This is a genomic window from Cryptosporangium minutisporangium (assembly GCF_039536245.1).
Classification (GTDB): Bacteria; Actinomycetota; Actinomycetes; order Mycobacteriales; family Cryptosporangiaceae; genus Cryptosporangium; species Cryptosporangium minutisporangium.
Map to the genome: position 1 here is coordinate 61494 of NZ_BAAAYN010000008.1, position 42496 is coordinate 103989.

Consider the following 42496-nt stretch of genomic DNA (forward strand, 5'->3'; position numbering starts at 1 on the left):
CCGCGCGCAAGGCCGCCTCGACCGTTACGTGGTCTCAAGGCCTTGCGCGCGGCCGTCAGGCTCGCCCCTGGACGGGCCGCCCACTAAGACAGGCCGGCGGTGGTTAGCCACTCCTTCGCCACGGCGTCCACGTCCTGCTTGTCGGAGACGACCTTCTTCACGAGCTCGGCCAGCGTCGCCGTGTCGAGCTTCGCGGAGACCCCGTTGAGCGCCTCCTTCGCCGTGTCGTTGACGCCCTCCTTGTTCACCAGCGGGGTCACGTTCTGAGCGCTGAACAGACCCTTGGTGTCCTCGAGCGCCACGAAGTCGTTCTCCGCGACCGCCGGGTCGGTGGTGAACAGGTTCGCCGCCTGCACGTCACCCTTCTTCAGCGCCGACACGGTGATCGGCCCCGCGACGTCCAGCGACTTGAACTCCTTGAACTCGACGCCGTACTTCTCCTTGAGCCCGACGATGCCCTGCGCGCGGGTCTTGAACTCCGGCGGCCCACCGATGACCAGGTCCTTCGCGACCGGCTTCAGGTCGTCGAGCGTCTTCAGCTTGTACTTGGCGGCGGTCTCCTTGGTGACCGCCACCGAGTCCTTGTCCTCGGCCTCGGCCGGGTTCAGCAGCTCCAGGCCGCTCGGCAGCTTCTGCTTGAGGGCGGCGTCGACCTCTTCGCTGGTGGTCGCGGTCGCGGCCTTGTCGAGGTAGGCCAGCAGCGCGCCGTTGTACTCGGGCAGCACGGTCAGGCTGCCCTTCTCGATCTGCGAGTAGATGACCTCGCGGGCGCCGATGTTCAGCTGCCGCTTGACCTTGATGTCCTTGGCCTCCAGCGCCTGGGCGTAGATCTCGCCCAGCAGCACGTTCTCCGGGAAGTTCGCGGAGCCGACCACGACCTCGTTGCCCCCGCCGGAGGAGTTCAGCGGGTCGTCGCCGGAGGAGTCGTCGCCACCACCGCAGGCGGTGAGCGCCAGCAGGGCGGCGGCGCTGCCGACAGCGAGCAGCGTACGGAACTTCGTTCTCATGGATTCCCTCTCAAGCGGGCATGTGGCGGATGGATGGTATGGGGGTAGTCCGACAGTTCTGCGGGTTCATCTCACGGGCGCCCGCTGGCGGAGGCCTGGCGAGACGATGAGGCGCTGGACACCCACGAAGAGCGCCTCGGTACCGAGCGCGAGCAGCACGGACAGCACCGCGCCGCCGACCATGACCTCGTACTCGCGGCGGGCCAGCCCGTCGAAGATGTAACGGCCGAGGCCGCCCAGCCCGACGTACGCCGCGATCGTCGCGGTCGAGACGATCTGCACGGCCGCGGTGCGGAGGCCGAGGATGATCAGTGGCAGGGCGACCGGCAGCTCCACCTGGAACAGCACCTGCCTGCCCTTCATGCCCATGCCGTGGGCAGCGTCCCGTAGCTGCTTGTCCACTTGTTGGACGCCGGCGTAGGTGTTCACCAGGATCGCCGGGATGGCGAGCGCCACCAGCGGCAGCAGCGTCGGCGTGAGGCCGATGCCGAAGACGACGACGGTGAGGCCGACCAGGCCGACGGTGGGCAGCGCGCGGGCGGCGCCCGCCGAGTTCACCGCGAGAAACGCGCCCCGTCCGGTGTGTCCGACGAACAGCCCGAGCGGCAGCGCGATCAGCGCCGCGATCAGCAGCGAGAGCCCGGAGTAGAAGAGGTGTTCCTGGACCCGGTTCGGGATCCCGTCGACACCCGACCACTGCGCCGGGTCCCCGAACCAGTTGATCGCGCGGGTGACGATGTCCACTACGCCACCCCCGCCGTCGCCGCGCCGGCCGGGTCCGCGGTCACCGGCTCGGTCGATCTCCCGGCCCGCGTCCACGGGGTGAGGAGCCACTGCAGCCCGACCAGCACCGCGTCCGCGAGTACGGCGAGCGCGACCGTGAGCACGATTCCGACGATGATCGGCGTGATGAAGCTGCGCTGGATCCCGTCGACGAAGAGCTGGCCGAGGCCGCTGATCCCGATCAGCGAACCGACGCTCACCAGGCTGATGTTCGAGACGGTGGCGACCCGCAGGCCGGCGATCACGACCGGCACCGCGATCGGCAGGTCGACCTGGAGCAGCCGGCGCACGCCGCCGAAGCCCATCGCAGTCGCCGCCTGGCTGACGTGCTCCGGCACCGAGCGCAGCCCGTCCACGACGTTCCGGACCAGCACCGAGAGCGTGTAGATCGTCAGCGGAATGATCACGGTCCAGCCGGTGAAGCCGGTGTAGTCGATCAGCACCACGAACAGCGCCAGCGAGGGCAGCGCGTAGAAAACGCTGGTCAGCGCCAGCACCGGCGCGTACAGCCGGCGCACCCGGACGCAGACGATGCCCAGCGGCAGTGCGATCAGGAGGCCGAGCACCACCGGCACGACCGCGAGGTAGAGGTGCTGGAGCAGCAGCTCTCCGAGGAGGTCGTAGTGGTCGGGGATCCAGGACCAGCGCCAATCCCAGGTCATTCGCCCGCCCCGGCGGGCGACGGCTGCGACCGTGCGGCGGACGGCTCGGTGGACGACCCGCCGGACGACCCGCCGGACGGCTCGGTGGCCGGCTCCGCGGAGGGCTCGTGCGTCCGGGCTCGCAGCGCGCCGGTGATCTGGTCGTGACCGGCGAGCCCGAGCACCTTCCCGTCGGAGTCCACCCCGATCGCGTCCCCGGACGGGTTGAGCACCGAGCTGTCCAGCGCCGCGCGCAGCGAGTCACGCCCCACCGTGAACACCCGGCCCGCAGGCTGCGGCCCGTCGGACGACCCCGGCGCCAGCCACCCCTCCGGGCGGCCCGCCGCGTCCACCAGCAACCGCCAGGTGTTCGCCGACGTCCCGGACGTCACCACCCGTGCCGTGTCCAGATCCAGGCCGTCCGACCCCACGAACGACAGGCGGCGCACCCCGCGGTCGGCGCCGAGGAACTCCTCGACGAACGCGTCGGACGGCGCTGCTAGCAGCCGCTCCGGGGTGTCGAATTGCCCGATCCGGCCGCCGACCTCCATCACGCAGACCAGGTCGCCGAGCTTCACCGCCTCGTCGATGTCGTGCGTGACCAGCACGATCGTCTTGTGCAGCTCGGTCTGCAAGCGCAGGAACTCGTCCTGCAGCCCTTTGCGGACGACCGGGTCGACCGCGCTGAACGGCTCGTCCATCAGCATCACCGGCGGGTCGGCGGCGAGCGCACGGGCCACGCCTACGCGCTGCTGCTGACCGCCGGAGAGCTGGTGCGGGTACCGCTTGGCGAACGCGGCGGGCAGGCCGACTCGCTCCAGCAGCGCCATGGCGTCCGACCGGGCTTTCTTCTTGTCGTGGCCGAGCAGGAACGGAACGGTGGCGACGTTGTCGACGATCGTCCGGTGGGGGAGCAGCCCACCCTGCTGGATCACGTACCCGATCCGGCGGCGCAGGGTCGGCGGATCGACGTCCAGCACGTTCTGGCCGTCCACCGTGATCGTGCCGGACGTCGGGTCGATCATCCGGTTGATCATCCGCAGCGTCGTCGTCTTGCCGCATCCGGACGGGCCGACCAGGACGGTGATCTTGCCGGCCGGGATCTCCAGGCTGAGGTCGTCGACGGCGACCGTGCCGTCCGGGAACCGTTTGGTCACGCTCTCGAAGGTGATCACCCGATACTCAGCGCTCCCGCCGGTAGTGAATGGCTTCATTCATGCTTCTGATGTCTGAAGATGGGGTCAAGATGAAGGTGTGTAATCGCTCGTCGGTGAAGAGGTGGAGATGTCGGAGGTGCTGCTCGACGGCGCTGCGCTGACCGCGGAGCAGGTGCGCGCGGTAGCCCGGGACGGTGCCGCGGTGCGGGTGCATCCGGACGGCGTCACCCGGGCGAACGCCGCCCACCAGGCGGTCCAGGCGCTCGGCGCGACCGGTCCGGTCTACGGCCGGACGACCGGCGTCGGCGCCAACCGGCTGGTCGCCGTCGAGTACGAGAGCTCGTCCGGCCCGGTGGTGCTCGGTCCGGAGGGCAGCGTCATCTCCCGCGAGGTGGCCCTCCACCCTCCGGCTCGGCACGACGCGCACGGACTCCGCGTGCTCCGCAGCCACGCCGGCGGCGCCGGTCCGCTGCTGGACCCGATCAGCGTCCGCGCGATGCTCACCGTGCGCCTCAACCAGTTGGCCGCCGGCGGGTCCGGCGTCGAACCCGGCCTGCTCGCCGGATTGGAGATGGCGCTCAACCACGGCCTCACCCCACCGGTCCACGCCTTCGGGGGCATCGGCACCGGCGACCTGCCCGCGCTCGCGGTCACCGCGCTCTGCCTGCTCGGCGAGGTGCCCTGGCGAGGCGGAACGATGGAGCCCGTCCCGTTCGATCCGGCGGACGCACTCGCGTTCATCAGCTCCAACGCCGGTTCGATCGGCGAGGCCGCGCTCGCCTGCGCCGACCTCTCCGAACTGCTGCGGGCCAGCACCGTGACCACCGCGCTGGCGTTTCTCGCCTGCGACGGTAACAGCGAGGCGTACGAGGCCGTCGTCCACCTGGCCCGGCCGCACCCCGGTCAGCAGACCGTGGCCGCCCGCCTGCGCGACCTGCTCGCCGGCCAGGCCCTCAAACCGGCCCGGATCCAGGACCCGTACAGCTACCGGGCAGTGCCGCAGGTGCACGGGCCGGCGCTGGACGCCGTGGTCGCGCTGGAGCGCACGCTCGGCATCGAGCTGAACGCCCCGGCCGAGAATCCGCTGGTCGACCCGGTCGGTAACCGGGTGCTGCACAACGCGAACTTCCACACCGCGTACCTCGGCCTGTCCCTCGACGCGATGCGGAACGCGCTCTACCAGACCGCGGCGCTCTCGGTCGCCCGGCTGAGCCTGCTGCTCGAGCCGGCGTTCACCGGGCTCCCGCCGTTCCTCGCGGCCGGTCCGCCCGGGTCGTCCGGACTGATGATCCTCGAGTACGTCGCGCACTCGGCGCTCGGCGCGCTGCGGCTCAACGCGACCCCGACGGCGCTCGCCACCGCGGTGGTCTCCCGTGGGGTCGAGGAGCATGCGCCGTTCTCCTCGCAGGCCGCCCGGAACTCGCTCGACGCGGTCGCCAGCTACCGGGTGGTGCTCGCCGCGGAACTGGTCGCGGCCGTGCGTGCGCTGCGGATGCGCGGTACGCCCCCGGTCGACGGTCCGCTCGCCGACGCCTACGCGTATGCGGCGGAGCGGCTGTCCGGAAGGCTCGACGACCGCCCGCTCGATCAGGACGTCGAGGACGCCGCTGCCCTGCTGCCCGCGCTCGCCGCCTACTGAACGGCGTCCGATCTCCGGCCTTCTCCACCCGGGTGCGCGGGCGCGGCCTGAGCGCGCCCGCGCCGCCGCGCGCGCGTCCACGCAACCGCCTCTGGTGCTGCTCACGGGTCCCATCCTCGGTGTCGACGCGTTGCTCGCGCATCGTTTGACGTCGAATCGTGACCCACTCAACCCATCAACACGCTTGGGATTCAAATTACCGGTCGGTGAAGAAGCCCACTCCCTCGGCCATGCCTTCGTACGCTTCGAGCCGGGCCTGGGTGCGCGCCGGATCGGCGTCCGCCATGGCTTGGAGTACCACCGCGGCGAGGGTCACCGGCGCCGCGTACGAGTCGAACACCAGGCGCGTGCCGACGCCGGCGGCGAGCAACACGTCCACCTCGTCGGCGAACGGCGCGATCGGCGCGTCGGTCACCACCGCGGTCCGCAGCCCCACCTGCCGCGCGTAACGCAGCGCCGCGATCGTCTCGCCCGCGTAGCGGGGGAGCGCGAACGCCAGGACCCACTCGCCGCCCGCCTCTCGTGACTGCAGCAGTGCGTCGTACGCCGCGCTACCCCCGGACGTGACCACCCGCACGTCCGGGTGGATCCGCTTGGCCGCGTAGCCGAAGTAGTCCGCGATCGGCGCGGAGATCCGCGCACCCAGCACGGTCAGCGGCGTGGAGTTGGCGAGCTCGCGCCCGACCTCCAGCACCCGCGACGGGTCGATCAGGCTCTGTCGCAGCGCCTCCAGGTTGCGGATCTCCGCGTCCACGGCGGCCTGCAGTTCGTTTCGGCGCACGGTCTCCGGATCCGGATGATTCGCCGCCGCGCTCATCGCGATCGGACGCAGCGCCCGCTGCAGATCGGGGTATCCGGAGAAACCGAGCGCGACCGCGAACCGGGTCACCGACGGCTGACTGACCCCGACCTGGGTCGCCAGGTCCACGCTCGAGAGGAACGCGGCGTCCGGCAGGTGGTCCAGAAGATGCTGCGCGATCCGCCGCTGGGTGGGCGAGAGACGGTGCTGATCGAAGAGCGCAAGCAATCGCTCGGTTGGGGTCGGTGCGCGGTCCCCGTTCCCCATGCGGCCCCCCTCGTCCGGTTTCCGGAAGCCTAGAACACCCCGCTCAGGTGCCCGAGCTGCACCGGTTTCGCTATTTTGGCGGACGCCCGGCAGCGGCCGGTTACCGGCTCACACCGCAGGCGGAGCGGTCGAGTCGCGGACCCACAGACGGGGTGCGCGCACGAACCGGCGGCGGTGCGCCCGCTTCTCGATCTGTGCCACCGCCAGCGCAGTGGCCTGCCGGACGATGCCGGCCAGGTCCCAGTCCACCGTGGTCAGTGCCGGGCTCAGCAGCCCCGACATCGGGTGCGAGTCGTACCCGACGACCGAGACGTCCGCCGGAATGTCCAGGCCGAGCCGGCGCGCGGCCGCGTGGACGCCGTACGCGATCGAGTCGGCGAAGCAGAACACGGCCGTCGGCTTGTCGTCCGCGGCCAGGACCTCGGTGGCCACCGCGGTGGCACCGGCCAGCGCGTGCGGCGAGGTCACCAGCCGGACGTCGATCCCGAGCCGGGCCGCCTCGATCCCGACGTGCACCTCGGCGGGCCGGTCGGGCGTGCTGGGCCGGTTCGGTGTGAGCACCGCGATCCGCCGGTGCCCGAGCCCGGTGAGGTGCTCCAGGGCCAGCGTCACGCCGGTGCGGTTGTCGAACAGCACCTCCCCACCCTGGACGCCGTTCAACGGATCCCCGATGGAGACGATCGGCAGTGCTCCGGCCAACTCCGCCCAGTGCGGGGCCGACGGGTCGAGTGGCTGCACCACCAGCGCGTCCACTCGCTGGTCGCGCAGCTGGCGGGCGAGGATCGCCTCGCGTGCCGGGTCGCCGGCGGCGTCCAGAATCAGCGCGTACCGGTCCTGACCGAGCAGTTCGCGCCCCATCGCCACCGCGAGCGACTGCTGCCAGAGGTCCTCCAGCGAACCGCAGAGCAAGCCCACGGTGCCGGTGCGCCCACTGGCCAGCGCGCGGGCGATCGGGTCGGCCTCGTAGCCGAGTTCGGCCGCGGCCTCACGGACCCGTCGCTGGGTCTCTTCCGAGGTCTGCAGGCCGCGCAGCGCGTAGGAGACCGCGGCGGTGGAGAGCCCGGTCGCCTCGGCCACGTGGCGGATCGTGGCGCGCTTCCGTTGTTGCGGCACGGTTCCAGCCTAATGACAGGGCCGACACGTTGGTCCGACTAACACTCGGCCCCGGCGCTGCGATCGGCCGACCCGCGGATGTGGGCGGAACACTCCGTCGCGCAGGTCCGCGGCCGGGTGTACGTGCTGCACCACCCGGTGGTGGGGGAGCTGACACTCCACGGCGAGACCCTCGCGCTGCCGGACGCGCCTTCGTGCTGCGGGGTGAACCTGTTCGCGGCCGAGCCGGGTTCGGCGTCCGAACGTGCCCTCCGCGAACTCGCCGACGACGAAAACGCGCTCCTGGCCGGGGCGACGAGCGGCTAGGGCCACAACGTCGCGTCTCGTCGGTCGTCAGTCGCTGGCGGCCGGATCGAAGCCGGCGACGGCCTCGATGATCGTGATCGAGTTGCCGTCGGGGTCGACCAGCTGCCCGAACTTGACCTTGGTCGAGGTGTTGTCGTCGTACTGGAGGTCGAGACCACGGGCGGCGAGCTCGGCCTGTGCCGCCGCGATGTCCGGTACGTGCAGGGTGACGACGCTGCCGCCGGCGCGCTCCGGATCGCGCACCAATTGCAGGGTGCCGTGGGGTGGCAGATGCCAATCAGCCAGCCCGTCCATGGGGCGCGCGTCCGCCGGTCGCCCGATGAGCCGAGCCATCCACTCGCTGGCGGCGTCCACGTTCCGGACGGCCAGACCGGAAAGCACGTTCGATACCGCGAGGTCACCCATGCCGGTCCTCTTTCCTCTCGCTCCGGAGCCACCACCGAACGCAGCAGTGTCAGTGTGCCAATGGGACGGGTCCAGGGCGACCTCGTCAGTGGAGCCACGGGGTGTTCGGCCGACGGTCGACGTCAATCGGCCGACGCCGGCGGGCTCGGCAGCCTGGTCGACCTGGTGCCGTCCGGATCGCCGTCGGTGGACTGGCGGCGCTCCGCCCTCTCGGTCAGCCGAATCTCGACGTCGCCCTGCCGCAGCACCAGGTCGGTGTCGCCCAGCCGCCACGTCGGGCGGCTCCGCAGGAAGCCGGCCAACCACTCGTCCTGCGCGTGCCGCGACGGGTCGCAGCCCATGTTCGTCTGCGTGATCTCGCCGACGACGAGCGTCTCCCCATCCAGCGAGAAGTCGCCGCTGAGATGGTTGCAGGCGGCGCGGGCGGCGAGCTGGCCGTCGCGGGCGAACCGCAGCCTGATCACGGTGCCCTCGACGAGTTGCCGGCCGGTCACGCCGGTCGATTCGAACGAGCGGCCGGCCAGCGGGTTCTCCGATTGCGGGCTGCCTACCGCGTCGCCGGTTCCGCAGGCGGCGAGGACCAGGATCAGGCAGACACTCAGAAGTCGGATCATGGACCTTGGACGTACCGGACCCCGGTCCGGCTCCGTCGTCGAGGCTCGTTCGTCAACCGGCGCGCAGCGTCAGCTCACGGGTGCCGGCCCGCAGGTGGAGCCCGGCGCCGTCGACGGAGTAGGCAACGGCGCCGGTTTCCAGCACGAAGAGCATCGCGCTCAGGATCGCGGACGGGCCCGAGGGACACGGAATCACCGTGGTGGTGAGGCCGCTGAACCGAATCGTGCTCGGCCCGACGACCGCGGAACCGGTGAGGGTGTTGCAGCCGCTCGATCCGCTCACCCGACCGCCCTCGAACCTCAGGTACACGCCGGTCGGCATCGGGGCGACGAGACCCTCGATGACGATTTGGTAGAGCACCCAGCGCCTGTTCAGCAACGCAGGCGCTGTCTGCGCCTCCGCGACCGGTGAGGGCCGCCTCGACTGTTCCGTTGAGGAGGTGGGGGATGCGGGGGACGCCGCTGGGGAACCGCAGCCGACCAGCAACGCCACGATCAGGACGGAGATCCAGCGAATCATGGCCTTTCGACGCATCGATCGCCACCGGGGTTCCGACCGTTACCCACTGCCCTCCGACGCCGGACCGAGGAACGGCGTTTACGCTGCTCCGATGCGTCGTCTCCTGGTCTGGTTCAGCACGTTCCTCGCCGTTCTCACCGGCGTGAGTCTGACGGGCTGCGTGCCGACCGACCCGAGCACCTCCGCCCGGAGTGACGAGGTCTCGGCCGCTCCCGACGGCCGACCGTCGCTGGTAGCCATTCAGCACGACGACTACAAGGCCGAGTACGTGGGTCGTCTCCCCGACGGCCGGCAGTTCTTCCTCACCTGGCCCTTCGCTGCCGGCACGGGGGGCGGTAGCCGGGACTTCATCGCTCTTTACCTGTTCGACCGGGCCGGACGGTTGCTCGACGCGCAGATCGAGGAGCTCCCCGCCAACCTCTCCGACCAGCAGTTCCAGGCACGCCTCGACGCCCGCCTCGCCACGCTCGGCGACGTCGTCTTCGAGCGGATCGAGGTGCAGCCGTTCACCATCGAAAGGTTCGGCGAGAGCTTCGGCCTGATCGCGACGTTCGACCAGGAGGCGGACATGTGGTGGGTGACCGTCGAACCGGGCGACTACATGGCGTTCTCCGAACCGTGGGACAGCGGCGAGTACGACACCTGAACTGGCTCCCGGGGCCGAGAGATCCCGCTGTCCCCTCAGAAGATCACCGTCGACAGGTAACACACTGAAGCCACGGCGATGAGCGCGAGCGACGCCCACGCTCCGGCCAGAGCACCGCGGGCCAGCACGTCATCCCAGATGAGGCGCGGCCGGTGCTGGCCGCGCCAGGCCTCGCGCAGCAGGTCGCGCTGGCGCCGCCCATGCTCGGGGTCCGGGCAGGCGCGCAGGAAACCCCGGCCCCACTCCTCGCATTTCTCCTCGTCGGCGGTCGATCGGCAGGGGACGGGCGCCACAAACGCAAAGGCGAGGAGCGTGAACAGGCCGATTCCGCCGGCGACAAGCCACCAGGTGAGGACGAGAGCGAGGCCACCGACGGTCAGCACCGCCCACGGCCAGTACCGCTGGGCCGGTGACCGGCTCAGCCGCTGCACCTTGGCGGCGAGTCTCCCGAGCTCGTCATCCTCCTCGCGGCGGGAGACATCGCGGATCGCCTCCCGCTCGACCGGATAGGAGCAGGCGACGCAGCGGATGATGTTGGACGTGGAGCCGGTACGGACTTTGACGCGGTACTTGCCGGGCTGATGCTCGCTGTACGCCTTCGTCCAGACGATGTTCTCCCGGGTGCAGACCGACCCGGCCGGCGCCCGCTCGAATTCCAAAACCACCAACTCGCCCCTCTCGCCGACGCGCCCCCCGTTCGATGGTCCACAGCGGAACCGTCGAGCGCAGCGGATCGGGCTGAGGCGTGACGGAAGGGAAAGACGCGACGATCCCTCACCGTCCTAGTGGTTCAACTCCCGCGATACCCGGGCGCATGGGAGTTCCAGCGCGTAGCGGGAAGTCCTGGAGCAGCGCTCCTCCGGACTGTGAGGTAGACAGCCCGGAGGAGCTGCAGCCGCGCTGGCCGCTGCCGGCGCGGACCGCGAAACGGATCACCGGAGAAAGCCCTTGGTCCAGTTCCGGTAGTCCCCGGGGTCCTTCACGGGTTCGATCGACTCGACCATCGCGATGATCTCGTTGCGATCGCGCAGATAGCGGGCTTGCTGCGCGGAGTCCAAGCTGCCGACGACCACGCCGCCCTCCAGGTGGAGCCAGACGTTCACGCCGTTCTCGGGTGGGCCGTCGCTGAGCCGTACCGGCCGTCCGTGGAGCGTCGTCGTCGGCTTCCCGTTGTGCTCCGGGCGCTCGTCCTGGGCCAGCCAGAACTTGAGCTCCGACGGGAACTGCGTGGTGTCACCGGCCTTCCGGAACGAGACCGAGCCGGAGTAGTGCCCGTTGTCGTACCGCGTCGCCTCGGTCCCCATGACCTCCAGATCGCGCGGCCGCGGCATGCTGAACGGCAGCACGACCGGGGCGACCTGGTCGGTCCGCACCGAGTCGGCGATCCGTGCCGCCGTCGCCTTGCTGCCGGCGACCACCATCGCGCGGAGCCCGGGCGACGGCGTCCAGGTCAACGTTCCGCCGGGCGCCTCGCCGTTCGTGATCTCGAACCAGGTGCTCTTCACACCACGGATGTCAGGCCCAGGCTCGGTGGGCCCGCCCGGGTCCGAGAACGTGAGGGTGGACGCGCTCTCCGCGAGCCACACGCTCGCCGGCCCATAGCCGGGCAGCGGACCGCCCCCCTGATCGTTCGGGTCCTCCGTCCGCAGGAACTGGACGGACTGGTGGTCGTCGGCGGTGTACGTCGCGGTCCCGGTCACCCCGTCCGGTGCCCAGCCGACCTGTAGCCGCTGCATGCCCGCCTTCAGGTCGGCGCCCTCGGCCTTGACGAACCGGGGGCCCGCCGGGCCGATAGCTTTCGGATCGTCACGCAGCATCGGGGCCGTCAAGGCGCCGATCCCCCCGATCACCAGCACCGCCGCGCCGGCGATCCACGCCAGCCGCCGACGACGCCGCCGACGCCGGCCGCCACGGATCGCCTCGTCCACGTCCACTGTCGTCTCCTCCAGATCGCGTTCGGCCAGGCGCCGGAACATCGTGCGTGCGCTCCGCTCGTCCATCTGGTCAGCTCCTCCCGGTCGGGGTGGAGTGGTTGGCGGCCAGCACCTCGCGCAACTTGTCCAGCCCGCGGGCCGACTGACTCTTCACCGTGCCGGGGGCACAGCGCAGCACCGCGGCGGTCTGTTCGATGGAGAGGTCGCAGTAGAACCGGAGGACCAGGACCGCTCGCTGGCGCGGCGGCAGCTCGCGCAGGGCGGCCTCCATCTCCAGCCGGGCCTCCACGTCGAACCCGGGACCCGCGGTTGTCTCCGCGCTCCCGTTGACCAGGACGACCCGGCGCGCCCAGCCCGTCCGCTGCTCGGACAGGAACACCCGGACGAGAACGGTGCGGGCGTACGCGGCCGGCTCACTGGCCTTGCGGGCCTTGCCCCAGTGCACGTAGAGCCGCTCCAGCGCACTCTGGACCAGGTCGTCCGCCCGGTGCACGTCCTGGCAGAGCAGGTACGCCACCCGTCGTAACCCGGGTAGCACCCCGAGGACGTACTCGCGGTACGCCTCGTCCTCGTCGTCGGACACCCGACCTCCCTGCTCACTGATGCCACTCTGCTGGATGCGATGGGCCGGGCGTTCGGTTGCATCGCGCAGGTCAGCGGGGTGTGGTCGCATCAGTCGGCGGTGGGCGTCACCCGCCTGGGCAGTCGTTGTCGCCGCCGCTGCGCTCCTGACAGTGCGTCGGGGAGGGCATCGGTTCGGACGGCTCCACCGTCGCCCCCACGAGGATCACTACCGACCCGAACAACACGAGGCTCATCACGACGACCGACGCGGTCGATCTCAGCCACCAGCCGGTGGCAAGGCCGACCAGGGACGCCGCCAAGGCCGTGATCAGCGCGGCCCGCAGGAGACGGTGCGACTCCGCGATGGTCTCCGCCGATTGCCCGCCGATGAAGGTCACCCGTGCCCACACGCCCTGGTAGACGAGAACCGGGACGGCGCAGAGGCCCAGGAACGCCGCGACCAGTAAGAAGGTGGCCACCCAGCCGCGTTCGTCGCGTCGTCTCCCCATGCGGGCAGGGTATGTGCGGCACCTACCGGCCGGACTGAGCTGAACTACTCGTCCGCGTTGGTTCGGGATGCCGATCGTCGGCCCTGTGTCGGGAGGTGAACACTCGGGGCGTCACGAGGGCGAGTGAGCCGGTCGCGGATTCGCGGGAGTCTTCTGGTGCAGGCGGAACGGGCACCGGCCCTCCGCCACAGACTTCGAGGAGATGGCGACGATGAGCGACTACAACCACTGCGGTTACGAGCAGTCCTGGGACTACAACGACTGCCACAAGCCGCGCCGGCACCGTCGTCGTCGCCACCAGAAGCGCTACAACGACTGCTGGAGCTACAACTCGTACTGAGTCCAACTCGATAGCGCACCACCGATGGGCCGGAGAGCGAAAGCTCCCGGCCCATCGGGCTGTTCACTCCGGGCACTTCTGTCCCAGGTGGGGCCCGCAGGTCCGAGTAGCCGTCAGGACGGAGGCGTACTCGCCGGCGGATCCGGCGTGGTGGCGCTCGCGCAGGTCAGCTCGAGGGTTGCGGTGCCGCCCTGCACCAGGTTGGGCCTCGTCACGGTCAGCTTGAACGTATATGTGCTGGTGGTGGGGTTCGAGAGCGTGAACGTGGACCGACTGCGGAACGTCGTCTGGTTAGGGCTCGTCGTCCGGAGGCCGCTCTCGATCTGGCGGCCTAGCGTGGTGTGCCACTTCACCCGCGTCTGCGCGGGCACGTTCGCGACGGTGACCCACGCGTCGGTGTAGACGAGCACGGGAGCGGTGCAGTCGACCGGCTTGTTCATCGGAATCGTGGTGAGCCTGGCGGCGACGACCTTGGGCGTCGTTCCGGGTGGTGCTCCAGCGGCCTCGGCGCTGGTCTGTACGACGCTCGGCGAGGGCTCGGCGGCCTCGGTCGGGGACGGTGCGGTGGTGCTGGGCGGCGTGGCCGCGGTGGGGTCGGTCGCTTCCACACCGCTTGCGTTGCTGGTCGCCGTCTCGGGCTGGTTGTCGCCGACGAGGATGTTCCCGGCCGCGGCGGCGCCGACTCCGAGCACCGCGATCGCCACCACGGCGGAAACGACCTTCCACCGTCCTCCCGATCGGGACGGACCGGCCGGCGGAGGGACAGCGGGCCCGGCGCCTCCGGCCTGGCCGGCGCCAGGAGACTGATCGTCGGACACAGTCGACCTCCGGGGGCATCGCGTGAGAGGCCTAGTCTCGACCGGGCTGTCAAGGCGAGCCACAGGCCAGCGACTGTCGTCTGCCTCGCGGTGGGTGGTGTCCTCGGTGCATCCTGTGTTGAGAAGCAACAGGCCAATCGTGAGATGTGGCTAGGGGGCGCTGTGAAGCGGGTTCGGCGCGTGCTCTACCTAATGCTGCTCGTCGCGGCGATCGTGTTGATCGGGCGCGCGATCTGGGGTGCCGCCGGGCCGGACGAGCCGGTGACCGACCCGACGAATTTCAACGAGCTGCCGGGCCCGACGATTAGCCCCGCACCCACGATCAGCATCAGTTCCTAGCTAGCCCTCCACCGAGAATTCCACGCGGATGTCCGGGCTGTCCCGGATCACGAGAACCGATCCACGAGCCCTGGTCCAGCCGGCGGGCAGGAGGAAGAAGCGCTCCCCGGACTTGATCAGTAATCGCAGGCCGTCGTAGCGGAACCGGTACCGACCGGAGGCCCGCGGCAACGATCGGGGAGACGTCCCCGGCCCGCTGAGACCCAGGTCTGTCTTGCTGTAGATGACGACGTGCGGGCGCGAATCCACATCGGCCGCTAGCCGGCGGGCGGCAAGGTTGCCGCCGTACGATGCGTAGCTGGACGTCGTCCAGAAGATGAGCAGTACCGCGACGACGGCGAGCAAGCCGTACATCGACGGCGCCGGTGGCGTCCGCGGCGTCGGGTCGATCTCGGCCCGGGCGCGTCCGGTCAGGTGCGATCCATAGATCCCCAGCGCCAGGCCGATCAGGAGCGCCGGCGGCGCGACCGGCCATGCGGCCAGGCGGGCGGCGAGTCCGATCGCTGCCAGAACGCCTACCAGGACGGCGAGCGCTCCGGCTCCGAGAAGGACCTGTCCGAGCACCTTCACCAGTCGCGGATTCTGCTGCAGTTCCTCGAGGACGTATCGATGCGCGAGGAGCGCGACCAGCGTGAGCCCGACCGCAGTTCCCAGCACTCCGAACGCCGAGTTGACGCTGCGGAGTAGGTAGTCGCGGAACGACAGGTCCAGCACACTGAGGTCGATCCCGAAGTAGCCGAATGCTGCGGCGGTCCGTGCCCAGCCGAAATAGAACAGAATCGCGCCCGTGAGCGTGACCGTTCCGGCGATCGTGGTGACGACTTCGAGCCACCGGCTCAGTGGGTGGAGATCGATAGTCTCGGGGGGCTTGGTCGTCCCGTCGGAAGGCGGTTCCGGAACAGTGACCGACGGCTCGCTGACGCCCAAGGCGCGCCGAAGAGCATTCAGAATGCTCGCCATCTGTTCTGCCCCCCGGCGATGCGCTACGCCGCGTTGGTCTGGGCAGTGTAGGGGCTGAAGACGAGGCCGTCGACTGCACGCACCTCCACGCTCGACGCGTCCCACAGCTCCGTCAGTTCGGAGGCCGAAGGCAGCGTCGCGCCGACCGGAAACGAGCCGCTGACGATCTTCCGCCGAAGCTCGTCGGCCAGCTGCAGGTACTTCGGTTTCCCGCCGTTCTCCACCATGCGCCCTCCGCAACTCTGCCCGTGGGTCGGCGACCCCAGCCCGGCGTCGATAGGCACGTCCCGAGGAGCGAGTTAGCCGACGGAACGCACCCTGGTTGTACCGGCAGCCTGACCGCTCGCGGTTGTAGCAGCGACGCGCGGCCGGTAGCGCTTCCGTGGCGAGGCGGCCTTCACGCTTCGAGCTCGAACCACAGCTTCGCACTGAGCCACCACGCCGGTAGACCGTGACGAGAACGGGCTCTGGTCCTATAGAGCCTTGGCTATTCGCGTGGCGACCCACTCGGCCCGCGATGTGGCGAGGCGGCCGTAGCCGAGGACGAGCGCCGGTGGCTGGGGACGCATCGTGTAGCGGGACAGGGGGATCGCTGTCACACCCAGGTCGGCGAGGCGGGCTACCACGGCGTGTTCGTCCGACTTCGATGGCAGAGCCAGGGTCAGGTGCAGGCCGGCGGCTATGCCCTGGGCCGCGCCGAGCCGTCCGGTCACGCTGTGCTTTTGCAGCGCGGCGACTAGGGCATCCCGACGAAGACGGTAGGTCTTTCGGGCTCGGCGCAGGTGCCGGTCGTAGGCGCCGGTCTCCACGAAGTGGGCGAAGGCCAGCTGGTCCAGGATGCTGGGGCCGGCGCCGGCCGCCTCCACGGCGGCGAGCAGTACGCCGCGCAGCGCGGGTGGTGGCGCCAGCCAGCCGAGTCGGATGCCGGGGTGAAGTGTCTTGCTGACGGAGCCCAGGTAGACCACGTGGTCGCGGCTGAGGCCGGCTAGCGCGCCGACAGGGCGGCCGTCGTAGCGGAACTCGGCGTCGTAGTCGTCTTCGACGATGGTGGTTGAGGCTCGGGCGGCCCAAGTCAGCAGCGTTCGGCGGCGTTCGGGCGACAGGAGGGCGCCGGTGGGGAACTGGTGGGCGGGGGCACAGATCACCGCTGCTACGTCAGCGCGGCGAACAGCCTCGACGTCGATACCGTTCGCGTCCACGGTGACCGGCTCGATTCGGACTCCGGCCGCGGCCGCGACCTGCCGAAACCGAAACCAGCCGGGATCCTCGACCGCGACTCCGGGCGCGGTGGCGGTGGCGGTCAGGGCTCGGGCCACCGCGGCCATGCCGTGGGAGGTGCCGCAGGTGATGACTACGTCGTCGCTGTCCACGGGAATGCCTCGGGCGCGGCGCAGGTAGGCGGCGACGGTCTGCCGGAGGCGGGGTGCTCCGGCCGGCGGCGGGAAGACCGGCGGTGTCCAGGCGGGATCGGTCAGGACGTGGTGCAGGGAGCGCAGCCAGGCCGCGGCAGGGAACCCGTTGACGTCGGGGGTGCCTGGCCGCAGATCGACGTGTGATGCGGGTGGTTCGGGGTCGGAGGATTCGGCATGGGGCGGTTCAGTGCGGGCGGTGGCGTGCGCGGCGATCCGGGTGCCGGATCCCTGCCGGGTCTCCAGGTGGCCCTCGGCGGTCAGCTGGACGTACGCCTCGTTGACCACCCAGCGGGAACAGCCGAGTTCGGCGGCGAGGGCGCGGCTGGACGGAAGGAGGTGACCGGGCCGAAGACGGCCCCGTGCGATCGCGGTCCTGATCGCGCTGGTGAGGCCTTCGTGCATCGGCCGAGTGTCCTCGGGAAGCTCGAGGAGCAGAGCGGTAGCGCGATTGGTCCGGTCGACAGGCACGTGACTGGACTGTACGCCAGGACCAGTTCTGCCTAGCGTCGGTACTCGTCGGCCCGGTGATCGAGACCGGGCACCGAACCGGGAGCACCCACACCGATGTCAGAGAGATTGACCGTCATTGCCCAGCTGCGCGCCAAGCCAGGGCGGGAGGCGGCGCTCCGGGAAGCCCTGACCGCGCTCGTTCCTCCGACCGTGCTCGAGCCCGGCTGTATCGCCTACGACCTGCACGTCGCCGTGGACGACCAGGGGTCGTTCCATTTCTACGAGGTCTGGCGCAGCCCCGAGGAGCACGCCGCCAACCTGGAGACGCCGCATCTGCGGAGTTTCCTCGCGCGGTCGGGCGACCTCTTGGACGGCGACATCCGCGTCAGCCTGCTCCGTCGTCTCGCGCCCGGAGAATGACCGCTCAGGCTGCCCACGGGCTCGGTCACACAGTTTGAGCCAGAACCCGCGACTCACCGACATAGCCACTCGGGGCGATCAGACGTCGCTACGCGAGACAGGCCCAGAGCGCGTTGTGCGCTCCGGGCCTGTCCGCGGTGTGGACCCCTTGGGTCGGTCAGGGGCGTGTTGCCGAGCTCAGCAGTTCGCCGAGTCCATGATCCTGATCTTGTCGACCGTGCCGTACGCCGCGGCGTTCACGTACACGCCGGGCTTCACGCAGACGGTGGTGCCGTTGGTGAAGTGCAGACGCGCCCCGTCGTCGTTACGGCTGTTGTAGACGACCGCCGCACCACGGGCCTGATAGCCGAGGTTCTGCCAGGAGGGCGTGATGTCGCGATATGAGGCGGTGGGCCGGTTCGCGTTCAGATAGGCCACTGTGGGGTAGAAGCAGACCCGAGGGTAGGTGCATCCGCTGGCGGTCTCGGCCTGGGCCGGTACTGCGCTCAGCAGGCCAGCGGTCGCGATAGTCGCGAGAAACAGCGTGAGGAAGAACGGCTTCTTCGCTCGCGCAGCGGGACCGGCGGGCGACGTCGTGCGTCGAGCGGAACGTAAAACATTCACCATGTAGTGCTCCCCGTGAGTGGACCTGGCGGCCCGGGTTCCCTCGACGGCCGACGGCTCCCGGGTCGGGCGGAAGCGTCTCATACTCGGCATCGCGTCGAGAGTGGATCGTGATTAACCGGGGTCGCGGAACCCGGCGCGATCGCGGTGGACGCGGACGACCGGTACCTGGGCCGCTGTTCGTGTCTCGCGTAATCGATATCCCGGCACGAGTAATGGAAGCTCTGATCGCCATTCGGCTATTGACCGCTGTGGGCGCCGTCCCCATAATTGCGTTGGCGGTCGAGCGACCGCACCGTATGGTCTACGTCAGCAGCAAGCACCACGCACCACCGACCAGTCAGGAGCCCGCCATGTTGTGGCACACCACGAACGCGATGCAGCGTCATGCGCTGCTCAGCGTGGGTGCCCTCTGTGCTGGGCAACCCTCCTACCTGGGCAAGGATGAGCAGGAAACCCACCGGGAACGGTGGCGTAGCTAGCGTAACCAGCGCCGCGCTGACGCCGCCCCTCCCAGCCGGGATCGGGCGGTTTTTCATTTCCGTCAATTGCTCATTCGGGCTGCTCTGGAATTGCTCAGTCTCCTATGGGTGTAGCTCAAATTCGGTAGAGCGCCGGTCTCCAAAACCGGATGTTGCGGGTTCGATTCCTGCCACCCATGCGCACTGCCCCGGCATGCCGGCGGACCTGATCATTGAGAACTGCACAGTGGATGGCATACGAAGACGCCGACCCATCGCGCCGCAGCACCACCGCGGCCAGGTCGGCGCAGCGTCGGCGGACCCGTCCCCACGGGCGGGGCACGCCGGCGATATCTGGAGCGAGGGAGACGGTAACCCGCGGGCCTCGGACGCTCGAGATACCCGGTTCGACACCGGGGCTCCAGACCATCCTGGGCTTGTGGCGCAGCGGGGAGCGCGCCGGTGTGGCACACCGGAGGTCGGCGGTTCGAATCCGCCCAGGTCCACGCGGAAACGCACGGAACGTCCCGGCCCCGCCGGGGCCATCCGCCCGTGAGATTGACTGGTTAGATCACTGGGCTCTCAATCCAGAGGATCGGGTTCGATTCCCGAACGGGCGACGCACAGCATCACCCTTTGCGGCTGTAGCGCAGCAGGTAGCGCGTCTCCTTGCCAAGGAGAAGGTCGCCGGTTCGATCCCGGTCAGCCGCTCGTCAGAACCCGCCGGCCAACGAAACCGAGAGGAGAATCCGGTGGACGTGCTCGTGCTCAACGCAGACCTCGGGCCGCTGCACCGGGTCACCCTTCGACACGCCGTGCGAATGCTCGTCCGGCAGGTCGCCGAGGTCCACGAAGCCGACCCAGCCCGCACGCTCGGTGGGTGGCCGCGGCCGACCGTCGTCCGGCTCGTCCGGTACGTCGTCACCCGCTGGCGGTACCGCCGCGGTCCCGCTTGGTCGCGACCGGGTGTGCTCGTGCGTGACGAGCGGCGTTGCGCCTACTGCGGCGGACACGCGACCACCATCGACCACGTCCTGCCCCGCTCCCGCGGCGGCGGCAACTCCTGGACCAACACGGTGGCCGCGTGCAGCGGCTGCAACCAGCGGAAGGGCGACCGGACGCCGTCCGAAGCGCGCATGCCCCTGCTAGTTGCGCCGGTCGTGCCGGCCTGGGGCGCGCTGTCGTTCCGCTGATCGAGTGCCGTGCCGGCGGCCCGCTTCCCGCCGGCCGGCCCGATGCGAGCTGAGGTAACTCGGCAGCCTGCCTGGCTCTGAACCAGGTCGTGGGGGTTCGAATCCTCCGCTCGCAGCACTGCCCCCGTAGCCCAACAGGCAGAGGCCCGACGTTGAGGACGTCGCCAGTGCGCGTTCGAATCGCGCCGGGGGCACGCAGCACCACGCCGGTGTAGCTCACGCTGGTTGAGCATCCCTCTTGTAAAGGGAAGGACGCGGGTTCGATTCCTGTCGCCGGCTCCAGCACCACCCCGATGCCCGGGTAGCCCAACAGGCAGAGGCACGCGGCTCAGACCCGCGCCAGTGCGCGTTCGAATCGCGCTCCGGGTACGCATTACCCCCCACCGCCCTACGGCGACCCCGGGGTACGGGCTCGTAGCTCATCTGGGAGAGCGCCCGCCTTGCAAGCGGGAGGTGGTCGGTTCGAGTCCGACCGGGTCCACGCAGTACCGAATGCTCCGTTAGCTCAGTCTGGTCAGAGCGCTCGCCTGTCACGCGAGAGGCCGCCGGTTCGAACCCGGTACGGGGCGCCGGGCCGCGCGATCGCGCGCGCCCTGAGAGCGTCGCGTTCGGGACGCGAGGGTCGCCGGTTCGAATCCGGCCGGCCCGACTTCGGAAGGCACCGTCCAGCGGTGGGCAGCCGGCCTCGAAAGCCGGAGGCGGGGGCATCCCCCGGGGGTTCGACTCCTCTGCCTTCCTCGCAAGCGCCTCTAGCTCAGTTGGTGAGAGCATCCGACTCTTAATCGGAGGGTCCTCGGTTCGATCCCGAGGGGGCGCACGCAGTAGGTGCACCTTTCGCGGAGTGGAGGAGCGGCGTCCTCGGCGGTTTCATACACCAGCAGAACGCGGGTTCGAGTCCCGCCTCCGCGTCCACGTCCCGGTAGCTCAGCAGGGAGAGCGCCGCTCCGACAAGGCGGAGGCCGGCGGTTCGAAACCGTCCCGGGGCACGCAGCACCACCGATGGCGCGTTCGGCTACAGGTAGGCCACCGGACTTTCAATCCGGGAGGAACGGGTTCGAATCCCGTACGCGCTGCTCATTCCCCCGTCGCCCAATCGGCAGGGCAGCGGACTGTTAATCCGTACGGTGCTGGTTCGAGTCCGGCCGGGGGAGCCAGCTCGCGGACGATGTCCACGAGCACGCCTGAGTAGCTCAGCTGGGAGAGCGCCCCGCCCACACCGGGGAGGCCGGCGGTTCGAACCCGTCTTCAGGCACGTTGGCCGTAGCTCAATGGGAGAGCGCCAGGTTGTGACCCTGGAGACGCCGGTTCGATCCCGGTCGGTCACCCCAAGCGGGTGCCTGGAGATGGAGATCCAAGGCCGGCTGTAAACCGGTCGCCACCGTGCTCAGGGGGTTCGAATCCCTCCGCCCGCACGCACGTGTCAGGTCCTCCCGGAGATCGACGGTCCGATCCGATCCGAGAGGGTGTCGTCCCGCCGGAATGCCCGAGTGGCCGAAGGGCGCTGCCTGCAAAGCAGCTGATCATCGCCGGTTCGAATCCGGCTTCCGGCTCGCCGCCATCCACTGTGCAGTCTCGGTCATCGGCGACCTGGAGTGGGCCGCGGGTACGGCTGCTCCAGGTTCCCCTGCCTACCTGCCCCGCTGGCTCGAACGAGGGATGCGGTACCTGTGGGCCGCCGCTGCGAGGTGGCACCGTTGCCGGCTGTGTTCGCAGGCGAACGTTCTGGCCGTCGCGGTGGCGAGTGAGCCGGTCGGGGATTCGCGGGAGTCTTCTGGTGCAGGCGGAACGGGCACCGGCCCTCCGCCACAGACTTCGAGGAGATGGCGACGATGAGCGACTACAACCACTGCGGTTACGAGCAGTCCTGGGACTACAACGACTGCCACAAGCCGCGCCGGCACCGTCGTCGTCGCCACCAGAAGCGCTACAACGACTGCTGGAGCTACAACTCGTACTGAACAACCCGATAGCCGCACCACCGATGGGCCGGAGAGCGAAAGCTCCCGGCCCACCGGCCTGTCCGGCCCGGAACCGGCGTGGGGCGCTCAGGCCGGCGCCAGTTGCCGGAACCAGCGGGCGATCGCGGCGGTGGCCTTGACGTTGGAGTCGAGGTGGCTCACCTTGCCGAGGTCCACCGACGTCACTCTGGTGCTGCCCGCGGTCCGGACGGCGTCCAAGCATTCCGAGGTGTTGGTCGTCAGTACCTGCTCGTCGCCGGCCGCGTAGTACAGCCGGGTCGGCGCCGTCGGCTTCCACTCAGCGCAGAGGTTGTCATGAGCAGCCATCGCCGCGGCGAGCGCACCGGTCGGGCGCTGGAGCACGTCGAGCCCGTGCGGCGTGAGCAGCGTCTCGATCGTGCGGGGGAGTGCGGGCAGAATGTCCTTGCCCGGCCGGAGACCGTCGAAGAGCGCCGCGACCGCGGGATCGCGGAACACCTCCCCCGGGTGGGAGTAGAACGGGTGCAGCCGGTTCCAGGTCACGACGAAGTACGCGACGTACGCGACGCTCCAGGTGGGATCCAGTTTGCCCCCGAGCAGGGCCGGAAGCTCGATGTTCCGCCAGTGATATGCGCCGCTGACCGGGGCTGCGGCGCCGACCCGGAACCAGCCGTCCCCGTCGCGGCCGAGCGCGGTCGCCACGCCGATCGCCGCCGCGGCGCCCTGGGAGAAGCCGGTGACATAGACGTCGTGGCTCAGTTGACGTCCTCTGCCCGCGACGTAGGACCGAGCGGCCCGCAGGAGATCGATGGAAGCCGTGGTCTCGGACCGAACGTCCTGCCAGGGGTGCGTTCCCGGGCCGGCGCCCAACCCGAGATAGTCCGGAGCGACGGCCGCGAAGCCGACCGTGGCGTAGGTGAGGGGCGGGCCGAGCTCCCATCCGTCCTGCGTCACCGACGGCGCATCGGCTCGGTAGACCTGGGTGCCGTGGGTGTACACGACCGTTCGCAGTGTGCGGTTGCCGTCCTTCGGGAGGGCCAGCAGACCGGTCGCGATCGTGGGGTTCCCCGCCGGATCGATCGTCCGGTAGGTGAGGCGGACGAGGTCGACGCCGAAGCGGGTGAGACCGGCGTCGTATTTCGCGCCGGCCAGCTCCGCCTTGACGTTTGCGGGCGACATCGAGCGCACGTGCAGGGCGGAAAGGAGGGTGCCGCGGCTCTCGGCTCGGGCCTTCGCCGGTGACGCGGTGAGACCGGCGACCGTGAGCGCAGCGAGTAAGACGATGACGGGCCAGCGCCATCGGTGACTTGGGGTGAGTGTCATGTTCAGAGGCTAGGAACGGCCACTTCGGACGGCCTCACACCGGAGTAGCAACTCCACCTAGCTCGTAGGTATCGGTGACGATCGGCTGTTGCGTGCGGAGGTTGCGACTCAGTCCGGCCGGCAGACCCCGCAGGGCGTCAAGCCACGGCGGAGCGCCACCTCCCGGCCGACCCATTCGGTCTCCGGATTCCAGCCGGTGCACCCTTGCGTCCGGTGGTAACGCTCGCCAGCGCGGTAGACGAGGACCTCGCCGGCGAGGGCTGCTTCGTGTTCGCGCTGGGGTGCGTTGAGGCGTTCGACGAGTGCCGCGGCGATGTCGGGAGTGACGCCGACACCGACGAACGGTTGTTCCCCCGCACCGACGTCGGGGACCTCGACGTAGAGCGCGTAGTCGTTGGAGCGGCCGCGGCGGATCGGGTAGCGAGCCACCTCTGCAGCGGTCGCCGGACGGGTGTGCCAAGAGCTGTTCACAACGGGCCTCCTCGCCACCGACGTCCGTCGCCGCTTGCGACGTGGGAGTCGATCGTCGCCTGCGTCGGCTACTCCAGTCCAGAGATGACGGTGGCTACTGCCCTTCGACGAACTCGCCGCCGAGCTTGTCCTGGTAGGCGTCGCAGTCGGGTTCGTGGACGCAGCCGATCGTCCAGTTCGGGCCGACGAGCCGTCGACCGCCGTGACCCGTGACGATCCCGCGGGCGCTGATCATCGCCTGGCTGTGGTTGCGATGGATGCCGATCACCACCTGCCCGCGCGGGGTCTCGCAGTAGCCACGCTCGATCGCCAAGTCGGGGTTCGGCACGGCGGTCGGCGTGCAGCCGATCTCGGCGGCCAGCTCCGCGACGCTGTCGTACGACCGGTTTTTGTGCGGCCAGTTGATGACGAGGACCGTCGCGGCCACGCCGATGAGGATGCCTAACAGCATGGAGCCGACAACCCATGGCCAGATCTTGCGGGCCATGCGGGTCGAGGCGGCTGGAGGCGTGGGCTGCTGCTGGTGGTCGGGCTCCGGCGTCGACGGCGCGGTCATGGCACGAAACCGTAGGTCATCCCCGCGACCGCGGCTCGGCGGATTGCCGAGTCGTCAACGTGTCGGGGGCCTTCTGCGCGTTGGCTTCTCGGCAATTCGCTGACGGTGGTCTGCCGCGCCGAGATGGTGGTAGGCGGCGATCACCGCGGTGCGGCTGCCGATCTCCAGCTTGCGGTAGATGCCTTCCAGGTGCTTGTGGACCGTGCGTGGACTGACGCCGAGGATCCGGGCGATCTCGCGATCGCTGTGCCCCTCGGCGAGCCGCCCCACGACCTCCCGTTCCCGCGGGGTCAGCGCATCCCAGTGGTCGACCGCCCGGACGGCCCGGTCGTCGGCCCGGTGGACCACCCGAGCGGCGTCGGCCAACTGCCGGCGCCGCACCCGCCGCGCCACCGCCTGGGCGAGGTGTGCGCTGGCCATGTCGGCCATCGCGCGGTCGGCCGCGCGGAACCCGCGGCGCGATCGGCTGATCGTCAGCAGCGTCCGCCGCCGCGGCTGGGAGCCGACGAGGACCAGCAGGTGATCGGCGACGCCGGCGGGCCGATAGACCTCCCGGTAGAGCGGAAGCTCGCGGAGCGCCCGTGCCGGGAGCAGGTCGCTGAGCGCCACCGGCCGGCCGGGCGCGAACTGACCCCGGGCGTACGCGCCGAAGGCGGGGTGGGCGGGCAGCATCGCCCCGAACCCCTCGGCGCGGCGCAGGTCGGTCTGGCCGGGCGCCAGCGCGACGTCGGTGATCCGCCGGTCCTCGGGGTCGACGCCGTTGTAGGAGACCGTGTCGGCCGGAACCAACAGGCGGAACCGGGCGAGCGCCGCCGGCTGCACGTCCCGCCCCTCGGTGTCGTCGAGGATCGTGTTGATGTCGTAGACCGCGTCGAGCACAGCGCGCAGCTGGCGCGCCGTCAGAGCGTGCATGGGTGTCCCCCGTCACATCGTCGGATGCAGTCGAGGGTCGGGGCAGCGGACGCGCCGGACTGTGGAGGAATCCACACAGGAGCTGTCGGACTACGTACAACTACGCATCGACCGGGCCGCGGTCGCCCTGGTCCCCTGAGTGGGCGCCACCGTACGGCGCAGAAGAAATCCACATCACGGGGGAATCCTCATGTCGGAGACGACGACCACACCGGTGAAGACTCACCGGACCAACCCGAACGCCAACCCGGAGGGCTCGGCGTTCCTGATCACGCTGCTGCAGCGCTACGTCGACCAGGTGTCCGGCCGCACCCGGCGCGAGCTGCAGCTGGCCCAGGAGATCGACGCCCGCCCGGGTGGCCGCGCCACCGCCGAGCAGGCCGTCCGCTCCTGGCGGGCGCTGCCGGTGGAGACGCGTGCCGCGGCGGTGGGCGCCGAGGCTGCGGCCGCGGACCACCGCGCGCGAGTCGACGAGGACGCGTTGCTCGCCCAGGCCCGGCGAGCGTTCCGGGCGCGCGGCGTCCGCAGCCCGCAGGGCTTCAGCGTCCGCGCGGCCACGTCCGGCCGGACCCCGGTCGGCGCGCCACCGTTCACCCTGCCAGCGGTCGAGGCGGACGGCCCGCTGACTCCGAAGCAGACGACGGACGCGGCCACCCGGCCCGACGAGACCGCGCCGGATCCGGACGGTGCCGGCGCGGTGCTCGGCAATCCGCCGCCGGTGGCCGCCTCCGCGGTGGCCGGCACGCTCTACCGCATCCGGTACGTCGGTCTCTACTGCAAGCGGGAGAGCAGCTGGGACGGCGGCAGCAACAGCGACGAGCCGTACGTCTCGTTCAACATGACCGACGACGCCAATCACTCCTGGGCCAAGCGGACCGGGGTCTACGGCGACGTCGACAAGAAGGAGTCCCGCGGGGCGATGCCCGACCCGCTGGTGCTCTACGGCCCGGCGCACACGCCGAGCGACCGCACGTACATCTCCGCCCTCGTCACCGAGCACGACTTCGGGGACCCGGAGAAGATCAAGAAGGCCTGGCACGACGCCGCGACGCTCGGGCAGTGCGTGGCGAAGTACTACGGCGTCGACGTCGACCAGGCGGTCGTGGACAGCGCGGCCAACCTGCTGAACCTGGTGTTCAACCTCGGTGACGACGTCATCGGGTGGGACAGCGTCGTGCTGTGGCCGGAGTCCTGGGAGTGGTTCGCCGCTCAGCCGCTGCTGACGTACAAGGGCATCACGTACCACTTCTTCCTGTTCCACACCGACAACGACTCGGAGTTCTACACCTTCTACCGGATCGACCGGCTGAACTAGCCGGAGTCCACCGCGGCCGGCACGTCCACCGACGTGCCGGCCGCCGTCGCTTCGCGCAGCCGGACACGCTCGGAGATCGCGGTCCCGGAACAGGGACCGTGGATGCGAGGGGCTGGGTAACCTCGCGGCGACGATTCTGGCAGGGAAGGTGGCGTCGTGGCCCGCCGGTGGAGCGCGATCGTGATCGGGTTGGTCCTCGCTGTCGCGGCGTGCGGGAGCGACCCCGAACCCACCCCGAGCGAGTCCAGCCCGAACGCCGTGCCGACCGCATCGGCGGCCGCCGCCGACTACGCCGACCGCAGCATCCCCGACGCGTTCCTCCCGAGATTCGACGGGATCAACAAGTTCGGCGAATCCGCGTTCCTGCAAGGCGCAGGGTGGCGTACCGAGCTGAGTTGGTCAGTGGCCGTCCGGGAGATCAAGGCCCACGACGCCGACGTCTTCCAGGCGTTCCAGAGCGCTCGATTGAAGTACGGGAGCTACGGTTACGCGCCGGACATGGACCTCTTGGCCGCGCCAGGACACGAGTTCATCGTCACCTACCTTCCAGAGACGGACGGCGTCAAAACCGCGCCCGGCAAGCCGAAGCCAGGCCCGTACCAGGTCGTCGTCGCGGGAAAAGCTAGGCCGCTGAACCTGGACCCGTCCGAGTCCGACGTCCTCGTCGTGGTGTCGGTACCGGTCGGTGCCGACGCGACGCTGCGCCACACCCATCAAGGGCGGGTCGCCGAGATCAGCCTCCGCACCGGGAAACCGACCGGCCCTGCCGCGGGTGCCTGCGGGGCGAAGACCGGCGAGGACTCCGCCAGCTTCGGGACTCGCCACGGCGACGAATACGTCACGGCGTCGTTCGACGTCGCGGTGGCGCTCACGTCGCATCTGGAGGGCCGTGGCTGGGCGAAGGGCGGCCGCTGCTGGATGACGGTGGCACTCTCGGCGAGTTACTGGACGCCGGACATGGGACCCCAGAGCTCCTCCTCGCCGCCGGACGGGTTCACCGGCATGGAGCCATCGATCGTCAGCGTCACGGTCGACGGCCGGCGGTATCCGGCCGGGTCGAAGGCCTTCGACGTCGCCGCGTCGGCGAAGACCGTACGGGTGGCCGTGAAACCCCGTGGGCCGCGCAAGGGCGGGGCGCCCCTCCCGTGGGGGAATCTTTCGGGCGCGACCGCGCCGACCGAGGTGACGATCACGCTCGGGTGACCGGCGCCCTGCTGGACGCCGAGCGGCCCAGGCCTGCAGCTGCTCATAGCCGTTGGCCTGGTCGCGGACGACGAGGGTCGCCAGCCGGCGGCCGACCGGATCGGTCAGCGCAGCGGTGTTGCCGCAGGTGGAAGGGGTCTGTCGGGACTTGACACGGGTTCACGTTAACCGGTTAACTGAAGCGGTTAACCCAGTCAATCGGTAGGAATACCATCACGGCATGCGTATCGACGTGCATCAGCATCTGTGGCCGGAGCCGCTGCTCGACGCGTTGCGTGCCCGCACCGTGCCGCCGCGGCTCGACGGCTGGGTCCTGCACACCCACAGCGCACCGCCGTACGCGGTGAACCCGGCCGACCACGACGTCGCAGCGCGGGCCGCGCTGGTCGCCGCCGACGGGTTCGACCGGGCGCTGATCTCGCTCTCCAGCCCGCTGGGCATCGAGTGGCTTCCGGCCGCTGAGGCCACGCCGCTGCTGGACGCCTACCACGCCGGCGTCGCCGCGCTACCCGGCCAGTTCGGCGCCTGGGCGGCCGCTGGTCTCGACGAGATCGACACGGTCGCGCTGGAGCGGGCGCTCGACGCCGGATGTGTCGGGCTGCAGCTGCCCGCCGACGCGCTGGTGGACCCGGCGGGTTACCAGCGGTGCGGGCCGCTGCTGGAGGTGCTCGAGCGGCGGGACGCTCCGCTGTTCGTCCACCCCGGCCCGCACCCCGCCCCGCCGGCCGGTGCACCCGACTGGTGGCCGGCGCTGAGCCCCTACGTCCATCAGATGCACGACGCCTGGCACGCGTTCGTCGCGTTCGGGCGGGCCGCGCACCCGTCGCTGCGGGTCTGCTTCGCGCTGCTGGCAGGGCTGGGTCCACTGCACGGCGAGCGTCTCGCCGCGCGCGGTGGTCCGGCTCGCCGCCGGGTCGACGTGGACGCCTTCGTCGAGACGTCGTCCTACGGCCCGCGCGGGGTGGACGCGATCGTCCGGGTGCTCGGCGTCGATCTCGTGGTGCTCGGCTCCGACCGGCCGTACGCCACCGTGCCCGACTTCGGCTTCGGGCCGGCGTTCGATCACGCGCTGGCCGTGGCCAACCCTGGCCGCCTGCTCTACGGAAAGGAAGGGAACCGTGAGCTTCGACGCCCTACCAGCACGTGACCTGGGCAAAAACGAACTCCGCGCCTTGGTCGACGAGCTGGCCCGCCACCCCGAACAGTGGCGGGAACACGTGGCGTTCTCCGACTCCGAACGCCACTACGTCTCGCTCTACCGCGACGACCACGTCGACGTCTGGCTGCTGTGCTGGACCCCGCAGAACGACACCGGCTGGCACGACCACGACATCTCTTCCGGCGCGGTGGCCGTCGTCCAGGGCGCGGTACACGAGAACAACCCCCGGATCGGTGGGCACCACGTCGACGTCATCGTCCGGGCCGGTGAGTCGTTCTGCTTCGGTCCCGACCACATCCACCGGATGTCCGGCGCCGACGCCGAAAGCGTCTCCATCCACGCCTACTCCCCGCCGCTCTGGCGACTGGGCACGTACGTGATCACCGACGACGGCGTGATGCGCCGGACGTCGGTCAGCTACGCCGACGAACTGCGCCCACTCGACGCGCGGTCGGGGGTCAGCGCTGCCTGAGGCCGCTCCTCCGCAGCGTCCGCCGGATCCGCGCCGCCGGGGAGCGTGAACCAGAAGCGCGTCCCGCCGCCGGGATTGTCGCTCGCGCCGATCGTCCCCCCGTGTCGTTCGACGATGCGTTGGCAGATGGAGAGCCCGAGGCCGGTGCCGGGGTAGCTCTCGCCGGTGTGCGCCCGGTGGAACCGGGCGAACACGCGGCCGTGTTCGCCCGGCGGAAGACCGATTCCGCGGTCGGCCACCTCGACGCGCACCCAGTCTCCGGCGCCGGGCAGGGGCCGCGCGGTCACGTCGACTCGCGCCGGCTGGCCAGGCGCCGTGTACTTCAGCGCGTTGCCGATCAGGTTGTCGAGGACTTGCCGAACGAGCACCGGATCACCCTGGACGCACGGCAGTTGACCGACGTAGATGTCGGGGAAGTACTCGCCGGCCCGGGACGCCTCCAGCCGCGCGGCCACCACGTCGTGCACCAGGTCGCCGAGCGGGAACGACGAGCGGTGCACCGTCGCGTCGCGGGCGCTGGTGTAGGCGAGCAGGTCGTCGATGAGCCTGCGCATCCGCTCCGCGGTCACCCGGATCCGGTGCAGATGGTCAAGGCCCTCGTCGCGGACCGCGCCGGTCGTCTCCTCGGTCAGTAGCTCCTCCAGCAGCTCGCCGTAGCCCACGACGGTGGTCAGCGGCGACTTCAGGTCGTGCGCGACGACGCCGGCGAACCCCTGGAGCTCGACCTCGTGCGCCCGGGCCTCGGTGATGTCGTGGAAGACGGCGACCGCGCCGATCGACCCGTCCGCCAGCTCCAGCTGTCGGGCACTGACCGTGATCACCGCCCCGTCCGGCCGCGCGGGGTTGCGGATCAGCATCTCGACGTCGTCCGGAGCCTCGCCGGCCAGCGCCCGGATCAGGGGGAGCTGCTCGAGTGGGAACTCGGAGCCGTCGGGGCGGAACAGGCCGTAGTGCTGCTGCCACTGACTGGGGTCGTCGGCGTCGAGGTCGATGCCGAGCATGCGCTTGGCGGCCGGGTTGTGGGCGAGGAAGCGGCCCTGCTGGTCGACGACGCCGACGCCCTCGGTGATCGTGTCCAGCACGGTGCCGAGCAGCCGTGCCTGGTCGCGGGCCTCGCGTTCGGTGGTGCGCAACTCCGCCGTCGCCGCCCGGACCCGCCGCTCGGCTCGCCCGCGGGCACTGGCCAGCGTCGCCACCAGCGCGGCGAGGAGTGCGGTGAAGGCCAGAAGCGCGGTGGTCAGGGCCACGGCGGGGATTCGGCTGCCACCGGGCAGTGTCTCGGAGACCGCAGCGGTCCGGAGTACCCACTGCCGCTGGGCCACCGGGAGGTCCACGGTGCGCTGCTGGTCCCGGCGCTCGGTGGAGTCCGCGACCAGGCCGGCGACGAGCGTCTCCCCGCCGTTGGCGTTCCGGGCCGCGAGGCTCACGTCCAGGTGGTCCTGCGCGACCCGGGACAGCGTCGCGCGGATGAAGTCCTGGCCGCGCAGGCCCATGATGATCCAACCCCGGAACTGGAAGTTCCCGGCGGCGTCCAACCCCTGCACCGGCGCGGTGAGCACGAACGCGTGTTGTCGGGCCGACGGCGGCAGCTCCCGGTCGATGATCAGCTGATACGTATCGGACACCGCGACGGCCCCGGTCCGCCGGGAGTCTTCGACCGCCGCGTACGGTGCCGGTGCCTGGGTGATGTCGATGCCGTTCGTCAGCGTGCCCTGGCTGCTCAGGCGATTCGAGAGCACCGAGATGACGTGCGGACCGGCGCCGTGCGGCCGGACGACCAGCCCGTCCGAGCCGCGCTGCCGCCACTCGGCCTGGACCTGGGCGATTTGATCGTGTTGCGCCGGGACGAGGAACGCGATCGAGGTCGCACCGGGCAGGCTGATCGGCCCGAGCGGCGCGGTGGCGCGGGAGAACGACGTCGCGGTCACCGTCTCCAGCGCCCCGAGGGCCGCGGCGAGCGTCCGCATCTGGTCCAGGTACCGGTTGACCTCGGCTCGCACCGCCGCGGCCATGAGAGCGGTCCGGTTGTCCATGACCCGGGCGGCGGCCCGGTCGGCGGAGTCTCGCAGCACCGACCCGACGCCGAGCGACGCCAGCGCCCCCGCGAACAGCACCAGCACGCTGAGCGCGGCGACCGACCAGATCCCGCGCCCGGCCCCCGTCTTCCGGCGCCCCCGCACGTCTTCCCATCGACGGCAGCGCGTCCTGCCTGAGGGTCTGGTCCGGGCATTCGCCTCGGTCGGGCATTCTCGGATCAGACCGGACTCGGAGGTCGGCTGATGCGGACGATCATGGTGCTGCTGGTGACGGTGCTCGCCGTGGCCGGTTGCGGACGCGGAGGGCCGGACCCGGCGCCGACCGCCTCTCCGAGCGCGGGCACGCATGCGTACTCGTTGCGGGTCGGCGACCTCGACCGGCGGTACCAGGTCCACGTGCCGGCCGCCGCGGTCGGGCGGACCGGGGTACCGGCCGTGATCGTCCTGCACGGCGGAGGCGGGAGCGGCAGCCAGGTCGCCGAGCAGACCGGCTTCAGCGCGCTCTCCGACCGGGAGGGTTTCCTCGCGGTGTATCCCGACGGCTCCGGTCGCACGAAGCTTCTGACCTGGAACGCCGGCACCTGCTGCTCGTACGCGCGCGACCAGGGCATCGACGACGTCGGATTCGTGCGGGCGCTGATCGACACGCTCGCCGACCGGTTCGGCGTCGGGCGGGTCTACGTCACCGGGTTCTCGAACGGCGCGATGCTCACCTACCGGGTCGGCTGCGAGCTCGCCGACCGGATCACCGCGATCGCACCGGTGTCCGGCGCGATGAACGTGCCGAGCTGCGACCCGGCCCGCCCGCTGCCGGTCTACACCCTGCACGGCGACGCCGATCCGGTCGTCCCGTACGCCGGGGGCACGTCGGCGTCGAGGATCGCGAGCGAGGAGCGGGCCGGCGCCCACCGCTCGGTGGCGTACGCGGTGGACTTCTGGACGCGAGCCGACCGATGCACCGTCGACCCCGCTCGCAGCGTCGACGGGGCGATCACGTCGGTGCGGTACACCGCGTGCGCGCCGGGCGCGGAAGTGCGGCTGGACACCGTCGCCGGGGGCGGACACGCGTGGCCGGGCGGGAAGTCCGTACGCCGCGGCGCCGACGCGCCGACCACCGAACTCGACGCCACGGCCGCGATCTGGGACTTCTTCCGCACCCGCTCCGGTTAGCCGAACGGGTTCGCTGGTTAAGTCTTCTCCGGACGCCGGGAGAAGGAGCAGTCGATGTCCTCGTTAGTGACCGTGCTGGTGGGCCTGGCCGTGGTGGTGGTGATCGGGGTCGGTGTGGGCGTGGCGACCCACCTGCGGCACCGCCGGTGGGGTCCGCTGGTCGGCGGGCACGCGCACAACGACTATCAGCACGGCCGGCCGCTGCTGTCCGCGCTCGACCAGGGCTTCACCAGCGTCGAGGTGGACGTCTGGCCACACCAGGACGAGGAGGGCGTCGCCCGGCTGCTCGTCGGACACGACGCGGAGGACCTGGAGTACTGGCGGACGCTGCGCGGCCTCTACCTCGAGCCGCTGGCGCGGCGGGTCGCTGCGCACGGCGGCGTGCTACCCGGCTACGACCGCCCGTTCCAGCTGTTGGTCGAGGTCAAGCACGACCCGGAGTGGTGCTGGGAGCTGCTCTCAGCCGAGCTCGCCGAGTACCAGGACATGCTGACCCGCTTCGAGGGCGACCAGATCCATCCCGGCGCGGTCACGGTGGTGATCTCCGGTAAGCCTCCGCGGGAGGCGCTGGCCGCTGAGCCGGTCCGGTACGCGGCCTGTGACGGCACGCTCGCCGCGGTCGGCAGCGACGCGCCGGCCGCGCTGGTGCCGCTGTGCAGCGAGAAGTGGGATTGGAAGTTCCACTGGAACGGGCACGGCCAGATGCCGGAGGAGGAGCGCGCGAAGCTTCGCGAATGGGTCGCGAAGGCCCACGCCGAGGGGCGCACCGTGCGGTTCTGGGGAGTGCCTGCGCGCTCGCGCAAGCAACGCAAGGCGTTCTGGCGGGAGATGCGCGACGCCGAAGTGGATTACTTGGGCACCGATGATCTGTCGGCGCTGCGCGCGTTCCTGCACGTGCCGTCCGCCCGCTGAGGCGCCGCCGCTGCGGGTGGGTGCGGCGGGGTGGGTGGTTTTCCCGAAAATCAACCTCTCCGGGGTTAGGGAGAGGTTGAGTTCCCGAAAATCAACCTCTCCCGCGCGCCGGAGAGGTGGTCTTCCCGAAAATCCGCCCCCACCCGGCGGCGCGGGCGCGCGCGCGGGGCGGTGCGGGCATGGGGCGGGGGCGCGTGTGCGGCGCGCGGGGCCTCGTGGCGCGATGATCCGCCCCCCCCGCCCCGCCGCAGCGGGCCCCGCTCGGGGGCGCGGCGCTCAGAGGTTGTTGGCTATGGCGGTGGCCTCGAGTTGGACGGCGGCGAACAGGTCCTCGCTGTGCCTAACTTGGTCCGCGAGGGCGGGGAGGCGCGAGGCGAGCGTCAACTCGGTGGCGAGCACGGTGACCTTCATCCCGAGGGCGGTGCCGAGCACGATCCGGAGCACCGGCGTCAGGTGGTCCCACCCCGCGGTCGGCGACCCCTCGACGTACGAACCGCCGGCACTCGTCACCACCACCGCCGGACGTCCGGCCAGCGGCTGGCTCGGCGTCTCGTCGATCGTCGTCGTCACGCCCGGGACGTGGACGTAGTCGATCCAGGTCTTCAGCGTCGAGGGCAGCGAGTAGTTGTACATCGGCGCTCCGACCAGGAGGACGTCCGCGGCGAGCAACTCGTCGAGGATCGTCTGCTGCAGCGCCTCGTCCTCGGCCGGCGCGGTCTCGGTCGCGGTCCGCAGCCGCGGCGCCCAGTGCAGGGCCGGCGTCGAGAGCCGGGGGAGCGGATCGGTGTGCAGGTCGCGGTAGGTGACGGTGTGGTCGGCACCCCGGCCGGCCCACGTTTCGGCGAACGCTGCGGTGATCGCCCGGGAACGCGACCCGGTCAGGTCGGCGGACGAGTCCAGGTGCAGCAGGTGGGGCATGAGGGGTCCTCCGGACGCCGACGCGATGGTGCCCCACGGTTATAGCCCGGCCGATTCCGGGGTCGTCGGCGGTCTGGGTGTTTCGATTCCGCCATGCGAAGATGGCGAATTCTCCGACACGGACGGTGCGGGATTCCTACACTGAGCCGCCGGATGGTCTGGTGTCGCAAGGAGGCGGCGGATGTCGCGGTTACGCGTGTTTCTGGTGTCCGCAGTCGCCGCCGTACTCGTGGCGACCGCTTTGTCCGCCGTGCGCGCCACACCGGCGCTCGCCGACGTCGGCGGGTTGTCGAAGGGCGTCGCGGACGACGGCGCTCGCGTGGTGAGCGAGACGTTCGTCGAGTGGCAGAAGCTCGACATCGTCGTCGAATCGCCGGCGATGAACGGTCGGACCCCGGTGCGGCTCCTGCTGCCGAAGGACTACTTCACCCAGCCCGACCGGAAGTGGCCGACGCTGTACCTCATGCACGGCTGCTGCGAGCCGCAGGACTACAAGTCCTGGACTGCGTTCACCGACGTCTACGACTTCTTCCACAACCGCAACGTCCTGGTCGTGATGCCGAGCGACGGTCTCGCCGGGTTTTACAGCGACCCGCTGCGCGGCTCCGGACCCAAGTACGAGACGTTCCACATCAACGAGCTGACGCAGATCATCGAGCGTGGCTACCGCGGGTCGAACGTCCGCGCGATCGCCGGCCTCTCCGTCGGTGGGTTCGGGTCGTTCTCCTACGCCGCACGCCACCCCGGCATGTTCAAGGCGGCGGCGTCGTACAGCGGTCTGCTCGACACGCTGGTGCCGGGCGGTCCGGCCGCAGTCGAGTGGATGCGCCGCCAGGCGGGCGAGGACCTGTTCAGCCTCTGGGGCGACTCGATCCTCAACCGCCGCACCTGGCAGGCGCACAACCCGGCCAACCTGCTCTCCGGCCTGCGGGGTACGCAGCTCTACATCTCCTGCGGGGACGGACGCGCGGCCGACCTCGACCAGGACGACACGTTCGTCTGGCAGGAGACAGCGGCGTTGCTGACCACCCAGAGCTTCGTCTCGAAGGCGCGGTCGGCCGGGTTGCCGATGACCGTCCGCCTCTACGGGCGGGGCACCCACACCTGGCCCTACTGGCAGCGGGAGTTCAAGAACTCCTGGCCGATGCTCGCGTCCGCGCTCGGCGTCCCGGCCTGAGGCCTGTTGCGGAACCCTCTCCGCGCGACCTTCAGTCCGGCGGGGGTTGCTCGAGGTCGATCTTCTCCCGCCGGACCTGTCCGGAGACCGTCTGTTCGTCGGTCACCTGCTCCTTCGCGAGGTGGACGCGTTCGGTCGGCACGGTCTCGGTCCGGACGACGATTCGCTCGGCGTGCAGCGTGACGCCCTCGTCGGTGTCGTCGGTGTCCGAGGCCTCGACGGCGTCCGCCGGGGTGGTGGTGGCCGGGTCGGCGTCGGGGTCGATCGGTTCCCACTCCACCCGGAACTCCTCCCGGGACACCGGGACGGTGACCTGCACTTCCTCGGTGACGACGTACTTCTTCAGGCGCGCTCGCGCGGCCGGCTGACTCTCCGTGTGGATGCGGAGTTGCTCCTCCGATCGCGTCATCGCGTCGTCCGCAGCCCGCTCGGTGGAGACGGTCTGCTGAGCGGGCGGGGAGGGCGCCGGTGGCTGCGGCGCCGTAGCAGGAGAGGGCGGCGGCGTGGCCGGCGTCCGTGCCTGCGGGGCATCGTCGTCGGGGGTCAGGCCGAAGAACGTGTGCAGAGCGCGTTCCTGGGCGGGGGACAGCCCACCGTTCCGCCCGGCCGGCTCGACCGTCGGTGCGCCCTTCACCCGGTCCTTCTCCAGCGGCAACACCACCGCGCCCTGGTCGGGCACCGCGCCCGTCAGTGGAACGATGCTGGACGACCGGCTCAGGAGGCCGGTCCGGATCGCGATGAACGTCGGCGCCTGCGACTGGGCGTCGACGTAGACGCGCTCGACGGTGCCGATCCGGTCTCCGTGGCGGTCGAACACCTCTCGGTCGAGCAACTCGCCAGCTTTCCACTGTGCTGACACGTTCGTCCCCTTTGAACGCACGGCTCGTGAGTACGCGACAGCGCAACGTCAACGATGGGCACTGTCGGATAGCCCGTCTCGCGGGTTCGGAAACGGGCGGACGGCGACTCGCGGGCCGTGCGTCGATTTGATCGGAGGAAATTGAAGCGCGTGCGCGGCCTCGATTCAGAGGGCTGCGCGAGGCCGTTTCCCGAGGCGGATCCGGGTTACCCGGGGGTTGCGGACAGTGGTCAAATCCGTCTCGCCGGTCCTCTTTAGACTGGAAAGTTGCGGTATCGACGGTTTAGGTAGCGGTGACTCGCGGTTATCACTGCGGCGCATCGCCGACTCGATAACCCAACCGGAGCGAGAGGAGAACATCGATGCTGACCCAGGAACAGATCCCGTCGCTCATCGATTCGACCGCGTACGACCCTTCGGGTGACAAGATCGGCGCGATCAAGCAGGTCTACCTCGACGACCGCACCGACCAGCCCCAGTTCGCCACCGTCCACACCGGTCTGTTCGGGCTCAAGGAGACGTTCGTGCCGCTGGAGGGCGCCGAGCTCCGCGGCGACCGGGTCGTCGTCCCGGTGGACAAGGCGCAGGTGAAGGACGCGCCGAACATCGATCCGGACGGTAGCGACGGATCCCTGACCCCGCACCAGGTCGCCGAGCTCTACCGGCACTACCACCTGTCCTCCGCGCCGAGCGGTACCCGCGACACGTACGCGGCGCAGGTCGGCCGGGACACCGCCCGCGGGGAAGACGAGCAGTGGTCCGAGCAGGGCACCGGCCGCACCGAGCGCACTGAGCGCACGGGCCGCAGCGGCCGCACCGACGACGCGATGACCGTGTCGGAGGAGCGGCTGAACGTCGACACCGAGACCCACGAGGCGGGGCGAGCCCGGCTGCGCAAGTACGTGGTGACCGAGGACGTCCAGCAGACCGTGCCGGTGACCCGTGAGCGCGTCCGCGTCGAGCGTGAGCCGATCACCGAGGCCAACCGGGACCAGGCGCTCTCCGGTCCGGCGATCTCCGAGTCCGAGCACGAGGTGACGCTCCACGAGGAGAAGCCGGTCGTGCAGAAGGAGGCCGTTCCGGTGGAGCGGGTCCGCCTCGGCAAGGAGACCGTCACCGAGGAGGAGACCGTCGGCGGTCAGGTCCGGAAGGAGCGGATCGACACCGACGGGGTCTGAGCCCGTCACTCCTGCCACGAAGCCCTGCCCCGCACTCCGCGGGGCAGGGCTTCGTCAGGTAAGGCCGCTCGCCGCTCGGATAACCCGTCAGCCGAACTGCCATCCGAGCAGGTTCCACTGCCAGCAGAACCAGGCCAGCGCGCCCAGCCCGCCGAGCAGGACCACCTGGTGCACGCGGGACACCACCGCGGCGCCGCGCCACCCGGCGATCGTGCATCCGACGGCTCCGGCTGTCAGCGCCAGCGCGATCAGCGGCAGGAAGAACAGCAGGCGGAAGCCGAGCGGGGCGCCGTAGATGTAGGCGCTGGTGTCCCCGAACAGGGCGGCGGCCAGCCCGACGAGGAACCCGAGCCCGAGTAGCGCCGCCCCGGCCGCGAGCCCGCGCGACACCCGCCAAGTGCGGCGCACCCCCGGACGGATCGACCGCCGCCGGAACCGCCGCCACACCGCGGCGATCGGTATCGCCAGCGCACTCAGCGCCGCGACCGCGAACGCCACCAGAACACCCAGGTTGAACGGCAGCGTCTTGGCGCGGTCCAGCAACTCGAAGGTGGGTCCGTCCGTGGCGACGTACCGGACCCCGTCCGAGCCCGACACGGCCACCAGGTGGTCGTCGTCGCTGCGGTACGAACCGTCGCCCTGGGGCGTCCACGTCTTGCTCCTGAACCGGATGGAACCATCGTCCTCCACCCGCAGGCGCGCGGGACCGAGCAGCGTGAGCAGCTTCTCCATGCCCGAGGCGTTGCGGCGGGTCGGCGCGTAGAAGCCGGCCTGCGGAGGATTTGTCTCGTCGCCCGACGCCGTCGGCGCGGAGCCGGGCGCGAACCGGTCGAGGAAGCCCTCGATGACCTCGCCCAGCACCTCGAAGCCGTCGGCGGAGTTCACCGAGAAGAACATGCCGAGGTCGCAGTCCGGGATCAGCAGCAGTGCGCTGCCGAACCCCTCCCAGCTGCCGTCGTGCATCAGCACCCGGTGGCCGTTGAACGTCCGGTCGACGAAGCCGTGCGCGTACCCGCCACCGAGCCGCGGATCGGCGGAGAACGAGCGGGTGTGCATCGTCGCCACGGTCTTCGGCGCGAGGATGCGCTCGGATCCGTACGTCCCCTGGTTCAGGTGCGCGATCGCGAAGTGCGCCATGTCCGACGCCGTCGCGCTGATCGCGCCGTCCGGGGTGAGCTGGTCGAACGTGAACGGAACCGCCCCGTCGTCGCCGTAGCTGCGCGCGAGATCCCCGGCGAGCGCCTTCGGTACCGGCTCTGACGCGGTCGTGTGGTCCATCCGGAGCGGCGCGAGCACGTGCCGTTGGATGTACTGGTCGTACGGCTCGCCGCTGACCAACTGCACCAGATATCCGGCCAGCGCCGCGCCGTAGTTGGAGTACGCGGAGACCACCCCGGGCGGCCGGATCCGGTCCGGCATGTTTTCGGCCAGGTACTCGCCGAGCGGCTGGACGTCCGCGGCGGTCCGCGCGCCGGTGCCCATGATCCGGTCCTCGAAGCCCGCGGTGTGGCTGAGCAGCATGCGCAGGGTGATCGGCTGCGGGTACGTCCGCGGGACCTCGAAGTCCTTCAGGTACGAATTGACGTCCACGTCCAGGTCCAGGCGGCCCGCCTCGACCTGCTGCATCACCGCGGTCGCGGTGAACAACTTGGTGATCGACGCGATCCGCACCAGCGACCGATCGCCGTCCATCGGGACGGCCCGGGCGACGTCGGCCTGCCCGTAGCCCGCGGTGAACACGGTCCGGGTGCCGGACACCACCGACACGACCGCGCCCGGCACGTCGTCGCGGGCGAGCTTGGCCGGCACCGTCCGGTCGAAGTAGTCCGCGGCGGCGGCCGCCGTCGCCGGTACGCAGGTCGGGGGCGCCGCCTGGGCGGGCGTCGCCACGCATAGTCCGGCCAGGCTCACCGCGGCGACACCCAGCGCCGCCGGCACCAGTCGGCCGCGCTGCTGCGGTCGCGCCGGTTCGACCCGTGAACCGCGTCGCTGCGGCGGCGACGTGGCCGGTGGCGGGCGCCACCGGCGCGTTCGGCCGGTGCGGGGGATGCGGAACACGAGGCCCTCCTTCGTCGACGGGTTCGGCGCTCAGCGTCCCGGCGGGCGACCCCCCGCCACATCGCCGCGCGGTCGGCGGCCGTCTCCCCGAAAAGTCGGAGACGATCGTCGACCGAAGTGGCATGAGATCACCGTCCGTGCCTGCCTACGCTGCGACGTATGGAGACCTGGCAGCGGTGGCACGGCGATCCGCGGATCGTGGACGGCCTGCTCGTCGCCGGCTGCCTGTTACTGACCGCGTTCGCGATGAAGACCCCCTGGTCGGTGCTGCCGCTGCCGGTGATCGCGGTGGCCGGCGTCGTCGCGAGCCTCGCCCAGTGGCGCCGACGCCGGTGGCCGCACGTCGCCGCGGTCGCCGGTGCGGTCGGGAACGCCCTGGCCGGCAACCCGGGGCCGTTGCTCGTCGGTCTCTACGCGGCCGGCGCGTACGCGCCGCGCCGACACGTCGCCTGGCTCGCGGTGGTGGGCTGGGCCGGCGCGGCCGGCTTCAGCTGGGTCGACGCTGGGCGTCTCACGCCGTCGGACGCGGTGTACGCGGCCGCTATTGCGCTGGTACCGATCGGGGTCGGTGTCCACGTGGCCACTCGCCGGGCGCTTCAGGTGGCCTGGCAGGAACGGGCCGAGCGGGCGGACGCCGAGCGAGTGCTCCGGGACGAGCAGGCCCGGGCGGCCGAGCGCACCCGGATCGCCCGGGAGATGCACGACGTCCTGGCGCACAAGGTGTCGCTGATCGCGCTGCACGCCGGTGCGCTGGAGCTGACCGCCGACGGCGGCGCGGCACGCGTCCGGGAGGGCGCCGGCGTGATCCGAACGACCGCGCGGGAGGCGCTGCACGAGTTGCGTACCGTGCTCGGTGTCCTGCAGGCCGACACGGAGCCGTTCACCGACCTGGAGTCGCTGGTGGCGGACGCGTCCCGGGCGGGGCAGCAGGTGACGCTGGACGACACCGCGGGAGTGCTACCGGCGCCGTCGGCGCGGGTGGTGCACCGGGTCGTCCAGGAAGGACTGACGAACGCGCGCAAGCACGCACCGGGTGCGGTGGTCACGGTGACCCTGCGGCGGGACGAGGAGGGAGTGCGGGTGACGGTCGCCAACGCGGGGGCGGACGGCGTCCCGCTGGACCTACCGGGCTCCGGCTCCGGTCTGGTCGGGCTGGGTGAGCGGTTGCGGCTGGTCGGCGGGGTGCTCGACGCCGGGCCGGTGAGCGGGGGATGGGAGCTGCGGGCGACCGTGCCGTGGCTCGATCCGCCCGCCGACGAGGCGCGCGGAGCCGCGGTGCGACCGGCGGAGGCCCGGTGACCTCCGTTCTTCTCGTCGACGACGAAGCCCTGGTCCGTGCCGGGTTGCGACTGATTCTCGAGACCGCTGACGATCTCACGGTCGTCGGCGACGCGGAGGACGGCCGGGCCGCGATCGAGGCGGTCGGCCGCCACCGCCCCGACGTCGTGCTGATGGACGTCCGGATGCCGCGGATGGACGGGGTGACCGCCACCGCGACGCTGCGCGCGCGTGCCGATCCGCCGTCGATCATCGTGCTGACCACGTTCAACGCCGACGACGACGTGTTCCGCGCGCTGGCGGCGGGCGCCACCGGCTTCCTGCTGAAGGACACGCCGCCGACCGAGCTGCTGCGCGCGGTCCGCCTCGCCGCCGCCGGGGACGCGATGCTCTCGCCGAGCGTGACCCGTCAGGTGATCACCCGCATCACCGCGGAGGATCGCAGCCGTCCTCGCCGGGAGGCGCTGGCCCGCCTGGAGGAGCTGACCGGCCGCGAGCGGGAGGTGCTGGTCGAGATCGGACGGGGCTACCCGAACGCGGAGATCGCGGGCCGTCTGCACATGAGCGAGGCGACCGTGAAGAGCCACGTCTCCCACCTGTTCGAGAAGCTCGCCGCGACCAACCGTGTGCAGCTCGCGCTCGCGGCGTTCCGCGCCGGCCTGGTCGACTGATCTCAGGTACTGACGTCGGCGCGGGGTCTCCGTGGCCGTGCCGCCGAGCGGGCGTGGTCGGGGCGCGCTCCGTCGGGGCTGGTGGAGTCGGGGCTGGTGAAGTCGGGACGGGCCCCGACTGGGCTGGCGTGGTCGGGGCGCGCGGAGCCGGGGCGCGCTCCGTCGTGGCGAGCGGGGTCGTGGCGGGCTTGGTCAGGGCGGGCTTGGTCAGGGCGGGCTTGGTCAGGGCGGGCGCGGCCGGGCGTCGGGCGGCGGAGGACCCACTCGGCGACCGCGATGTTGATCAGCCATCCGGCCGTCGTCAGCACGGTCTTGCTCGGGACGTCGAGCGGACCGACGAGCAACAGCCACGGCGCCTGCGTGAAGGCCTGAGTACCGGCGGCGATGCCCAGCGCGTAGCCGCGGACCATCCAGCGCCGGTGGGTCGCGACGTCCCGTCGCCGGATCGCCCGGACGCCGAGCACGAGGAACGCGGTCATCGCCACGCCCACCACGACGCGGACGACTGCCAGCGCGTTGCCGTCGGTCTCCGCGCGGCCGGAGAACAGCGTGATCCAGACGCCGGAGAGTGCCGCGACCATCCCGCTCGGGGCGACGATCCGGCCGGACCAGCGGTGCCAGCGGTGCCGGCGTAACCGTGGCGCGAACTGGAGCGCGCCGAGCACCGCGAACAGGGTGACGCTGACGATGTGCACGACGATCGGGATCGGCGCGGCGACGAACCGGGCGTTCTCCGGCGTGACCGCGGGCCCGGAGGCCAGCTCGGTGACCCGGACGGCGCCGGCCACGACCGGGATGAACGCCAGCAGGAGCAGCGCGACCGGGACGAGCCAGTCGGACGTGCGGCGAGGCACAGGGTGGGCGGGCATGTCTTCGATCCTGACCGGAGCGCCCCGCCGTCTCATCGGAGCAGAGGCCGCAGTCTTCCCGGCCGGAAGAGCGGCACCCGCGTAGTACTTCCGGCGCCGCCGCGGGCACCGCACTTCCCGAA

The 42496-nt window shown here is 70.7% G+C and carries 45 protein-coding genes and 20 tRNA genes; 38 read left to right on the forward strand and 27 right to left on the reverse strand.

All coding sequences use genetic code 11. The annotated features are described in order from the left end of the window. Positions 1 to 83: 83 nt before the first annotated feature. The 4 genes from ABEB28_RS07425 to ABEB28_RS07440 form a co-directional block, all read right to left on the reverse strand. Entirely contained in the window at positions 84 to 1007 is a 924-nt protein-coding gene (locus tag ABEB28_RS07425; RefSeq protein WP_345727241.1) for an ABC transporter substrate-binding protein, read from the reverse strand. Positions 1008 to 1073: 66 nt separating this feature from the next. Further along, positions 1074 to 1751, reverse strand: coding sequence for an ABC transporter permease (locus tag ABEB28_RS07430; protein ID WP_345727242.1), 678 nt, complete (start codon positions 1749 to 1751; stop codon positions 1074 to 1076). Further along, positions 1751 to 2452 carry an ABC transporter permease gene (locus tag ABEB28_RS07435; protein ID WP_345727243.1) on the reverse strand — a complete coding sequence of 234 codons (702 nt, stop codon included), beginning with the start codon at positions 2450 to 2452 and terminating at the stop codon, positions 1751 to 1753. Before ABEB28_RS07435 ends, ABEB28_RS07430 begins: the two co-directional genes overlap by 1 nt. Further along, positions 2449 to 3606 carry an ABC transporter ATP-binding protein gene (locus ABEB28_RS07440; RefSeq protein ID WP_345727244.1) on the reverse strand — a complete coding sequence of 386 codons (1158 nt, stop codon included), beginning with the start codon at positions 3604 to 3606 and terminating at the stop codon, positions 2449 to 2451. The genes ABEB28_RS07435 and ABEB28_RS07440 overlap by 4 nt, the downstream gene beginning before the upstream one ends. A gap of 109 nt (positions 3607 to 3715) precedes the next feature. Here ABEB28_RS07440 and ABEB28_RS07445 point away from each other — a divergent pair, with 109 nt between their 5' ends. Then, complete coding sequence (locus ABEB28_RS07445) at positions 3716 to 5227, forward strand: aromatic amino acid ammonia-lyase (RefSeq protein ID WP_345727245.1); 1512 nt, start codon at positions 3716 to 3718, stop codon at positions 5225 to 5227. Positions 5228 to 5423: 196 nt separating this feature from the next. Here the strand turns inward: ABEB28_RS07445 and ABEB28_RS07450 are convergent, their stop codons facing one another. Together ABEB28_RS07450 and ABEB28_RS07455 are read right to left on the reverse strand one after the other, a co-directional pair. Further along, entirely contained in the window at positions 5424 to 6293 is an 870-nt protein-coding gene (locus ABEB28_RS07450; RefSeq protein WP_345727246.1) for a MurR/RpiR family transcriptional regulator, read from the reverse strand. Positions 6294 to 6401: 108 nt separating this feature from the next. Continuing rightward, complete coding sequence (locus tag ABEB28_RS07455) at positions 6402 to 7406, reverse strand: LacI family DNA-binding transcriptional regulator (protein WP_345727247.1); 1005 nt, start codon at positions 7404 to 7406, stop codon at positions 6402 to 6404. A 78-nt stretch (positions 7407 to 7484) separates the two neighbouring features. Between ABEB28_RS07455 and ABEB28_RS07460 the strand changes: the two genes are divergently transcribed. Continuing rightward, positions 7485 to 7712 (forward strand): MmyB family transcriptional regulator, encoded by a 228-nt coding sequence (locus tag ABEB28_RS07460; RefSeq protein WP_345727248.1) that lies wholly within the window; start codon positions 7485 to 7487, stop codon positions 7710 to 7712. 27 nt (positions 7713 to 7739) lie between these two features. Here ABEB28_RS07460 and ABEB28_RS07465 read toward each other — a convergent pair whose 3' ends face one another. The 3 genes from ABEB28_RS07465 to ABEB28_RS07475 form a co-directional block, all read right to left on the reverse strand. After that, entirely contained in the window at positions 7740 to 8117 is a 378-nt protein-coding gene (locus ABEB28_RS07465; protein ID WP_345727249.1) for a VOC family protein, read from the reverse strand. Positions 8118 to 8239: 122 nt separating this feature from the next. Then, positions 8240 to 8731, reverse strand: coding sequence for an META domain-containing protein (locus ABEB28_RS07470; RefSeq protein WP_345727250.1), 492 nt, complete (start codon positions 8729 to 8731; stop codon positions 8240 to 8242). 52 nt (positions 8732 to 8783) lie between these two features. Then, positions 8784 to 9266 (reverse strand): META domain-containing protein, encoded by a 483-nt coding sequence (locus tag ABEB28_RS07475; protein WP_345727251.1) that lies wholly within the window; start codon positions 9264 to 9266, stop codon positions 8784 to 8786. A 76-nt stretch (positions 9267 to 9342) separates the two neighbouring features. Here ABEB28_RS07475 and ABEB28_RS07480 point away from each other — a divergent pair, with 76 nt between their 5' ends. Further along, entirely contained in the window at positions 9343 to 9897 is a 555-nt protein-coding gene (locus tag ABEB28_RS07480; RefSeq protein WP_345727252.1) for a hypothetical protein, read from the forward strand. Between the two features lie 35 nt (positions 9898 to 9932). On the opposite strand, the gene ABEB28_RS07485 is transcribed toward ABEB28_RS07480, so the two are convergent. The 4 genes from ABEB28_RS07485 to ABEB28_RS07500 all read right to left on the reverse strand — a co-directional run bounded on the left by ABEB28_RS07485 (position 9933) and on the right by ABEB28_RS07500 (position 12904). Continuing rightward, positions 9933 to 10562, reverse strand: a complete 630-nt coding sequence (locus ABEB28_RS07485) for a hypothetical protein (RefSeq protein WP_345727253.1) — start codon at positions 10560 to 10562, stop codon at positions 9933 to 9935. Positions 10563 to 10829: 267 nt separating this feature from the next. After that, positions 10830 to 11897, reverse strand: a complete 1068-nt coding sequence (locus ABEB28_RS07490; protein WP_345727254.1) for a hypothetical protein — start codon at positions 11895 to 11897, stop codon at positions 10830 to 10832. Between the two features lie 4 nt (positions 11898 to 11901). Then, positions 11902 to 12414, reverse strand: coding sequence for a SigE family RNA polymerase sigma factor (locus ABEB28_RS07495; RefSeq protein WP_345727255.1), 513 nt, complete (start codon positions 12412 to 12414; stop codon positions 11902 to 11904). Positions 12415 to 12520: 106 nt separating this feature from the next. Further along, positions 12521 to 12904, reverse strand: coding sequence for a hypothetical protein (locus tag ABEB28_RS07500; protein WP_345727256.1), 384 nt, complete (start codon positions 12902 to 12904; stop codon positions 12521 to 12523). A gap of 211 nt (positions 12905 to 13115) precedes the next feature. Here ABEB28_RS07500 and ABEB28_RS07505 point away from each other — a divergent pair, with 211 nt between their 5' ends. Further along, positions 13116 to 13244: a hypothetical protein gene (locus ABEB28_RS07505; protein ID WP_345727257.1), complete on the forward strand. Its 129-nt coding sequence runs from the start codon at positions 13116 to 13118 to the stop codon at positions 13242 to 13244. A gap of 113 nt (positions 13245 to 13357) precedes the next feature. Here ABEB28_RS07505 and ABEB28_RS07510 read toward each other — a convergent pair whose 3' ends face one another. Continuing rightward, complete coding sequence (locus ABEB28_RS07510; protein WP_345727258.1) at positions 13358 to 13951, reverse strand: hypothetical protein; 594 nt, start codon at positions 13949 to 13951, stop codon at positions 13358 to 13360. Between the two features lie 273 nt (positions 13952 to 14224). Here ABEB28_RS07510 and ABEB28_RS07515 point away from each other — a divergent pair, with 273 nt between their 5' ends. Then, complete coding sequence (locus ABEB28_RS07515; RefSeq protein ID WP_345727259.1) at positions 14225 to 14401, forward strand: hypothetical protein; 177 nt, start codon at positions 14225 to 14227, stop codon at positions 14399 to 14401. Here the strand turns inward: ABEB28_RS07515 and ABEB28_RS07520 are convergent, their stop codons facing one another. The 3 genes from ABEB28_RS07520 to pdxR form a co-directional block, all read right to left on the reverse strand. Then, positions 14402 to 15361 (reverse strand): hypothetical protein, encoded by a 960-nt coding sequence (locus tag ABEB28_RS07520; protein WP_345727260.1) that lies wholly within the window; start codon positions 15359 to 15361, stop codon positions 14402 to 14404. Positions 15362 to 15384: 23 nt separating this feature from the next. Further along, a complete protein-coding gene (locus ABEB28_RS07525; protein WP_345727261.1) occupies positions 15385 to 15588 on the reverse strand; it encodes a GntR family transcriptional regulator in 204 nt (67 codons plus the stop codon). A gap of 246 nt (positions 15589 to 15834) precedes the next feature. Continuing rightward, on the reverse strand, positions 15835 to 17175 hold the full coding sequence (pdxR, locus tag ABEB28_RS07530) for a MocR-like pyridoxine biosynthesis transcription factor PdxR (protein ID WP_345727262.1): 1341 nt from the start codon (positions 17173 to 17175) through the stop codon (positions 15835 to 15837). A gap of 162 nt (positions 17176 to 17337) precedes the next feature. Between pdxR and ABEB28_RS07535 the strand changes: the two genes are divergently transcribed. Further along, the gene (locus tag ABEB28_RS07535) at positions 17338 to 17643 is read left to right on the forward strand and encodes a putative quinol monooxygenase (protein ID WP_345727263.1); all 306 of its coding nucleotides are present in this window, start codon (positions 17338 to 17340) and stop codon (positions 17641 to 17643) included. Positions 17644 to 17820: 177 nt separating this feature from the next. On the opposite strand, the gene ABEB28_RS07540 is transcribed toward ABEB28_RS07535, so the two are convergent. Beyond that, complete coding sequence (locus ABEB28_RS07540; RefSeq protein WP_345727264.1) at positions 17821 to 18249, reverse strand: hypothetical protein; 429 nt, start codon at positions 18247 to 18249, stop codon at positions 17821 to 17823. A gap of 583 nt (positions 18250 to 18832) precedes the next feature. Here ABEB28_RS07540 and ABEB28_RS07545 point away from each other — a divergent pair. From ABEB28_RS07545 to ABEB28_RS07650, 22 genes are all read left to right on the forward strand, one after another. After that, positions 18833 to 18907, forward strand: a tRNA-Trp gene (locus ABEB28_RS07545). Between the two features lie 233 nt (positions 18908 to 19140). Next, a tRNA-Ala gene (locus ABEB28_RS07550) sits at positions 19141 to 19213 on the forward strand. A gap of 41 nt (positions 19214 to 19254) precedes the next feature. After that, positions 19255 to 19327, forward strand: a tRNA-Glu gene (locus ABEB28_RS07555). A gap of 18 nt (positions 19328 to 19345) precedes the next feature. Continuing rightward, a tRNA-Gly gene (locus tag ABEB28_RS07560) sits at positions 19346 to 19418 on the forward strand. Between the two features lie 41 nt (positions 19419 to 19459). After that, a complete protein-coding gene (locus ABEB28_RS07565; RefSeq protein WP_345727265.1) occupies positions 19460 to 19900 on the forward strand; it encodes an HNH endonuclease in 441 nt (146 codons plus the stop codon). Positions 19901 to 19943: 43 nt separating this feature from the next. Continuing rightward, positions 19944 to 20016 (forward strand) — tRNA-Gln (locus tag ABEB28_RS07570). 4 nt (positions 20017 to 20020) lie between these two features. Then, positions 20021 to 20094: transfer RNA gene (locus ABEB28_RS07575), tRNA-Leu, on the forward strand. Positions 20095 to 20105: 11 nt separating this feature from the next. Next, positions 20106 to 20182 (forward strand) — tRNA-Thr (locus ABEB28_RS07580). Between the two features lie 13 nt (positions 20183 to 20195). After that, a tRNA-Leu gene (locus ABEB28_RS07585) sits at positions 20196 to 20269 on the forward strand. Positions 20270 to 20308: 39 nt separating this feature from the next. Continuing rightward, positions 20309 to 20381 (forward strand) — tRNA-Ala (locus ABEB28_RS07590). Positions 20382 to 20394: 13 nt separating this feature from the next. Beyond that, positions 20395 to 20469 (forward strand) — tRNA-Asp (locus ABEB28_RS07595). Positions 20470 to 20553: 84 nt separating this feature from the next. Further along, positions 20554 to 20638 (forward strand) — tRNA-Ser (locus tag ABEB28_RS07600). A gap of 5 nt (positions 20639 to 20643) precedes the next feature. Continuing rightward, positions 20644 to 20717 (forward strand) — tRNA-Lys (locus tag ABEB28_RS07605). 18 nt (positions 20718 to 20735) lie between these two features. Then, positions 20736 to 20812: transfer RNA gene (locus ABEB28_RS07610), tRNA-Met, on the forward strand. A 1-nt stretch (position 20813) separates the two neighbouring features. After that, positions 20814 to 20886, forward strand: a tRNA-Val gene (locus ABEB28_RS07615). 15 nt (positions 20887 to 20901) lie between these two features. Further along, a tRNA-Glu gene (locus tag ABEB28_RS07620) sits at positions 20902 to 20973 on the forward strand. A 5-nt stretch (positions 20974 to 20978) separates the two neighbouring features. After that, positions 20979 to 21054 (forward strand) — tRNA-Asn (locus ABEB28_RS07625). 25 nt (positions 21055 to 21079) lie between these two features. Then, positions 21080 to 21152, forward strand: a tRNA-Val gene (locus ABEB28_RS07630). 1 nt (position 21153) lies between these two features. Further along, positions 21154 to 21228: transfer RNA gene (locus ABEB28_RS07635), tRNA-His, on the forward strand. Between the two features lies 1 nt (position 21229). Then, positions 21230 to 21312, forward strand: a tRNA-Tyr gene (locus ABEB28_RS07640). A 61-nt stretch (positions 21313 to 21373) separates the two neighbouring features. Next, positions 21374 to 21450 (forward strand) — tRNA-Cys (locus ABEB28_RS07645). A 279-nt stretch (positions 21451 to 21729) separates the two neighbouring features. After that, positions 21730 to 21858, forward strand: coding sequence for a hypothetical protein (locus ABEB28_RS07650; protein ID WP_345727257.1), 129 nt, complete (start codon positions 21730 to 21732; stop codon positions 21856 to 21858). A gap of 87 nt (positions 21859 to 21945) precedes the next feature. On the opposite strand, the gene ABEB28_RS07655 is transcribed toward ABEB28_RS07650, so the two are convergent. The 4 genes from ABEB28_RS07655 to ABEB28_RS07670 all read right to left on the reverse strand — a co-directional run bounded on the left by ABEB28_RS07655 (position 21946) and on the right by ABEB28_RS07670 (position 25099). After that, positions 21946 to 23160 (reverse strand): alpha/beta hydrolase, encoded by a 1215-nt coding sequence (locus ABEB28_RS07655; protein ID WP_345727266.1) that lies wholly within the window; start codon positions 23158 to 23160, stop codon positions 21946 to 21948. 108 nt (positions 23161 to 23268) lie between these two features. Next, positions 23269 to 23631, reverse strand: coding sequence for a hypothetical protein (locus ABEB28_RS07660; protein ID WP_345727267.1), 363 nt, complete (start codon positions 23629 to 23631; stop codon positions 23269 to 23271). A gap of 94 nt (positions 23632 to 23725) precedes the next feature. Continuing rightward, complete coding sequence (locus ABEB28_RS07665; RefSeq protein WP_345727268.1) at positions 23726 to 24187, reverse strand: hypothetical protein; 462 nt, start codon at positions 24185 to 24187, stop codon at positions 23726 to 23728. A gap of 54 nt (positions 24188 to 24241) precedes the next feature. Continuing rightward, a complete protein-coding gene (locus tag ABEB28_RS07670; protein WP_345727269.1) occupies positions 24242 to 25099 on the reverse strand; it encodes a helix-turn-helix transcriptional regulator in 858 nt (285 codons plus the stop codon). A gap of 190 nt (positions 25100 to 25289) precedes the next feature. Here ABEB28_RS07670 and ABEB28_RS07675 point away from each other — a divergent pair, with 190 nt between their 5' ends. From ABEB28_RS07675 to ABEB28_RS07690, 4 genes are all read left to right on the forward strand, one after another. Then, on the forward strand, positions 25290 to 26414 hold the full coding sequence (locus tag ABEB28_RS07675; protein WP_345727270.1) for a hypothetical protein: 1125 nt from the start codon (positions 25290 to 25292) through the stop codon (positions 26412 to 26414). Between the two features lie 156 nt (positions 26415 to 26570). Next, the gene (locus ABEB28_RS07680) at positions 26571 to 27617 is read left to right on the forward strand and encodes a hypothetical protein (protein WP_345727271.1); all 1047 of its coding nucleotides are present in this window, start codon (positions 26571 to 26573) and stop codon (positions 27615 to 27617) included. A 220-nt stretch (positions 27618 to 27837) separates the two neighbouring features. Next, complete coding sequence (locus tag ABEB28_RS07685; RefSeq protein ID WP_345727272.1) at positions 27838 to 28764, forward strand: amidohydrolase family protein; 927 nt, start codon at positions 27838 to 27840, stop codon at positions 28762 to 28764. Continuing rightward, positions 28736 to 29248, forward strand: a complete 513-nt coding sequence (locus tag ABEB28_RS07690) for a cysteine dioxygenase (protein WP_345727273.1) — start codon at positions 28736 to 28738, stop codon at positions 29246 to 29248. The genes ABEB28_RS07685 and ABEB28_RS07690 overlap by 29 nt, the downstream gene beginning before the upstream one ends. On the opposite strand, the gene ABEB28_RS07695 is transcribed toward ABEB28_RS07690, so the two are convergent. Continuing rightward, the gene (locus ABEB28_RS07695) at positions 29194 to 31428 is read right to left on the reverse strand and encodes an ATP-binding protein (protein WP_345727274.1); all 2235 of its coding nucleotides are present in this window, start codon (positions 31426 to 31428) and stop codon (positions 29194 to 29196) included. The two genes, ABEB28_RS07690 and ABEB28_RS07695, sit on opposite strands and share 55 nt — an antisense overlap. A gap of 99 nt (positions 31429 to 31527) precedes the next feature. On the opposite strand from ABEB28_RS07695, the gene ABEB28_RS07700 reads away from it, so the two are divergent. Continuing rightward, complete coding sequence (locus tag ABEB28_RS07700) at positions 31528 to 32454, forward strand: CE1 family esterase (protein WP_345727275.1); 927 nt, start codon at positions 31528 to 31530, stop codon at positions 32452 to 32454. A gap of 54 nt (positions 32455 to 32508) precedes the next feature. Further along, positions 32509 to 33366, forward strand: coding sequence for a PI-PLC domain-containing protein (locus ABEB28_RS07705; RefSeq protein ID WP_345727276.1), 858 nt, complete (start codon positions 32509 to 32511; stop codon positions 33364 to 33366). Positions 33367 to 33642: 276 nt separating this feature from the next. On the opposite strand, the gene ABEB28_RS07710 is transcribed toward ABEB28_RS07705, so the two are convergent. Further along, a complete protein-coding gene (locus tag ABEB28_RS07710) occupies positions 33643 to 34284 on the reverse strand; it encodes an FMN-dependent NADH-azoreductase (RefSeq protein WP_345727277.1) in 642 nt (213 codons plus the stop codon). Between the two features lie 181 nt (positions 34285 to 34465). Between ABEB28_RS07710 and ABEB28_RS07715 the strand changes: the two genes are divergently transcribed. After that, positions 34466 to 35461 (forward strand): alpha/beta hydrolase, encoded by a 996-nt coding sequence (locus tag ABEB28_RS07715; RefSeq protein WP_345727278.1) that lies wholly within the window; start codon positions 34466 to 34468, stop codon positions 35459 to 35461. 31 nt (positions 35462 to 35492) lie between these two features. Here ABEB28_RS07715 and ABEB28_RS07720 read toward each other — a convergent pair whose 3' ends face one another. Continuing rightward, positions 35493 to 36320, reverse strand: coding sequence for a PRC and DUF2382 domain-containing protein (locus ABEB28_RS07720; RefSeq protein WP_345727279.1), 828 nt, complete (start codon positions 36318 to 36320; stop codon positions 35493 to 35495). A 362-nt stretch (positions 36321 to 36682) separates the two neighbouring features. Between ABEB28_RS07720 and ABEB28_RS07725 the strand changes: the two genes are divergently transcribed. Further along, the gene (locus ABEB28_RS07725) at positions 36683 to 37498 is read left to right on the forward strand and encodes a DUF2382 domain-containing protein (RefSeq protein WP_345727280.1); all 816 of its coding nucleotides are present in this window, start codon (positions 36683 to 36685) and stop codon (positions 37496 to 37498) included. Positions 37499 to 37585: 87 nt separating this feature from the next. Here the strand turns inward: ABEB28_RS07725 and ABEB28_RS07730 are convergent, their stop codons facing one another. Then, positions 37586 to 39556, reverse strand: coding sequence for a serine hydrolase domain-containing protein (locus ABEB28_RS07730; protein WP_345727281.1), 1971 nt, complete (start codon positions 39554 to 39556; stop codon positions 37586 to 37588). A gap of 159 nt (positions 39557 to 39715) precedes the next feature. Between ABEB28_RS07730 and ABEB28_RS07735 the strand changes: the two genes are divergently transcribed. Continuing rightward, the gene (locus tag ABEB28_RS07735; RefSeq protein WP_345727282.1) at positions 39716 to 40855 is read left to right on the forward strand and encodes a sensor histidine kinase; all 1140 of its coding nucleotides are present in this window, start codon (positions 39716 to 39718) and stop codon (positions 40853 to 40855) included. After that, entirely contained in the window at positions 40852 to 41505 is a 654-nt protein-coding gene (locus ABEB28_RS07740) for a response regulator (protein ID WP_345727283.1), read from the forward strand. Before ABEB28_RS07735 ends, ABEB28_RS07740 begins: the two co-directional genes overlap by 4 nt. Positions 41506 to 41507: 2 nt before the next feature. Here the strand turns inward: ABEB28_RS07740 and ABEB28_RS07745 are convergent, their stop codons facing one another. Then, positions 41508 to 42374 (reverse strand): DUF2306 domain-containing protein, encoded by an 867-nt coding sequence (locus ABEB28_RS07745; protein WP_345727284.1) that lies wholly within the window; start codon positions 42372 to 42374, stop codon positions 41508 to 41510. Positions 42375 to 42496: the final 122 nt, after the last annotated feature.

What these genes read in the sequence shown, in the direction of transcription:
- ABEB28_RS07425 (WP_345727241.1), bottom strand. Translation starts at nt 1,007, where the DNA reads ATGAGAACGAAGTTCCGTACGCTGCTCGCTGTCGGCAGCGCCGCCGCC.
- ABEB28_RS07435 (WP_345727243.1), bottom strand. Translation starts at nt 2,452, where the DNA reads ATGACCTGGGATTGGCGCTGGTCCTGGATCCCCGACCACTACGACCTC.
- ABEB28_RS07445 (WP_345727245.1), top strand. Translation starts at nt 3,716, where the DNA reads ATGTCGGAGGTGCTGCTCGACGGCGCTGCGCTGACCGCGGAGCAGGTG.
- ABEB28_RS07450 (WP_345727246.1), bottom strand. Translation starts at nt 6,293, where the DNA reads ATGGGGAACGGGGACCGCGCACCGACCCCAACCGAGCGATTGCTTGCG.
- ABEB28_RS07460 (WP_345727248.1), top strand. Translation starts at nt 7,485, where the DNA reads ATGTGGGCGGAACACTCCGTCGCGCAGGTCCGCGGCCGGGTGTACGTG.
- ABEB28_RS07465 (WP_345727249.1), bottom strand. Translation starts at nt 8,117, where the DNA reads ATGGGTGACCTCGCGGTATCGAACGTGCTTTCCGGTCTGGCCGTCCGG.
- ABEB28_RS07470 (WP_345727250.1), bottom strand. Translation starts at nt 8,731, where the DNA reads ATGATCCGACTTCTGAGTGTCTGCCTGATCCTGGTCCTCGCCGCCTGC.
- ABEB28_RS07475 (WP_345727251.1), bottom strand. Translation starts at nt 9,266, where the DNA reads ATGCGTCGAAAGGCCATGATTCGCTGGATCTCCGTCCTGATCGTGGCG.
- ABEB28_RS07480 (WP_345727252.1), top strand. Translation starts at nt 9,343, where the DNA reads ATGCGTCGTCTCCTGGTCTGGTTCAGCACGTTCCTCGCCGTTCTCACC.
- ABEB28_RS07490 (WP_345727254.1), bottom strand. Translation starts at nt 11,897, where the DNA reads ATGGACGAGCGGAGCGCACGCACGATGTTCCGGCGCCTGGCCGAACGC.
- ABEB28_RS07500 (WP_345727256.1), bottom strand. Translation starts at nt 12,904, where the DNA reads ATGGGGAGACGACGCGACGAACGCGGCTGGGTGGCCACCTTCTTACTG.
- ABEB28_RS07505 (WP_345727257.1), top strand. Translation starts at nt 13,116, where the DNA reads ATGAGCGACTACAACCACTGCGGTTACGAGCAGTCCTGGGACTACAAC.
- ABEB28_RS07520 (WP_345727260.1), bottom strand. Translation starts at nt 15,361, where the DNA reads ATGGCGAGCATTCTGAATGCTCTTCGGCGCGCCTTGGGCGTCAGCGAG.
- ABEB28_RS07525 (WP_345727261.1), bottom strand. Translation starts at nt 15,588, where the DNA reads ATGGTGGAGAACGGCGGGAAACCGAAGTACCTGCAGCTGGCCGACGAG.
- pdxR (WP_345727262.1), bottom strand. Translation starts at nt 17,175, where the DNA reads ATGCACGAAGGCCTCACCAGCGCGATCAGGACCGCGATCGCACGGGGC.
- ABEB28_RS07535 (WP_345727263.1), top strand. Translation starts at nt 17,338, where the DNA reads ATGTCAGAGAGATTGACCGTCATTGCCCAGCTGCGCGCCAAGCCAGGG.
- ABEB28_RS07540 (WP_345727264.1), bottom strand. Translation starts at nt 18,249, where the DNA reads ATGGTGAATGTTTTACGTTCCGCTCGACGCACGACGTCGCCCGCCGGT.
- ABEB28_RS07650 (WP_345727257.1), top strand. Translation starts at nt 21,730, where the DNA reads ATGAGCGACTACAACCACTGCGGTTACGAGCAGTCCTGGGACTACAAC.
- ABEB28_RS07655 (WP_345727266.1), bottom strand. Translation starts at nt 23,160, where the DNA reads ATGACACTCACCCCAAGTCACCGATGGCGCTGGCCCGTCATCGTCTTA.
- ABEB28_RS07665 (WP_345727268.1), bottom strand. Translation starts at nt 24,187, where the DNA reads ATGACCGCGCCGTCGACGCCGGAGCCCGACCACCAGCAGCAGCCCACG.
- ABEB28_RS07670 (WP_345727269.1), bottom strand. Translation starts at nt 25,099, where the DNA reads ATGCACGCTCTGACGGCGCGCCAGCTGCGCGCTGTGCTCGACGCGGTC.
- ABEB28_RS07675 (WP_345727270.1), top strand. Translation starts at nt 25,290, where the DNA reads ATGTCGGAGACGACGACCACACCGGTGAAGACTCACCGGACCAACCCG.
- ABEB28_RS07685 (WP_345727272.1), top strand. Translation starts at nt 27,838, where the DNA reads ATGCGTATCGACGTGCATCAGCATCTGTGGCCGGAGCCGCTGCTCGAC.
- ABEB28_RS07700 (WP_345727275.1), top strand. Translation starts at nt 31,528, where the DNA reads ATGCGGACGATCATGGTGCTGCTGGTGACGGTGCTCGCCGTGGCCGGT.
- ABEB28_RS07705 (WP_345727276.1), top strand. Translation starts at nt 32,509, where the DNA reads ATGTCCTCGTTAGTGACCGTGCTGGTGGGCCTGGCCGTGGTGGTGGTG.
- ABEB28_RS07710 (WP_345727277.1), bottom strand. Translation starts at nt 34,284, where the DNA reads ATGCCCCACCTGCTGCACCTGGACTCGTCCGCCGACCTGACCGGGTCG.
- ABEB28_RS07715 (WP_345727278.1), top strand. Translation starts at nt 34,466, where the DNA reads ATGTCGCGGTTACGCGTGTTTCTGGTGTCCGCAGTCGCCGCCGTACTC.
- ABEB28_RS07725 (WP_345727280.1), top strand. Translation starts at nt 36,683, where the DNA reads ATGCTGACCCAGGAACAGATCCCGTCGCTCATCGATTCGACCGCGTAC.
- ABEB28_RS07735 (WP_345727282.1), top strand. Translation starts at nt 39,716, where the DNA reads ATGGAGACCTGGCAGCGGTGGCACGGCGATCCGCGGATCGTGGACGGC.
- ABEB28_RS07745 (WP_345727284.1), bottom strand. Translation starts at nt 42,374, where the DNA reads ATGCCCGCCCACCCTGTGCCTCGCCGCACGTCCGACTGGCTCGTCCCG.